Below are 57,671 nucleotides of genomic sequence, written 5' to 3' on the forward strand. Positions count from 1 at the left end.
ATTAACGTTCGAGCAGAGCAATTAGCCGCTGCATCGGAACAAACCTCGGCCGTTACTGCGCAAACAACTCACTCTATTCAAGATCAGAAGTCTCAAATTGGTCAAGTCGCTACTGCCACCACAGAGATGCATTCAACGTCTCAGCTAGTTGTGCAGAGCGCTGAAGATACACTTAGCCAAATTCGTCATGCTGACAAAGAGGCAGAAAACGTTCGCTCAATTTCCCTTGAAAACAAAAACACCATTGAGATATTGGCGAAAGACGTTCAAGACGCTGCCGACGTTATTAACAAACTACATCAAGATAGCGCGAGCATTGGCGGTATTCTCGATGTGATTCGTGGTGTTGCAGACCAAACTAACCTGCTTGCACTAAACGCTGCCATTGAGGCCGCTCGTGCTGGTGAGCAAGGTAGAGGTTTCGCGGTGGTTGCCGACGAAGTAAGAACCTTGGCAAGCCGTACGCAGCAATCTACGCAGGAAATCAATGCCATGATTGAAGTACTGCAGGCAGGTGCTGAGCGCGCAGTAGCTGTAATGAATCAAGGTAAAGAGCAAACTGCGGCCTGCGTATCGCAAACTGAGAAAGCAACACAAGCCCTTGATATTATCTCTGACGCAGTTCATAAAGCCCATGATGTCAGCTCTCAAATTGAGCAGTCTGCCCGTGAGCAAAATACGGTTTCACAAGAAATCAGTCAGAAGCTTGAAACGATTGTAGGTATTGCTGAAGAGACTACCGCAGGTGCTCAGCAAACGTCTGATTCAAGCCATGAAGTTGCAAGGCTAGCTGATGAACTTCAGCAGTCTATTCGCCAATTTAAGGTGTAGATTACCTTCTATCGATGCGAAAAAGCCCCGTATTAACCTTGTTAATACGGGGCTTTTTATTATTAGTCACTTTTTCGACATTCGACTGCCTACATCGCTCATCTTTATCGCCATCTCTCCAATCGCCAACAAAATATACATGCCCATCTCCATCTGCGCAGCTATGTGACCAAATATCGATGCAACCGCGTATGAATCGCAAATATTACTAACGTGTAGCATCACAGTGAAACTTTTAGCGCTTACCTTACTTTGTGGATTACTCATGTCTAGCTTCTCCGCCCGTGCAGATAAAACCTATTATAAAGACAGCGAAACCATCACCTACAAAACGATTGACTCTCTTGCAGAGGAAATTGAAGTGAGAGAGTACCCTGCTTCTCTTGCGGTAATGTCGAAAGGTAACAGCGACAATGGCGCATTTAGGCTTTTATTTAATTACATCTCTGGCGAAAACAAAGCACGCAGTGAAATTGCGATGACATCACCGGTAGAAGTGGGTAACGAACAGGTAGCAAGTGCAAAAATTGCCATGACGTCGCCTGTTGAGGTTACCTCAAAAAACACCATGATGTTTTTTCTGCCAAGTCAATACAACGTGGATAACGCGCCCGTCCCCTCACACCCTGCAGTATCATTAGTTGAAGTTCCGGCAAGGAAAGTGGCAGTAATTCGCTATTCCGGATTTAACAATGACGATAAGCGACAGGCGTATGCCGAAACACTATTGCGAACACTTAAAGAACAGGGTTATGACATTGCCGGCAAACCAAGTTACCTAGGCTACGACTCCCCTTTTACCCTACCGTGGAATAAGCGTCACGAGGTCATTATTCCGGTAAAATAAAGCAGTGTAAGTAGCGCTCTGCATGACCGTAGAGAAATAAAAAACGGCCCGAAAAGGGCCGTTTTGATGTGTATTTCTAACTACTCGCTTTTAGCTACAAGCTTTTACCTATAAGTTTTTCCCCATAAGCTTTTACCCATAAATTTTTACCCATAAATACAAAGCAACCAGTGAGTACTCACTCTACGCGATAATGCTATTCAAACAGCGCTTTATGAAGCTTTCTCACCACATCATCACTATTCGTTTCGTTAACCAAAAACGATAAATTATGCGGGTTCGCGCCAAAGCAAATCATGCGTAGGTTAAAATCTGATACCGCAGCTAAAATTTTACTAGAGACGCCCACCGCTGTTTGCATGTTATTACCTACCACTGTGACCAAGTCGTAACCCTTCTCAACGGTAACGTCACAAATTGTTTCTAATTCAGCAATGGTCTCTTTATTAAGACGTTGAGCAACAGAGTTAGCCGGATTATCTAATGTAAATGACACAGAAATTTCAGATGTCGTCACCAAATCAACACTTAACTTATGCTTGGCAATAATAGCAAACACCTGCTGCAGGAAGCCCTGAGCGTACATCATCTTAGGTGTTTTCACCGTCACCATCACTTGCTCTTTACGGCGTGTAATCGCTCGGTAAGGCGGCTCAAATTCGCAGTCGCGAACAATCCAAGTACCGCCTTTCTCAGGCTCTTTGCTTGAACCTACAAACACCTTAATGTTTTTGCGCAGCGCCGGTTCCATTGTGGCAGGGTGAAGTACCTTAGCACCAAACGTGGCCATTTCAGCCGCTTCTTCAAAGCTCAACTCAGGCAGTGGTCGTGCGGTATCGGTTATGCGGGGATCTGTGGTGTATACACCAATAACGTCGGTCCATATCTCACACGCTTCGGCATTCATAGCTTCTGCAAGAAGCGCAGCGGTAAAGTCAGAACCACCTCGCCCAAGCGTAGTGGTGTTGCCATTTTCGTCTGCACCGACAAAACCCTGTGTTACCACAATGGCGTTTTCAATTTCAGGTGCAAGCAGCTGCTCTGCCAAGGTGGCAATTTGCTCAATGTGTGGCGCCGCTTCTCCAAACTCACTGTCCGTGCGCAGGACTTTTCTCACGTCAAAATTTATCGTCTTCACGCCTTGCTCAGCAAGTACCGATGAAAACATAAGAGAAGACATTCGCTCGCCCATTGAAAGCAACTGGTCTTTTAAGTCATTGCGATGCAAAATTTCTTCGTGAAACGCTAAAGCGCGGACTTCCTCTAGAAGATCATTAAGCTTAGTTTCTACCGACGGTTTGTCTTGTAACTTGTCGAGTATGGCAAGCTCGATGTCAGTAATAGCTTGGCATGTTTCATCTATCTGCTGCTGCGTCATAGGGGTATGAGCCAAGCTAACCAAGTGGTTAGTTACGCCCGCTGATGCGCTTACCACAACGATACGCGTATTCTTATTACCGGCAACAATTCGAGCACAGTTTTGCATTACAGTATAATTGGCAACACTGGTTCCGCCGAACTTAGCTATCGATAAGGCATTTGTCACTTTATTTAACTCCAGATTAGCACCAGTTTTTCACTGGCGTACTGCGCATTGATATAGCGCAGCTTAACGATGAATTGTTATTTGGTCTCCAACCTTCACGTTGTGATTGGCAAACCACCCTTGGTTCATTTCCAGTGCGTACAGTACCTTTTTCGATGAGCCTACAGATTCTAGGCTATGAGGCATCAAAGGTTTTATATCAGTAATGACACCGTTTCTGTCGATAAATGCTACGTCTAAGGGTATAAAAGTGTTCTTCATCCACATACCCGCGTACTTCGCGGAATCAAAGGTGAAAAACATTCCACAATCTTCACATAATTCTTTTCTAAACATAAGCCCCTGAGCACGCTGCTCAAAGGTTTTTGCGTACTGAACGTCGTATTTTTTATCACCCATGGTAATTGAGATACGATCAAAACTGACTTCGTTCATTTTAGCAACGGGGTCCACCTGCGCCTGCACGCAACCAGCCGATAAGCAAATAACCATTAATACAAAGAGAAGCTTGTTCATTAGATTTTCCTATAGGGTTAAAAAGACGACAATGTCGACTGGTTCGTGTTGGCCTTCACTGTACATTCCCGCAGTGGTTTGTGTGCTGTTTAGACAAGGCAGATAGTGGCTGTCGCAGCGGGTTAAGGCAAAACCACCTGGCAAGATTAATAGCTCTCAGGCGCTGCCTGAAAAGGGCATGGTGAAAAAACGCAAACCAAAAACTCATACAAAAAAGGTTATCTCGCCCTTATAACTTGTGAAATAGTTTATACATTAATCTTAGTAACATCCAATGATGCCGCCGTGCATACAAATTAATGTTTTTCAAAGTGTCCTTATTATCACAGACACATAAAAAGGTATGCCACTATCTGCGCTTACCGTTTTGATCTTTATTATTTTGTCTATGGGACTTTATCGACTCCGTCCATAGAATCGAGGATAGCTTGCAACACTCCACTATCCTCTAGAATATCAACTTGTTGGTTAAATTGGATTATATAACGTCGTAACTCAGAGCTGTCGTGACATAGGAGACTGTCATTTTGCTCATAAAAAAATGATGTATCGTCATATTGCAGTGGTTCACTTTTAACAAGTTGCAAAAGGGGAAGAGCATCTGGAATATAGTCTAAGAAAGCATCTATGCGCCCCCTAAGAATCATTTCATGGATTTCAGAACCGCCCTGCAATGGAATAAGTGTGTGATGGGAAAGTGTTTCGATCTTGCCACCGAACGTATTTCCATGACGAAAGCCAATCCGCATTTTTTTGGCTGAGGGATGAAGGATAATATCAGCACTTAATAATTCGAGCCCAAAGAAATAGGCTCTAGCAATATATAGAGGCTTACTTTCAATAACGCGTTCGCTGTGCTGATAAAGGTTTTTACTTCCAGGAAACAGGCAATCGCTTTTTCTATCATTGAACCGAGACACAGCTCTTAAAGCATGTGAAAAATGAAATTCAGTGGTTGCGGGCATTTGCTTTGTAATTAACTTGATCAATTTACTGTATGGCACATCATCTGAGCGTTTTTCAAGAAGGCCAGGAACGTTGTAAACCGAAACATCAATAATTCTCTCTGAATCAGAGGCTCCACAGGGGAGTAAGAACATTAAGACGAAAATTATAAAAAACAAAAAACGCACAGCCAAACCTTTCCACTAACAACATCAAGAAATATTAGTCTATCGCAAAAATGATAGCTCTGAAGGAAAAGTGACATTAATTTCTCACTACCACAACTCATACACCCTAAGAGTAAGTAATGGTGTGAGTGCGATTTACCCATTTCAGACTTTTAGGAGGTTGATGGTCTTGAAATTATCGATGTATTTTTCATCCATTACTGCAGCTCATTTTCTATAATATGCTGATACTCACGAATTCGCTGCACGTACCTTACAGGCTCAGTACCACGGGCGTAGCCATAGCGTAAATCTTTGTAATATCGCTTTTCGCTAAGTAAGGGCAATACTTGCTTCATATCGGCCCATTTATGGGGGTTCAAATTAAGTTTGCGCGCCAAAGTTTGCGCATCGTGTAGATGGGCACGGCCTACGTTATACGCAGCTAGCGCAAGCCAGGTGCGGTCAGGTTCTTCCACTTCGTCGACAAATCGGTGGGTTCTGATTTTAGCAAGGTAGCGCGCGCCACCAAATATACTTTGCTTAGGATCTAGCCTGTTATTAACCCCTACTTCTTTAGCTGTTTGTTGTGTCAGCATCATTATACCGCGCACACCTGTGGGGCTTATTGCATCCGCTAACCAATGGGATTCCTGATACGCTTGTGCCGCTAGTAAGTGAAAGGGTAAGTCATACTTTGCTGCAGCGTCGCTGAAATACTGGGTATATTCTGGAAACCGCTTTTCAACTCGGCGAATAAACGTACGCGTATCCACATAGTCGAACACCTCAAAAAAACCGTAGTATTGGTCTAACATGCTCTCTAAACGACCGCTTTTCTCGTATTCGAGATACCAGTTATTGAGTTCAGCACTGAGCCCTGTACTAGCTTTATGTAACATCCATGCTAAATTTTCGCTTCTGGCAAGGTTAAAAGGAGCGATTAACTCTGGGAAGTACCGGCGGTTAAGATCGACAATATTAGAGTCGGCTACACTACAATCAATTTCCCTCTGCCATACCTTGTAAAGAATTTGCTCGGTGGATAATTCTGAGCTCTCCACCCAGCTAAGCGTTGGGTATTGTTCTTGTAACTCTTTAAGTCGCTCACTGTAGGCCGTGCCCTCGGCCACCATTATGTTAAGCCCTATTAGCTCATCTATGGTTTCTGGCTGGACATTATCTCGCCGGCAAACCACCTGCTGTGTAATATCTTGATAGTTAGGCCCAAACACAAACTCCTTTGCTCTTGCTTTTGTTTGAGTGAGTCCCGCCGCAGCAATATGCCCTTCTTTGTTTCTCAACGCTGCTATCACGGCTTGAATAGAGGGTTTTTCAATTATCTCTAGCTCAACACCTAAGTGAGAGGCAAACGCTTCGGCCATATCAAATTCTGGCCCTTTAGGCTGAATATCTCGGCTTATAAAGTATGTGGTGGGAGCATTTCGAGTAATCACTTTTAAGACGCCTGACGCCTTAATTTGTGAGATGAGTTCACTTGATGCGCTATCCGAATTTGCGGGCTTGTTTCCCGTCTTTTGTTCAGCAGTAACAGCAGAATCATTTTCCTGACTGCCATTCGGTGACTTATCACATGCGGCAAGTGAAAAAACGATTACAATAAAGAACAACATTTTCCATAAAGACTGCATTGCGACTACCTTATCTATCCTGTCTTAAGCCTCAAAAGCAACGTTATCACTTTAAGCAAGGCGCTAATTAAGAAATACAACCGTATAGCACATATCTCTATTTTGCAATTTAGCGGCAATATACGCGTTCACTACACACAACCTTTCAACAACACGCCCTAGTTAACATTAGCCGTTGACGCTTCTGGCAAATCTTTTTCAGGGCGAATATGCATAAAGCTGGCAAAACGAGGCTTTCCCGAATTGGTATACCCATAAAATTTATACGTAACCCACTCACCAATCTCTGGCGGGTGCCGCCGCTCGCTGTTTGAAAATCCGCTACCAAGTTTAAATTGAACGCCATCGGCCCGCTCTACTAACAACGAGCCCATCATGGTTTTAAATTTGCCCTTTCCCTTAATATGGGCAATAACCTTTGCCTCGCTATCTTGATGGCGCTTAAGCTTGAGTAAATGGGCGCTGCGACCATCAACATATCGAGCCTGGCGATGGTGAAGCATAAGCCCCTCCCCGCCAGCATCTACCACACTGTTTAACTTTGCTTGTAAGGCTTCATGGGTGTGCAGCACAAATTGAGGCATTGCGAGTAGCGCTGGGCTGGTTACTGTGTCAGTAAGTCGCTTTATCTCTTTTGCTCTTTGTTCAAAAGGCTGCATGAGCAGCGGCATATCAAACACCATAAATTTTATTTTCTCCCAGCGCTCGTCAGGAATGTCAGTAAGCACAATAGACGCTGTATCTTCAAACTTACCTCGAGCAAGCCACAGCTCGCCATCTAGCGTAGTGTTTGGCCAAGCCCGCGTAAACCATTTTGGGGCATGAATAATATTGCCCTTTCGAGTGAGAAGCTCTGTTCCCGTCCATCTTGCTCGAATGCCATCAAGTTTTTCACTTATCAAATAATCGCTAAGTGCCATAGTATGGTGAGACGCGGTGTATAAGTTTGCCGTCTGTGTAGGTGCTCGCTGATGAACATCACCGAGCGTCTCGGCACTTACGGTTGTGACTGCTGCTATCCATACCAGTATCCCTAATGCCCATGCTAATAGTAATTGCCATTCAAATTTGCATGGCATAAATGCCCGTCCATTACTCCGTTTACTTGTGCTCACACCCCACTCCTTAAAAAACTGTTTAGTCAGGTTAAGCGTATTGATATCAGTTATTAAATATACTGTGCTTCAGGTGGGTTCTGCCTGTTGGGCTAAGTTTTGCAGAAATGAGTGAATAGAATTAAGGTAAGGTTAAGGGATATAATATTGGGGGTGTTGTGCTGTACTAAAACATGTATGTTTCTGTGGAACCGTCTTTTATTGGTGAGCTATTAAAACGAAAATGGATATGAATATATGAAAGCACTAACAATACAAAAAGCACTTATTGAAAGCCTAACGGCGCTCGCGGTAGCAGCCTACGCGCCCTTTTCATTGGCCCATGACTTTTGGCTTGAGCCGACGCAGTTTCATTTTGAGGAGGCATCACCAGTAGCAGTGCAGTTTAAAGTAGGTCATAAAGAAGACATTGATAGCTGGAATTTAACGTGGGATAAAATAGTGGCTCTTCGCAACTACACCTCAACAGGTGTTGAGGATATGGCAGCAGGCATTATTCCCAAGTCTAGTTTACTACCGGGGGTGGCTAAAACCTCTACGCTGCAAGCAGGCAGTTATATTATCGGCTTTGAAAGCTATCACAGTACAAGCGTGCTAAAAGCAGACAAATTTAACGACTACGCTAAAAAGGAAGGGCTTAAAGAAGTCGTTGAGTATAGAAAAGACAAGGGCCTTGAAGGCTACGACGGAGAAGAACTGTACTCCCGAAAAGCAAAAGCGATTGTACAAGTGGGAGAAACACTTACCGACAACGTTACCAAGCCTATTGGTCATACACTAGAAATTGTCCCCCTTAGCCACCCTTTCACATTAGGCGAAGATAACAGCCTCACCGTTCAAGTGCTTTTCAAAGGCAAGCCTTTACAAGATGCATTAATAGATTCAGTTCCCCTTAAAAATGCAACTCACGAAACCCAATCATTCCTCACTGATGAGAATGGACAGGCTACATTTACATTCAAAGCCTCTGGCGCAGTTAAGCTAAATTGCGTGTGGGGAGTGCCACTTCAAAGTAATATCAAAGCTGACTTTGAAACGTATTTTTCAAGTCTTACGTTTACAGTAAACCGCGAAAAATAATGCAACGACAGTGCGCTGACGCTTCAATCCGCCATCTCGATTTGAGTGGCGGAGAGCAAACCACAACCTGCCCTAGTTAGGGTGATGCAGATAGCTTTTGTTTGTATTCACTGAATAGCCATTGTGACGCTTCATCAAAATCGGTGAAAAACAAATAGTCCATATGTTTTAATTCAGGGATTCTTTGAAACATCATTCCGCGGATAACAGGGCCTTTATATACATACGCCTTGGCTATTAGTCCCATTTCAGGTAGGCGATTTACAATGTGTTTTACCATATCGAACGCGTCAGGCGTTGCCCCTTCAACCTCGCTTATATCTACGAGCAAAGCGAAAGGTTTCATGTTTGAACCCATGACTAGCTTAAAAAGGCGCTCTCGATACTCTTCAGCACTACGCCCATTAAAAACGCCATACAGCTTACTAGTTATTACTCCATCGTTATAACTTATTGATAAGGTGCTTAGTTTTTTATGCATCGCCAACCTTTGTCGTTCATTTCCATTGCAATCATAGTCGATAGAAAGCGTGAAATAAATCAACGCCCTAATGTTTAACTTAAACTAGTCAATTTTTAACGAATCACCTAAACAAAGGCTGCTTTTCAACAGGACACACTTTCAGCCAAGATGGCCCTCGATTACTGTAGACAGTTTTTTGCTGTCCACGGGCTTTGTTATATAGCTACTCATTCCCGAGGATAGCGCCTTGTCGATTTCATCTGACACTACCGATGCTGTGAATGCCACAATAGGGGTATTTACACCTTTATTACGCAATTCTAATGTCGTTTCAGCCCCCGTCATTTCTGGCATTTGTAAATCCATTAGAATAAGGTCAAATGCCTTCTGAGATGCAAGTAATAAAGCCTCTCCTCCACTGCTAGCAAGCGTAACGCTTACACCTAAATCTTCTAACAAGGACTGCGCTACCACTCGGTTGATCTCATTGTCATCTACCACTAACACCGAGCCTCGACTCATATCTACTAAACTTTTTTCTTGGTCGATAAGTTGGGTACTGTGGCTGGATTCTGTTGTTGGCTCTGCTGCTGGCTCAATAGCTGTGTCTACCTCTTTTTTTGCCAGCGTGAATGCTAGTTCAAAGCTGAAAGTGCTGCCTTTACCAACTTCGCTGTTTACAGAGACATAACCGCCCATTGCTTCTACCAAACTTTTGACAATTTGAAGGCCTAAGCCTGTTCCGCCATGAGTGCGATTTATACTGCTATTTGCTTGAGTGAACGCACCAAAAATATCAACTTGCTCAGACTGCTTAATTCCTTCTCCAGTATCGATGACAGAGAACTTTATGGCTTGCTCACGGGATGAAGCAGTAACACGCTCAACCACTAACGATACACTGCCCTGTTGCGTAAACTTGATGGCGTTACTAATTAGGTTATTCAGTATCTGCGATAAGCGAACTGCGTCGCCGAATACGTTGGCACTAACGTCATCAGCAATACTTGAGTTAAGGGCTATATTTTTGTTTTGCGCAAGTTGATAATAAAACGATACACAGGATTGCACTGTGGAAACTAAATCAAACGGCGCTGATTCTAAAGAAAGCTTTCCCGCATTGAGTTTCGAGACATCCAATACATCGTTTAATATACGATTTAACGATATCCCTGACTGTTGAATTCGCTCTAGATTTGGCCTAGCGCTTTCGCTAATCTCTTTAGATAACACAACGTCAGTAAGCCCAAGAATTCCATTTAAGGGAGTGCGTATTTCGTGGGACATAGTGGCTAAAAAGCGAGCCTGTGCTGCAGATGCCTTTCGCTCTTGCGCAAGAGCGTGGTTAAGTTTTATTGTTTTGGCATTACTTTCAATTAACGCAGCTTCCAACCGGCTCACCAACTGATAGATAAGTATTGATACCACAACATTTGTAATGCATAACCTTACCCACATTCCGTGATCGTACGCTCCATCGTAAAACGGTACCAAAAAAGTACTGCCTGCAATTATAGCCATAGAGCCGAGTCTCCACCGCCCAGTAAGAAACACGATGGGAAACACAGCCATTAATGGTATCAGGGATGCAGGCAAAATTCCGTTGACCACTATTATGATAGGAGCTGCAGGACACGTAGCTAATGCCCACATCTTAGCGATTGAAGCACTGCTGCTTTGAAAATACAGTGCAGCGCAGGAAGTAACTAAAGACCAAATACCGATACAAAGCGCGATAACAACATTGTCAGGACGCGCGAGCACAATAACGACAATAATAATGGCCGAAAAGAATGCCATTAATTGAAAGCCTCCTCTTCGAAGTGACTTCCTGATTATTTCGGCGGAAGTTTCAGACCCCTTAATATTGGCAGGTATCTTATCCGCAAGTGATTTGTCTAGAGAGGCCTTTGCCATTGAATTCCACTTTACAATTCTTAAATGCTTAAACGTTTAAATATTTTTCAAGGCTTGAGTATAGGCTATATGCACAACATGTAAATTAGCCGTAAGTCACGAACAGAAGCTTCTTGGATACTAAAAATGTTATTTGACCGGACATATACCTAAGAGCGTGCAAAAAAAAAGCCCCAACTAATGTCGGGGCTTCTAAGGGTTAAGCTTGGTTTCAATAAAACGTTGCTTTACGCCAAAAATCAGGCGTTTAAATTAAACGTTTTGAATCGCTACGTCTGGCGTGAATTTAGGCGCAACGGCCATATCTTCAGCAGGTGGCGCGAAGTCTGTAAGGTTAATACCTTCAACCGCCGCTTTGTACTCGTCCATAGTTGGGAAGCGACCTAGCACAGCAGATAGCACCACTAATGGTGTTGAACCAAGCAGTGACTCACCTTTCTTCTCGTTAGAGTCAGCAACAACACGACCTTGGAACAAGCGCGTAGAGGTAGCAATAACCGTATCACCAGGTTCTGCTTTCTCTTGGTTACCCATACAAAGGTTACACCCTGGACGCTCTAAGTACATGATGTTGTCATACTTAGTACGCGCAGACTCTTTTGGCTTATCGTCGTTAAACTCAAAACCAGCGTACTTGGTAAGGATATCCCAATCGCCTTCCGCTTTTAGCTCATCAACAATGTTGTATGTTGGTGGTGCAACAACAAGCGGTACGTTGAACGACACACTGCCATTTTGCTTTTCTAAATTGCGAAGCATTTGAGCGATAATCTGCATGTCACCTTTGTGAACCATACAAGAACCAACAAAGGCTAAATCAACGGTTTTACCATCGTAGAAAGACACAGGGCGAATAACATCATGGGTATAACGCTTAGAAACGTCATCGTTATTCACGTCTGGATCAGCAATCATTGGCTCGTCGATTTGGTCTAAATCAACAACCACTTCTGCGTAGTATTTTGCGTTATCATCGGGTGCAAGAGCCGGCTCTTCGCCTGACTTGATTTCAGCAATACGCTTATCAGCAAGGTCGATAAGACCCTGAAGCATGTTCGCATCGTTGTCCATGCCCTTGTCGATCATGATCTTGATGCGTGTTTTAGCAAGCTCAAGTGACGCAATCATCGTCTCATCATTTGAGATACAGATTGACGCTTTCGCTTTCATCTCAGCCGTCCAGTCGGTAAACGTGAACGCTTGGTCAGCAAGCAAAGTACCAATTTGCACTTCAATAACACGACCTTGGAACACATTCTCACCGCCAAATTGCTTAAGCATTTGCGCTTGCGTTGCGTGAACAACATCGCGGAAGTCCATGTGGCTCTTCATTCCACCTTTGAACGTCACTTTTACCGACTCTGGAATTGGCATCGCCGCTTCACCTGTCGCAAGCGCTACCGCTACCGTACCCGAGTCAGCACCGAACGCGACGCCTTTAGACATACGAGTATGTGAGTCACCACCAATGATAATAGCGCGATCGTCAACGGTAATATCGTTCAATACTTTGTGAATAACGTCAGTCATTGCATGGTAAACCCCTTTAGGGTCACGTGCCGTGATTACGCCAAAGTTATTCATGAAAGACATAAGCTTAGGAATATTAGCTTGGGCTTTCTTATCCCATACCGAAGCTGTGTGACAGCCAGACTGGTATGCACCGTCTACAAGCGGAGAAATAGTTGATGCTGCCATCGATTCTAGCTCTTGGCATGTCATCGGGCCGGTTGTATCTTGTGAGCCTACAATGTTTACTTTAACGCGAACGTCTGAGCCAGCGTGAAGCGGAGTCTCAGACTTAACGCCTACCGCATTGCGGTTAAAGATTTTTTCAACAGCTGTTAGACCTTGGTTCGCTACAGATACTTCTTTTGAACGTGCATAAACTTCAGGTACGTCTGTACCTAACACTTTTGCAGCAAAAGTTTGTAACTGCTTACCAAACGTTACCGCGTAAGAACCACCGGCTTTCATAAACTCCATTTTTTGCGGAGTGAAAGCGCTTGATATATCAGCAAGTTCTTCTGAGCCGTTAAACAGTTTCTTCGCTTTAGTGTCGATGGTAAGCACGGTGCCTGTAGCAACAGAATATGCTTCTTCTAACACTGGGTCGCCGTTAGCATCGCGAACCACTTCACCGTTAGCATCCGTCTTTTTAACCCAGTTTTTAAGGTCTAAACCAATGCCGCCGGTAACGTCTACGGTCGTTAAGAAGATAGGCGCGATACCGTTGGTACCTGCAACTACTGGCGCTTTGTTCACAAATGGAATGTAAGGGCTTGCTGCCTCACCGGCCCACAGTGCAACGTTGTTCACACCAGACATACGTGAAGAACCTACGCCCATGGTGCCTTTTTCAGCAATAAGCATTACTTTAGCGTTAGGGTGCTTTTTACCTAGCTCAACAATTTCTTGCTGCGCTTTAGGCGTGATCATGCACTGGCCGTGTAGTTCACGGTCTGCGCGAGAATGAGCTTGGTTGCCTGGAGATAGTAAATCAGTAGAGATATCACCTTCTGCAGCAATATATGTCACTACATCAATTTTCTCTGGTACGTCAGGTAACTTAGTAAAGAACTCTGCTTTTGCGTAGCTCTCTAGAATGTCTTTTGCTATTGCATTGCCTGCGTTGAACGACGCTTCTAAACGCTCTGTATCAGCTTCGTAAAGGTAAACCTGTGTTTTCACTACTTCAGCAGCTGGTTTCGCAACCGCTTCGTTGTCTGAAAGTGCCAAATCAAGAAGCACTTCAACAGACGGGCCGCCTTTCATATGAGAAAGAAGTTCTAATGCAAACTCAGGCGTGATTTCATCAACCTTTTCTTCGCCAAGTACAATTTCCTTCAGGAAAGTCGCTTTTACGCCAGCAGCACTCGTCGTGCCTGGCAAGGTATTGTAGATGAAGAACTTAAGAGAATCTTCGCGATGCTCATTACTTGTGTCTCTAATTTGAGCAATGATTTCTGATAGTAAATCAGCACTATCAATGGGCTTAGGGTGTAGACCTAATTCCGCTTTACGGGTCTCGATTTCTGCCAGATATTCTGAATACAAACTCATAGGGTTCTCTCGGTCATAGTTTTACGTGGGCGTAGTGTTAAGTCGGTCTTAGCTATACGCATATAAAATTGGTGCTTATTTTAACTGATTTTTGCTCGTTACGTAATCTTTGAAGTAAATCAGCCCGTGAAGCCAGCTGCCGTGTTTCGCTAACATTAACACTAACCGCAACCGCGCTAACGATTTACCACAGATGGGAAAACCTAAATTTACCCCATATTATTCATGCACTTGTGAAAAATAAGCGTATCACTTTGTGCATAAACCCCTCAATCCATTCTCACGCACTAAATAAGCAATGGTGTTGCATTTATGTCAGACATTTTTGCTGGTTATGGTTGTACCAGTTTAAATAATACACAGAGCACATCAATGAGGTGTTAATTGGGCTTTGTTAATCAATGTCAGGGCGTGTTGACCTTTGCTGAACAACAAAAAATCAACACGCGCTAGTTTACAGGCGAAATTCTAATGACTTTCCCTTTCTCCCCATCGGTAAGCAGTAAAATGTCGCCGTTTTTATCGATTGCCACATCTCGCAAGCGAGTGTCTATTTTATCTAATAGCAACTTCGCGCCCTTTACAATACTGCCGTCTCTTAGATTTTTTAATGGCACCGCGTATACGCGCTTTGTTTTAAGTGCTGTAACAATCGCTGTGTTTTTTAAAGCCGTAAATCCGTCATCGTTATAAATAGCCATTGATGAGGGCGCTATTGACGGTGTCCAATCAAGCAACGGGTTTACCATGCCTTCGTAGTGATTAAAGGGGGAGATTTGCGCACCTGAATAATCAACGCCTAGAGTAACCACAGGCCAACCGTAGTTATCACCACGAGTAATTCTATTAATTTCGTCGCCACCATCTGGCCCGTGCTCGTTAAGTAAAATTTCGCCACTACTGGTGATAACAAGGCCTTGAGGGTTTCGATGCCCTAGGGTGTAAACATACGGGCTCTCAGGGAAAGGCGCATTAGCGAGTGGCTCACCGGTGATAGTAAAGCCTAGTACTTTTCCAAGGTGTGAACTTACTACCTGCGCCTGCTCACGATAGTCAAAGCCATCTCCAGAGGTCAGCAGGTATTCCTCATTACCTAAACTTAGCAATTTAGCGCCGTAGTGCACTGGGGTATCTCTGACCGTATTAATTTCAAACACTGGCTGAATATTCGTGACGCCGAATGCTGAGGAAAATTGGCCAGATACCACCACGAGTTTATTCTCTGAGTCCGTCCCTTTTGAGTAAGATAACAACAGCGTCGATGAGGTATCAAAATCGTCAGCAGGGATAACATCTAACCAGCCTCCTTGTCCTTTGGTATAGAGGCCCGGAAGATTAACCTTTACCCTATATTGCGCATTTGATTCATTGATAATTGCTAACTGTCCGTCACGTTGAGTAACAAGGATAACCCCACTTGGCAGTACTTCAATAGACTTGGGAAAGGAAAGCCCATCGATGACTACATTTGTTGAATATTGGCTCTCTTTGAGCAATGGCTCTTTTGACACTGCCTCTTTTGACACTGGCTCCTTTAGCAATGACTCCTTTGACTGTGGCTTTTCTGATATGGCTTCTTGGGCCTTTATGCTTATAGACAAGCACGCTATCAGCATTGCACTGGTTACAATCAGTGCGCTCGTTATCTTCATATTCACTCTCGAGATTGGTTTCTTTAATAACACTATCATGGTATACCCGTTTCATACGCTAAATTTATACACGCTCAATGTGGTGCTTTATGCTCGCCTTTTTACGACATACTTTTTTTCGTTTTACACCTGCTTGGATTATCGCTTTTGTTTTCGCAAGCGTATTACACTCTCACTTTGTTCTGTTTGAGTTGGCGGCACTTGACATCAATATTCCAGTTTCCAAGTGGCTCACTATGGTGCTGGAGGACCTGTCTGGTTTACTACCAACCTACGGTGCCATTATTGCAGTGACACTCACGCTCAGTTTTTTCATCGCGAGTAGACTTAACAGCCTCCTTGAAAAGCGCGCTCTCACTTTGACAAAAAATGGCGCCGCGAGCACTTTTAGCGCCGCAGGCATTTTTGGCGCCGCAGGCGCTATCGGCTTTTTAGTCATGCTAGCGGCTATGCAACCTATTTTAGATGTGACACTTATAGCGGGCGCTAGAAGTCACCTCGGCATTGCAGCTCAATGTATTGCTGGCTTTGTATCTGGCATTGTCTACGGCCGTTTACGCTAACTCACGGTGATAGTTCACAACCATTAACATTACTTTTGGTTATAATAATTTATAAACCAACAAAGATGTAAATGAAAAGTTAACTTTGCTAATGTTACGCTATTATTGAATAACCGCGCCCTACTAGGAACAAGCAATATGATAACTTATCCAGAAAACGTCACCTGCTTAGCTGATTATATCGAAAGTGTATTAACGAAGTTTGCTGATAGACCCGCATATACTGCATTGGGGCAAACCCTTACGTTTAGCGAGATTGATGAGAAATCATCCGCACTTGCCCGTTACCTTGTTAATGAGGCCAAGCTTGAACCTGGCTCCCGTGTGGCTATTCAGCTTCCAAACCTCATACAAAACCCTATTGCGGTATATGCAGCCCTTCGTGCTGGCCTTGTGGTGGTAAATACCAACCCGCTCTACACTGAACGCGAAATGAAGCATCAGTTTACAGACAGCGGTGCCACTGCACTTATCATCCTTAGTGACTTACTCCCTAAGTATGACGCAATTAAAAGTGACACCACTATTCGCACTGTCATTACAACGTCTGCCACCGAACTGCTAGACCCGAGCTCGGCACCTTCTATTGAAGGCACAGTATCACTATCAAGCGCCGTCGAAACTGGCGCTAAAACTGCAGAGTTCAAACGCCCAGCGGTAGAAAAAGAAGAATTGGCCATGTTGCAATATACCGGCGGAACTACGGGTGTAAGTAAAGGGGCGGCACTGAGTCACAATAACGTGCTAGCCAACTGCATCCAAATGCTTGACAGAATAGGTCAGCAGTTTAAAGACGGCCAAGAAGTCGTAGTATGCCCCCTGCCGCTTTACCATATATACGCCTTTACGGTGTGCATGATGGCGCTGTTTTCAAAAGGCAGTCAAATTGTACTTATCCCGAACCCAAGAGATATCGACGGCTTCATTCAAACGCTCAAGCCACACTCCATCACTGCTTTTGCCGGTATTAATACGTTATTTGTTGGGTTAGGTCGTCACCCTGAATTTGCCAAACTCGACTTCTCAAAACTACACCTAACAATGTCAGGTGGCACTGCATTAACCCAAGCCGCAGTGTCTATTTGGAAGGGGGTTACCGGTAATACCATCACTGAAGGATACGGCCTATCTGAAACTGCACCAGTGGTATCGTTTAATATCCCTGGGAAAGAAGAAATTGGCACCGTCGGGCATGAGCTTGAAGATACTGAAGTCGCGCTGCTCGACAGTTATGATAAACCTGTTGGCGATGGAGAGTCAGGCCAAATCGCAGTAAGAGGACCACAGGTTATGCTTGGGTATTGGCAGCGCGATGACGAAACTGCAAAAGTAATGACCGAAGACAACTTCTTTAAAACCGGCGATATTGGCGTACGCACTGAGTCAGGCGCAATAAAAATAGTCGACCGACTTAAAGACATGATCATCGTTTCTGGCTTTAATGTTTATCCTAATGAAATAGAGGAAATTCTCACCTCCCACCCCGACGTCATGGAAGCCGCAGTAGTTGGCAAGCCAGATGAAAAAACAGGTGAACGAGTTTGCGCCTTTATTGCCGTGAGTAGTGATATCAAAGTGGAAGACGTTACCGCCTTTTGTAAAGAGCAGCTCACTAACTACAAGGTACCTAAGTCTATTGAGATTTTAGAGGAACTTCCTAAGTCGACTGTAGGTAAAATTCTTCGTCGCGAACTAAGAGACAAAGGTTAGTCAACAAAAATAGATAAACCAATGCTAAGTCGGTTTTGAACAATCAAGGTTCACTCTACCTTGAACAATGGCATGTCGCTGACGACTTCAGAGGCATGCCGTGTTAACCCAGTCCACCTTCCCTACTGCACCACTCTATAACACCTCTAAACTTAAGCAGCCGAAATCAAACACTTCATATCATGGAGAGTTGATATAGGTAAATAGTATTAAAAACGAGACAATCAGCGGTAATAAGTTGCTGCATGAGTCATTTATTACTATAAATAAACAATCGATAATATAGTAGATTAACGCCCATGCTTTCCACGTCGTTTACCTTTGAATCGTTTGAAGAAATAAACATTCAACAGTGTGCGCTAAAACAGTTCAATCCCTCCTTGATTATTTTCTATGCCGCACCGGCATTTTTCAAAAATGAATCACGCTCTACAAAACGCTTTAGCGAGATTATTGATAATCTGAGCCAGATTACCGCTAACATTGTGGGGTGTAGTACGGCAGGAGAAATTAATTCTGACCAAGTTTCAAACGACACTATCGTTATGATTGCTATGAAATTTGAATACGGTAGTTCAGTAAAAATTCACACCTCAACGCTTACGAATATGCAAAATTCCTTTGATACTGGAGCAAAGCTCGGACAACACATTGAACCGGTAGGTTTAAAGGGTATTTATACACTCGCACCAGGGCTTGCCATTAATGGCTCGGCACTTATTCACGGGCTAGCCCATTCACTTTCCTGTGATGTAAAAATTAGTGGAGGACTCGCTGGCGATAACGCCTCTTTTGAAAAGACCTATATTATTAGTCCTCAAGGGATACACGAGGATACCGTGGTGGCGGTATGCTTTTATGGCGACAACCTATCTTTTGGCTATGGCGCATCAGGGGGGTGGCGCTCTTTTGGCCCTTCTCGCAGCGTCACAAAAGCCAAAGAAAATGTCCTCTACGAATTGGACAATGCGCCAGCTTTAGCCATCTATAAAGAGTATCTGGGTGAGTATGCCGCAGACTTGCCTGCGAATGGTTTGCTGTTCCCATTAGAAGTTATCGGCGAAGATCAAAAAGGCACTGGCCTTATCCGCACCATACTTGGCATTAATGAGGAAGATGGCAGTTTAATACTCGCCGGAGATGTTAAAGAAATGCAGTACGTAAGGCTTATGCACGCTTCTACTGACAACTTGATTGATGGCGCACAACTAGCCGTGTCAAACGCCCTGACAGCCCCAAGTTCTCAGCAAACACTTAGCGTGGCACTAGTTACCAGCTGTGTAGGCAGAAAGTTGGTGATGGGCGACCGCGTTGAAGAGGAGCTGGAGTGTGTTCAGGAGCTTTTACCGCCGAATACCTGCATTGCCGGTTTTTATTCCTACGGCGAAATTTGCCCTTTTAATAATCAGTCTGATAGCAAGCTATATAATCAAACCATGTCGATGACGCTAATTCAGGAAGCCACCTCTTGAACTCATTGCTCACTCGGCAGCTGAGAAAAGCATTCGGATTGAAAACCACCGAACAGCTTGAGCAATGGCTATCGTCTTTAGATGACACACATACCAGTGAAATGTCTCAACATGCGTTACAACGGGGGTTAAAACACCTTATCAAGCGAGTTGACGATTCCTATCAGTTTCACGAGCGTGATATCACGCTGCGCGAGCGCAGTTTAGCACTTAGCTCAAAGGAACTTTTCGCCGCAAACGAACAAATACGCAATGAGCTAGTAGTACAACAGAGAGTGGTGGATACACTGCGCTCTTCTGTGAACTTACTATTAGTCGATCAGAACAAGCCTCCCATCAAAGATAATCTTGCCAACATTTCCACGCTATCAGAAATGATGCTTGAGCTGACGAATGAACAAAAAGCAGTGGAAAAAAAAGTGCAGCGCGCACTGGACGATGCAGAAAGTGCAAATAAGGCAAAAAGTGAGTTTTTAGCCACTGTCAGCCATGAAATAAGGACGCCTATGAATGCTGTCATCGGCCTCACTCATTTGGCACTTGATACTGAAGATGCAGAACACAAACAGGCTTATCTAGAAAAGGTAAAAAAGAATGCGGCTTACTTACTCGACCTCATCAACAATATATTAGACTTATCGAAGGTTGAAGCAGGTAAAATTGACGTTGCCAATGACACTTTTTCACTGACCGATACGATAGAAAAACTGGCTCATGTATTCCAGATTAAGGCGAGCGAAAAACACCTTCAATTGCTGTTCGATATACGTATAGACCCACACCAGCTGTTCAGAGGAGATAGTGAGAAGATTTATCAGGTATTGCTTAATCTGTTAAGCAATGCTGTGAAGTTCACTAGTACAGGCACAATAGTTATGACCATATCAGCACTGGCTGAAGAGGTGCTCTTTAGTGTTTCTGATACCGGCATGGGAATTAACGAGCATAGTAAGGCTAAGTTGTTTGACGCGTTTGTGCAGGCCGACACGTCTATTTCGCGACAATTTGGAGGAACGGGGTTAGGGCTTACAATTTGCAAAAGTCTTGTTGAGCACATGGGCGGCCAGCTAGATTTTACTAGCGAAGAGGGAAAAGGCAGCGAGTTCTATTTTACTTTGCCTCTTATCAGAGAAACTATCACTTCATCCCTAATCAATGCTCAAACATCTATACCTGTTCCCGATTTAGCTTTAGGCTTAGCTTCAAACCTTGATTCAAATCTTGCCTCAAAAGCATACCCTAAAAAAGTGTTATGCATCAAAAGTTGCCAGTCTGTCACCCAAGGATGCGAAATCTTAAAACAGACGCTGCATCGCCTACACATCGATTGTGAAATTATAGACAACACTCAAGATACTCTTCCAGAAAGCGCAGATACATCGGTGATTTTTTTACCTGACGGCAATGACGCATGGCAACGCTTTATCACTCAACTGAGTATGGGTGAATTTACACACCTAAATTTATGCACAATAATTAGCTCTCGTGCAAAAGTGAACGTGCTGAATAAGCTCAAAAACGTCCATATTGAAAACATTGATGTCATTGAACTCCCTTTTACAGATTTAGACCTTCTAGCCACTTTTTCTCCGTCAAATGATCATAAGATAAACCTTAATCACGATGGTTTAGAAACTAACAAGTGGCGCAAGAGGCGTCTTACCGGCAAACATGTTCTTATTGTTGACGATGACACGATAAGCATTGAAATAAGTCAGCAAATACTGCGAAACATTGGTATGAAAGTAACCTCTGCATTAACCGGGGAACAAGCCCTTGCTGTGTGTAATGACAATGACTTTGATGCCATATTGCTAGATTGCCACTTACCTGATAAGTCGGGACAAGAGGTTGCTAATAGACTTTCCATGAAGGACGGGTGGTCGGCTCCTATTATCGCGCTAAGTACCGATGAATCGGTAGCAGCGAGAGAGAAGGCCTTCGAATCTGGGATGTGCCAATACCTAGTGAAGCCTGCTATAGCAGATTTCATTATCCATGCCATCGATAAACATATTCACTCGGGATACATAGAAATTAAAGCACCGCCCGCTGACAATGTTTTTTTAGCATCGTTAGTTAGTTTTTATGACGCCTACAAGCATCCTTCCATAATAACGGCGTTGCTCGATATTGCTGAGAGTTCAGAAAACACCATTCCGGCGGGCTCGCCGCTGATAAGCCAAATGCTAGATGATACAAAACGAATCGGTGCTTTTTCGCTACATCGTTACTTAGTTGAGCTACTCAATAAACACTTTGAGTCGCAAGAAGGTATCAAGCATGCCATTGTCACCCTATCTCAACACCTCGACGCCACCCTTCGTCTTATCGTCCACACTCTTGAAGTTGAGGCAAGGGTTCCGGCGGTAACGTCATCAAAAGAAACAAAGCAACCACTGATAGAGAGTATGCAAGAACTTATACTATTGCTGGAATCGTTTGACGCTCAAGCAATATCGCAAATTGAAGAGATACGCAGAGAGTACCGCGATAGTGAATACCTCGATTATATCGAAAATATTCAGCAACTTTGCTCTGTGTACGATTTTGAACACGCACTTGAGTTTTCAGATCAACTATTGGAAAGACTAAGTAATGAGAAGTAATTTGCAGGTAACCAAAAAGCAATTTAGCGTACTCGTAGTTGACGACGAGCCTGCGAATATAGATTTACTTAGCGGGATCTTGGGTGCTTTTTACGATATAAAAGTGGCTCCATCAGGGAAGATTGCACTAAAAATTGTACAAAAATACACACCAGATCTTATTTTACTTGATGTCATGATGCCTGAAATGGATGGTTTCGAGGTGTGTCGAAGACTTAAATCAGATAAGCGATTATTAGACATACCCGTTATTTTCGTCACGGCACTGATTCAAGCGGCGGATGAAGAAAGAGGCTTCGCATTAGGCGCAATCGATTATATTACCAAACCCATTTCCCCCAGTATCACCCTAGCCAGAGTAAAAACGCATATCTCCCTCGCCCATCAAATGCGAACGACAGAGGAGTTAGTAAAACAACGCACTGCCGACTTACAGCTTAGTCAGCAAAGCGCTATTACTATGCTTGCCGCTGCGGGGCATTACAACGATAACGACACAGGCCATCATATATGGCGCATGGCCGCGTACAGTAAATGTCTAGCGCTAGCCAGTGGATGGGACTATGACCGTGCAAACCTGCTCGCTCAGGCTGCGCCCATGCACGATACAGGAAAAATCGGCATTCCCGATAACATATTAAAGGCGCCTAGAAAGCTTCACGTTGATGAAATGAGCATCATGAAAACCCATGCTGCAATAGGTCATAAGATACTTTCCCAAAGCAAGACCCCACTGTTTGATATGGCCGCTGAAATTGCGTTGTGTCACCATGAAAAATGGGACGGCTCTGGTTACCCAAATGGTCTTAAAGGAACCGATATTCCACTTAGCGCAAGAATAGTCGCTATTGCTGATGTGTTTGATGCACTTACCATGAAGCGTCCCTACAAGGAGGCTTGGGCTAATGAAGAAGCATTTGATTATATTCTTAAAGAGTCCGGTAAGCACTTCGACCCCAACTTGGTAGACGTATTTTTGGATATACAAGAAGATCTACTCAAAACCAAAGCCTATTGGAACAGTCTTGAAGCCAGAGGCATAATGCCATCGGTCGCTAGTTTTTTACCCGACGAACAATACTAATACCAGTGCGCATAGATAATTGCTCACTCAGAAGGGCGAGTGGGTAACTATCTATGTGGACTGGTATAAATGAAACCGCCACAAAACAAAAAGACCACAAAGCAGTGTCTGCTTTATGGTCTTTTTCAGTGTTTTGAATGAGTAGCTAAAAACGATTACATTTAGCGTACGTTGGTCTACCTAGCTAGTGGCTTGGTCAATCTAGCTAGCACCTAACTCTTCAGCGAGGCGCTCTGCCTGATTCTTTTCACCTTGCACAAAAGACTTCCATTGCTGCGCCATAGCGCGGCTCTTCTGGTGTTTTTCTGCCTCTGCAAGTTGATTCAACGCCAATGCATACTGTTTTTTGTTAAACAGCGCCATGCCCTTAACTAGATACACTAAACCAGGATTCCTCAAATCACCTTTTTCTAAAGCTCTATCAACAGCATCAATAGCATCATCCCAGCGCTCTTCGTTGAGCAATATCTGCGCAAGTTGTGCGTCAAGCTCGCCATCGTCAGACAAGTTAGCGGCCTGCATCATGACTGGAATGGCTTTGTCTTGCTCTTTGGCAAGTGACCAGCTTTGACCTAAGAACTTAAGATTACGAAGGTTCTCTTCCAACACACCTTCGTTCATAGCTTGTTCCATCAGCTTCGCACCTTTATACGGTGCCCTGTGATAGTAATAAAGCTGTGCCATATTAAATATGTCGGCAGAGGACTCTACAAAACCACGCTGATAGGCAGTTTCCATAATAGCCAACTGCTTTCGCTCTTCGCCAAGCTCGCCGTACATACCGGCTAACTGGATCCAATATTTAGGCTCATCGAACAGCTTTACCAATTTTACCAGTACGTCTTTCACCTTTTCAGGCTGCTTTAATTCATAAAATACGGCGCGCTGAAGGATCAACCAAGATTCATCAGGTAACATCCCCTCGGCTTCGTGGTCGACAACGGCCTGAGTAATCCAGTCTGCCGCAAGTTCGTATTGCTTATTTTGATAATACGCTTGGGCCTTAATCACCTTGTTCTTTGGTGGCACTGGGCCAGTGTTGAGCGACTCCCAACGTTCTATGTACTTAATAGTATCGTCGTAATTACTCTGCATCAGATTAAGCTGTGCCAAACTGAAAAGCGTCGTCATTTCGAACTTTTCAGGAATAGGCTGCTGTTCTACTACTTTTGCAAACGATGCCAGCGCTTTGTCGTAGTCTTCATTGTTGTAATAAATGAAGCCGAAAAAGTTGTACATCATCGCTTTTTCGTATGAATTCATTGAATCAGACTTGTCTTCTACCTCTTTCAAGATAGCAATAGCTTCTTCAACGTTACCCGCTTCATCCGCTGCCGTTTGCGCGCGCGATAGCTGCTCGTATACCTTGCCACGCAGCGTAGGCACGCGGCGTGTTTTCTTTTCACTGGCTTTTTGCTCTTGAGCGTGTGCGTCGGTTGCAACAAACATACTTGGTGCAGATACCGCAACTAAAGTAAGTGTAAATACTGCAGCGCTAAGCAGCATGCTTGGCAAAATACTCGATAAAGGCCTAGCCTGTTTCTTCATCATGTTCTGCTACCCGTCAATTTGGAACGAAATACGGTTTTGAATACCGGATACTTCGGTCGCTTCGCCATTTACCACTCGAGGTTTGTATTTGAACTTCATTGCAGCGTCGATAGCCGCTTGCTCAAAAATACCCTCTGGATTAGCTTCAACTACTATTGGGTTGCGCACTGCACCTTGCTTAGTCACAGTGAACTCAACAATTACAAACCCTTCAATACCACGTTGCAATGCACGGCGTGGATATACTGGGGCTACTTTTACAATAGGTAAGTATTCGCCATCACCCGACTCGAGCGCGAGACCGCCGTCTAAAGAAATATCATCGCCAACATCTGCGCCAAAATCCATTGAAGAACCTTCGGCATTGGGTGTAGGTGAATCCATTTGCGGCTGCTGCATCTGTGGCGGCGGCTGCTCAGGCTTTGGTGGCTTCTTAGGCTTGCGATCTTTTTTCTCAACCTGCTCATCCTGCTTAACCCTTACAAAGTCAAGCACGCTTCCCTGAGGCGGCTCAGTTAGTGCGCTGCCACCCATCTTGATCAATGACTGCATCAAGAAGAACAGGCCTAACGTGATCGCAAGGGAAATAACAAATGCGATTATATATCGTGGCATGATTTATTGCTCTTGCGCTGCAATCGAAACATCAAATACACCTGCCGCACGCGAAGCGTCCATCACCTTAATCAGCGTTTCCGTTGTCGATTCTTTATCTGCTTGAATCACAACCGTGCCCTGAGGGTTCTCTGCGTGCAAACGCTCGATATTTGCCTGAACGGCACGAACATCGATGCGGCGTTTGTTAATCCAAATTTCACCTTTATCTGAAATGGCGATAAGGATGTTCGCGCGATCCTTTTTAACAGCCGTTGCTGCTTCAGGACGGTTTACATCGATACCCGCTTCTTTCACAAACGATGCAGTCACGATAAAGAAAATCAACATGATAAATACGACGTCCAACATGGGCGTCATGTCGATGGCTGCTTCTTCTTCATCGACCAAATTTTGAAAGTGCTGCTTCATAATAAATACCTTACCTTAATGCGACGTCGCATTAACGTTGAATAATCAATGCATCCTCAAGATGCGTGCGTTCAGATTTCACCATACGATTTAACCAGGTAGCTGCAAAGACACCAGACAGTGCCCCAACCATTCCTGCCATAGTAGGAATAGTCGCTTTCGATACGCCTGAGGCCATAGAACGGGCGTTGCCCGAACCAGAGATAGCCATCACGTCGAATACTTCTATCATACCGGTTACTGTACCCATCAAACCCAACAGCGGACAAAGCGCTACAAGTGCCTGAATAATCGGGATACTGCCATTTAGCCGTATAGTTAACTGCGAAATCGTTTTCTGACGTACTTGCTCAGCAAACCAAGAGGAACGATCGTTTCGTGCTTTCCACATCGCGACCGCATCTTTTTTTGCTTGCTTGTGCCAAACCAACAGATACATTGCACGCTCGAGGATCAAAAGCCACATAACGAATATCAGCAGACCGATGACCAGGAGAACCTGGCCACCTGTTTCTGTGAAATCGCGAATTGCTTCTAGAAACTCGATCATAATTAGCCTCGCTCAGAACGCTCTGCGATAACGCCAGATGCTTGTTCTTGAAGAATGTACACAATGTTTTTAGAACGTGTGTTAAGCATTGCGTAAAGCAATGTCATCGGAATCGCTACCACAAGACCAAGAACCGTTGTGACAAGTGCCGTTGAAATACCGCCAGCCATCAGTTTCGGGTCACCTGTACCAAATAAGGTAATTGCTTGGAAGGTATTAATCATACCCGTTACCGTACCGAGTAGACCCATCAGAGGCGCGACTACCGAGATAATCTTGATAATAGTAAGGTTACGACCTAGCTTAGGCACCTCGCCCAAAATTGCTTCAGTAAGATGCAGCTCTAGCGCTTCAACATCGGCGTTAGGGTGATCGTCACGTACTTTCAGAACACGACCCAGTGGGTTATTAGTTTTCACTTCCTTGCTCTTAAGCTGCTTGTTCACTTTCATGCGAATAAGAGAAAGAGACACTAAACGCTCTAAGGCAAGTAGAAGGCCAATTGCACCAACCACTAGAATGATGTATCCAACCGGACCACCCTGCTCCACACGCTCTTTCATGTTAGGCGCTTGAACAAGAAGACCAAGGATAGAACCACCGGTTGGGTCAATACCAAACTGCACTAGCTCGCCACTTGATGCTTGAAGCTCTGCCGCTGAATCGTTGTAACGGTCAGCTGGCTGACGAATAAGTTCTGATACTGTGCCAGTAACACCGTTGTAGTCTAGGTATTTACCGTCTGATACCAAGGCAAATGGACCTACGCGAACCACAGGCTTATTCACTTTCTCGCCACCGGCTTCTACAACATCAGTTGTGAAGGTAGTAACTTTGCCAGATTCCGTCATTTCACGCTGCATCTCAAACCATACGCGCTCAATCTCTTCAATTGATGCGAGTTTTGAGCTTGACCCCATGTCCTGCGCCATCTTGTCTAAGAAGTCAGAACGACCAGGGATTTGCGCTGAAATAACAGAGTTGTAAAATTTATTCTTAGTATCACCAGCAATTTGCTGAAGTACACCGAACAACTCTTTAAGTGAACCAAGACGAGTGTCTAGAGCACCATTAAGGTCAGCTAGTTTAAACTCGTTTTCTTCAAACTGTGTTTCAAGTTGCTCTGATTGCACTAGCATTTGGTCGCGTTTTTCACGGGTTTCGCGAAGAATACGGTCTTGCTCTGCACGTTGCGCTTGGAAATCGCGCTCGCGCTGTTTGTTTTGCTGTGATTGTGCAAATTGGCCTTCTTCAAGCTGCTTTAGCAGGGCGTCTAGGTCCATTGCACGGTCACTTTGTGCCATTGCACCAGCGCTGATACTAAGGGCTACTAGACCAACAGCGATACGTTTTACTGTATTAAACATTCTCATCAACCTCTTAGTCTGTAATTGCTACTGGCAGCATTAGCAAGTCTGGGGCAAGCTGTTTCTTCGCCATGCGCAGACCTTTTGTGATTTGTGTACGGTAGCTGCTATCAAGCTCTTCCCACTGGCGGGTTTGCTTGTTCCACACGCCCTGCATGCTCGCGTCGCGTGTTTGATAAATAAGTGCAGTGCGACCAAGTCGTAGAAATTCTACGTCACGTTCTTGACCGTTAATTGAATGAAGGCCGCTGTAAGACTCCATAGTGCGCCCGTAGTCCATTTCAACTTGAAACGCTTCCATTACGCGACGGAATTTTTCAGACGCTGCAACATCCGCTCTATCCATCATGGCACGTAAATCAGCTACGCGGTTTGCGCGCTCTTCTGGAAGAAACGGCATGTCTAGTTCAATGAACTGAGCCAAGCCGTCAATCATACGCATCATCAATGGTGTAATTTGGCGCTCAACAACAGACACTTCATCAATTGCGGCGTTCAAGTCATCCATTTCTTGGTTTTGACTGTTAATTTGCTTACGAAGCTGAGTGTTATACACCTCAAGACCTTCGATTTCTTTCATTAACGTTTTGAACTGTTGAAGTTTGCTGTCAATCTGATCGGTAATACCGTTTATTTTTTCCTGCGATTTTGCCGCAGACTCATTAATTTTCGCTGCCTCATCGACAACGGGTTTTAAGACTTCATCGTCTTGTGCTAGTGCTGGTGTTGCTGAAAGCAGACCTGCAACAAGCAAAGCGTTGATAAGCTTCATACATTCAAACCTTTTAAGTTAAAAGAAATCGGATGTAACCGACTATAAGTTTCTGCGCGTAGGATAGGAGTTTTCTGTGACAGTTTTATTACGGAACTGTCATAAATAAACCGAAAGTGTTATCTGTTTCACATAAAAAAGGCCGCTGAAAAGCGGCCTTTGTATTAGAATTAATTTTAAAAGTCGTATTTAAATGACAACCTAATTCCTGTACCGCGTGTCTCTGACCTAAGCAGTGCATCGTTAAACTCTATTTCACGATCCTCACCTAAAATATTCTGAACCCGCAATGTGACAGTGCTATTAAAATCTGGATAGTACTTGTACACCATATCTAGCGAGTGAAACGGCTGCTCATAGTTGTCGTCGAAGCCATCGATACCCGCTATAAGAATACGCTCACCAAATACGTTGTATACCAGTGACGCAGTGTGCTCACCGTTGTCTGAGTCGTAACCTAACTGCATGTTCAACACATACTGAGAGTGACCCGTCATACGTCGTTCCACATTCGTAATTGCTGCAGATACGCCGGTTTGATCCACAATACTCTGGCGATCTAATACAATTTCAGAGTCGCTCACAGTAATGTTACCGGTAGTAAATAGATTGTCCCATATACCGTCGCCGATAAAGGCTAAGTCTTGTAGGAACTCAAATTCAACCCCGTAAACCTCACCAGATTCAGCATTTGCAATACGAATAAGCGGTGGACCATCCTGAGCCGGCGACTGAACTGACTCGATTGGCGCTTCCATATCTTTATAGAAAAGGCCTACCGATAAGTTGTTGCCTGCTTCGCGATACCATTCCCAACGTAAATCGTAGTTAATAATATCCGTAGTGCTAACACCTGGCGTACCCGCAATTGGGAAGTTCGTTAACGGGTCTAGGTAAGTGGCCGATGACACTTCACGAAGATCCGGGCGAACTACCGTTTGACCAATGCTTGCACGCAACTGCATATCGTCTTCAAGGAAGTAGGTTACAGCAAGCGCTGGATAAAACCCGTCTTCTTGGAACGCTAATTGTGAACGATCGGCTTCGTTACTTAAGTCAAACTGATTAGTGCGCGGATCCAGTGGCGCAACCACCTGACGGAAATCTTCATAACGTGCACCACCGGTGAAACGCCATTTGTTGTCGTAGAAGAAATCGGCTTCAAAGTAGTAAGCATCAACCTTTTGACCTGCTACGTAATCATCGCCCGCGATTGTGGTATCACGAATAATTGGTCGACTCGATAACTCTAGAGAATCGAGAACGCTATCGCTGAAAATCTCGCTAAAGTCGTTACCGTCTAAAATAGAACGGTTTTCAACACCTAGCGTGTTGATGTCAAAGCGACGGTTTTCAGCAGAACGCGTTTTAGTGACAAAACTCGCTCCAACCTTTAACTCAGTTTCCCAAACACCAAAGGACATCGGGTAAGTCACGTTGTAACCAAAGTTCTCTAAACGGTCGTGAAGGTCTTGGAACGTATAACGGGCCGCTGTTTGAGCATCTGACAAGAAAATTTCATTTTCTTCGTCAAAAATACCGTCTTGATTCACGTCTTCCATAACGAAACGCGCGTTAAAGTTACCTGGGGCATGACGTACAGAACGACCTAATGAGTATGTCCAGTCAACGCCCATAAAGTTTAATTCTGGGAATGTATGCTGACCTTTTACCTGGTTGGTATAAAGTGAACGCTCTTCATACTGTATGTCGATATCGCGAATACGTAGGCCTTCTGCTTGGTTTAAGTTTTCAGTGTTACCAAACATTTCACGAATTTCATCGCGGGTGTCGTTCAACACGATGAGGCTGTAATCAATGCGATGCTTTCTATCGTAGTCTACGCCCAGAGTTAACAGCGAAGACCAAGTTACCGTTTGCTCTGTACCTTGAATATCATCAAAGAAGCGTACATTGATAATGTCATCGCCGACCAAGTCTGGGTCTTGCAGCTCATATTCTTCTGAAGAACGGGTCTGCGTAGAGTAACGTGACGTGGCTAAGAAACCAAAACGCCAATCATCATCGTAATCGTAGCTATCACCATAAGTGACGTTGAAGCGCATGTCAGGATCCGCTGACGTTGTTTCAAGACCGTATGCTCTGTTTGTTCCCTTAAATAGCTCTAACGCTTCTTCAGGTTCCAAATCATCTAAGAAGTTCTTTGAATCCCAACGTTCTTGAATGGCCGCTGAAGCTGCGCGTGTACCATCATCTTCACCTGTCCAATCACGACCGCCACCGGCATAATCTAACACGTCACCAGAGTTTTCCGTATCGATACCAACGGCTGCAGATAAGTTAAACACGCGCTGTGTAGGTATAGATTTTAATCGGATATTTACGTTACCACCACCGAATGCTGCAGGCATTGACGGTGAATACGATTTTTGAACCGCTAGACTCTCGATTATGCTCGATGGGAATAAATCCAGAGGTATTACGTTACGCGTAGGATCTGGACTTGGAACAATGGCACCGTTTAGCTGTGTTGATGAGTAACGCTCACCAAGACCACGCACATAGATGAATCGACCATCAACCAATGTTAAGCCAGTTACACGACGAAGGGCTCCCGCTGCATCACTATCACCAGTACGAGCTATCTGCTCAGCACCCATGATGTCAGCTACGAAAGCTTGATTTTTACGTTCTTCCATTACTGCCGTTGCGGTGCCCTTTAGGCGCGTACCGGTAGCCACTACTTCTTCAATCACTTCATCTTCATCTGATTGAGCGTAGGCCATAGTCGTTGGAAACAAGATACTTGCTGCAACAGCTAAGCTGATGGGTTTTAGAAGAAACCTGTTAGCAGGTCTGTTCATGATGAACCTCTTTAGAAAGGAATACTTTTACGAATAAAAAATTCGTGTCTTACAAACTTAAAAGCAAGTGCGTCACTTTTGCAACGCACTTGCTTGTTTTTCGCTAGTGAACTAGGTCTTATTCAAGACCTACAGTCCAACCTGCAGTCCAATCGTTGTCAGCGTCTTTTACTGCACCGATAAAGTCCACAGAAGAGAAGAAGCTATCTAGTGTTGAAACGTCTGTCGCCGCTGTTGCATCTACTGTGTAGATACCGTCAAGTACAGTTGCAGTTTCGTCTAGTAAACTATTACCAGTTTGAGCTGTGAACCACGCAGTTTGGTCGAAGTCACCCGAGTCACGAACGTTTTCCGCACATGCTAGTACTGATGTCTCAAAGGTTAGTTGAGGGTCGTTAGTACCGTCCATGTTGGCTAGTAGCGTAGTGTCGCCATCGCTTAGGTCAGCTTCGAAACACTCACCCATGCCAGCAGGACCTGTTACAACAAAGTTGTAAAGTTGCGCGTTGGTTTGGTCTCGAAGTAGAACACCTTCTGAGTCAGCGTTAGCCGTATCGAACTCGTTACCAATAATAGTCATATTAGCAACCATTGGGTTAGAGAACGCTAGGCCGTCACCGCCATCGCCATCACCTTCAATGGCACGGTTAGCGTCAGAGTTATCGTCTGCATGCTTAACAAGTACAAACTGTAGCTTACCTTCGTAGCCGTTGTCCCAATCTACAGAGTCATCTTGAATGCCTGTAAGAGTAAGGTACTTAACGTTTACTGCACCACCGAAGAACTCAACACCGTCATCCGCGTTTTTGTGAACTTGTACATACTCAACAGTCGTACCAGAACCAACGCCGCCGAAAGTGATACCGTTTAATTCGTTATCTGGAGCTATTTCGAAACCACCGTGCATTACGCGAACATAGCGAAGTGTACCAGAGCTGTCTTCGTTGTCTGTTCCACCGAATACCGCACCTTCCTGCGCACCTTCAACTTGAAGTGCACACTCAGTACCGTCTTGAGGACACTTGGTCGATTCGCCGTTACCTAGCACGATCATACCGCCCCATTGACCTGCTTCACCCGCTTCAAGGCCACCAACAACGTGGTCACGTGAAGTAAAAGTAATTGGGCTTTCAGCAGTACCGTTTGCATCAATTTCTGAGTCACGGCTAACTACTAAGTAATCGTTACCAGATGCACCGTAAACTGTTACACCAGGCTCAACAGTAAGTGTTGCGCTGTTTTCTTTGTCGCCACCGATGAACACTGCACCAGAAAGCGCATATAAATTGCCCTCTGTAAGCGTTAGGTCAGACGTTACCGTACCTGAGATTTCACACGTAGTCGTTTCGCCGTCTACTGGTGTGATAGTGGTTGTGCCGGCTGGGCAACCAGATACTGATTGAACCAGGTCGATGTTACCGCCACCGAAGCCGAATGCCCAACCTTGACGCCAGTCAGTTTCACCAACGGCACCAACAAAGGTATTTGCTTCAAAGAAAGTATCTAAAAGAACAGATGCGTCGCCGCCAGCAGTAAGAAGTGCACTTTCTGCAGTTAGCGTGCCGTCTGGGTTAAGACCAAGGTTTGCACGGTCTTCAAACGCGATTAGTTGGTTACTTTCTTGTCCAGTAAACCACGTTTCTAGGTCAACTGCACCTTCAGGTGAATTAAACGGCTCAGAACATGCAATTGCAGAATGAGTCATTGTAAGGTCACCGTCAGAAAGGTTGGCTTGAACCGTTTCATCAGTGTCCATTTCTAAACACTCGCCCATCGCTTCTGGACCAGTGATAAGGAAGTTCATTAAGTTTGCGCCAGTTTGGTCGCGAAGTAAAAGACCTTCTGAATCAGCATCTGCTGTGTCGAACGTGTTACCAATCACTGTCATGTTAGCAACCATTGGCTTAGAGAAATCTAGGCCGTCACCACCATCACCATCACCTTCAATAGCGCGGTTAGCATCAGAGTTGTCAGCCGCGTGCTGAACGTAAACGTACTGAATTTTACCTTTGTAGCCATTATCCCAGTCTACTGAGTCATCTTGGTTACCAGTAAGCACTAAATGCTTTGCATTTACCGCACCACCGAAAAACTCTACACCGTCGTCGGCATTGCTGTGTACCTGTACATAATCAACCTCTGTACCAGAACCAACACCGCCGAACGTAATACCGTTAAGCTCATTGTCAGGTGCAATTTCGAAACCCGCATACTTAACAACAACGTATTTAAGAATACCTGAGCTGTCGGTGTCATCATTACCACCGAATACTGCACCTTCTTCTGCACCTTCTACTTGAAGCGCACAATCAGAGCCGTCTTGAGGACACTTGGTAGAGTTACCGTTACCTAGGATAACCACACCACCCCATTGGCCTGCGCCAACTTCGTCACCAACCACGTCGTTGAACGATGTCATGATTACTGGAGCAGATGCAGTACCTTCTGCTTCGATTTTTGAATCACGACTTATTACTAGATAATCCGCACCAGTGCGACCGAAGATAACGGTACCTTCTTCAACAGCAAGCGTTACGCTGTCAGCTTTGTCGTTACCTACAAATACAGGCCCTTCAAGTGCCCATACTGTGTCGTTTGTTAGAGTAATAACGCCTTGGTCGTCTGCATCATCAGCGGTCAAACGACCAGAAAGAACGCGAACTTCAACTGTTTGACCAAATGCGTCAGAAACTTCGCCGCTAAGAAAAGAACTTGCTTCGCCAGGCGCATTGCTTACTGGGTCGGTTGTACCGCCGTCGCTGCCGCTACCATCACCAGCGTCGTTATTGTTATTTGTTGTAGTTGTAACGCTGTTGTCAATATCGCCTTCGCTGATATTGATATCGCCACCACAGCCTGCTAGCACTAATGCTGTAGCAATTGCTGAAGCTTTAAAAAGTTGCTTAAGTTCCATGTGTTTCTCCAAGTGCGGTATTTTTATGGATTTTGAAAACGACGAAACTGTACCTAAGCTAAATGACACATTTGTTACATAAAAAAACTGTCATAAAAGTTTCACATAAAAAGCCTGAACTTTAGACTAATGGCTTAAAAAAGAAGAAAATTTGGAATAATAAGAGTTTAAGGGCTATTAGCGCTGATTTTTTTGCCTGTGAAGGAACGAGCGACAACGGCTACAGATAAAAAAAATTAGGAGAAATATGACAGTGTCACAACGAGGGAACCACGCTGCATGACACTTTAGTTACAGTTTTTATGACAATATTTACGCTTAATTACCCAACAGACGGCGCTGTCGCAATAACACATCTTCGCGAATGGGGAAGTATCCATCTCGGATAACCTGGTTTTGTCCCTGCTGCGATAAAATATAGCGGATAAATTCTCTTTCAAGAGTAGGCAATGGCTCACCCGGTTTTTTATTCACCACCAAATAAAGAAAGCGTGCAAAGGGATAAGTCTCATCTCGCACAGTATCGATAGACAGAGGAATCAAGCTATCCATGGTTTCACCTAACGCGAGTGCCCTTACCCCCGCGGTCTTATATCCATAGGCTGCATAGCCAATAGCGCCGGTTCCACTTGCAACTGACAGTACTACCGATGCCGACCCCGGCTGTTCATTCACCGTATTTTTAAAATCGCCATCGCATAACGCCGTTACTTTAAACAGCCCATACGTACCCGATACCGAATTACGCCCATAAAGTCGAATTGGTGAGCGATAGCCATTTTCATCCACGCCTAATTGCGACCAGCGGATAATTTGCTTTTCTGCACCACAATAAAGGGTCTGAGAAAAAATGGCGTCAACATTCTCTAACGTCATACCTTGAAGCGGGTTTCGTCTATCCACGAAAATAGCAATCGCATCCATGGCTACTTTTAAAACCGTCGGTGGATAACCATGCACATTAATAAAGTCTCGAATTTCACTGGGCTTTAGCGCCCTACTCATTGGCCCGATTGTCGCCGTGCCCTCAATAAGCGCGGGCGGCGCGGTTGATGAGCCCGAAGCTTGAATTTGAAACCCCACCTGTGGATACAAGGTTTTGAATTCTTGCGACCAAAACGTCATTAGGTTGGCAAGCGTATCTGACCCCACCGAGGATAACTTTCCGGCAACGCCTGGCACTCGCTCATAATTGGGTATAGACGGCTTGGTCGAAACATCCGGCGTATTGATGCCGTTGCTTGCTGTGTTGGTCGATGGCTTTTGAACACTATTGGTTTGAGTTCTGCTGGTTTGAATACTACTGGTTTGAATACTACTGGTTTGAATACTACTGGTTTGAATACTGCTGGCCTGCGCGGCGCTCGCAACAACTAACGCAGCTAATACAGTTACCATACATAATGCAGAGACTCTGTTGACCAAACTCACTCTTTTCATTCAAACGCCTTCATTCATCCACCTGCATTCACACGCTTTTATTTATAAACCAGTACTCATTATCTGAAATCATGATTGATCGGCGATAAGCTCATTGTCTAACACAAATGAAAAATGACTGCCTTTACCAATCTCACTGCTTATATCGAGAGACGAATTATGATGGCTAAGCACGTGTTTCACAATAGATAGCCCTAATCCCGAGCCACCGGTTTTTCTAGAGCGAGCTTTATCAACCCGATAAAAACGCTCGGTAAGTCGATTTAAATGAGTTGGCTCAATGCCATCACCATTATCAATAACAGAAAACTGGGCACCGGCAGACTGGCGGCTCCAATAAACGTTAATCTCACCGCCTGGCGGCGTGTAGTGCACGGCATTAAATACCAAATTAGAACAAGCGCTACGCAATTCTGTTTCAACGCCATATACAAACAAGTCATCTTCTATATGAAATTTGATTGTATGTTGCTTTTCTTTATTAAGTGCTTGGGCTTCACGCTCTATCAACGCAAGCATAGAGCCAATATTAACGACGTTTTCGTATACCCTTTCTGAACTGGCTTCTATTCTAGACAGCACTAGCAGGTCTTCAATCAGATTTTGCATTCGATGAGTTTGGGTTTCCATTTCATGCATGGCTTTTTTCATGAAGGGATTAGCATCGTCACTTTCCGGCATTATCTCTAAGTACCCGTTAATGACCGTTAACGGCGTGCGGAGTTCGTGAGACACGTTGGCCACAAAATCTTTGCGCATGGCCTCTAATTGGGACACGCGGGTAATATCTCGGGCAATGAGCAGCAAATGCTCCTCACCATAAGGCATAATTCGATATTCGAAGGTTTTATTAGCGTTTGTCGGCGACGGTACTTCAATGGGATACTTATAATTGCCCGCATGAAAGTATTGAATGAACTCTGGGTGTCTAATTAAATTGTCGAGCCGACGCCCGGCGTCTTTTGGCCACTTCAACCCAAGTTCAAGTCTTGCTAATCGGTTACACCATAAAATACAGGCTTTAGAATCAACTACCACGGCAGCATCAGGCAATGCCTCAGACCCTTCCCTAAAGCGCTTTACTAGCTCACCAAGCTCTTTTCGCTTATTGCGGTTTCTGCGCTGTAAATAGTAAATCCCTTCATATATATGTTCCCACACGCCACGGACTGTGGGGGGAGACATTTTTCGGCTATGCCACAACCAGCGATTTAATTTGTACAAATGCCAGTAATTAAATAGCAGTAAAATGACAGCGCCAAAGGCCACAGCAAATACCATATCGTTAATTAACCATCCTCCAATGGCAAACGCCACCAAGAATAATAATAAACGAACCGTACTTCTGAACCATGAGAAGGGGTAATACATAGTGGAACTCGTGTTACAGAAATTTACGGACACATGGCCGATAGCACAATGTGTCCCTAGTGTGGGGCGTTAAGACTTACCTGAAAAGCGGTATCCGGCTCCACGGACGGTTTGAATCATAGCATCATGACCATGACTCGAGATAGCTTTGCGCAATCGTCGAATATGCACATCTACGGTTCTATCTTCAACATACACATTTGTGCCCCACACATTGTCGAGCAGTAACTCTCGACTGTACACGCGCTCTGGGTGCGTCATGAAAAAGTGCAGTAGCTTAAACTCGGTGGGGCCCATATCTAGTGGCTCGTCGTTTGCCGTAACACGGTGAGAAACTGGCTCAAGCTTTAGGCCATTGAATTCGATAGGCTCTTCGTTTGACGTTGGCGTTACGCGGCGCATTACCGCTTTTATTCGGGCGACTAATTCTTTGGGAGAAAATGGCTTGGTAATATAGTCGTCTGCACCTGCATCTAAACCGCGAATTTTATCTTCTTCTTCGCCTCTTGCGGTAAGCATAATTACTGGGATATCTCTTGTGAACTCATGCTGCTTTAGGCTTTTGGCCAGCTGCACACCACTTCCACCAGGTAACATCCAGTCGAGCAGAATAAGATCAGGATACGGCTCACACACTTTCTCTTTGGCAATATCAAAATCTTCTGCTTCAATTACAGTGAAACTAGATTGTTCTAAAACGAATTTTAGCATTTCACGAATGGGGGCTTCATCTTCAACCACCAATATTGTGCGAGACATGTTTGTTTTCCTAGTCATTTCTAATTTTTCGCTATTATTAATGTGGTCTGTGACAGTTTTATTAAAGTCATTACAATTATGTGTCAAGTTTTGCATATATTCTACTCAGTACATAGTTTGAACACATAATCTTGTTAATTAATAGAAATTTGCATATTCTTACGAGGCAAAAGCGCATAGAGCTACACTACTCGATTTTAGACAGGGGCAAGTTTATCGATGGCTGCGGTTAAAACAGGGTTATCAAGGAAGCTCTTAACAAGAGTACTTTCAGTATATTTTGCGCTTACACTTATTGTGACGGTGGGACAAATATTCACCGAATATCTCAGCACAAAGGACCACGTTGAAGAAGAGCTTCAAACCCTTAAGAATACGTTTTCTTCTAGCTTAACCCGCGCCATGTGGGAAATTAACGATGACCAGGTAAGAGCCATAGCCGAAGGCCTTATGTCTATTCCCATTGTAGAGGGTTTGCAAGTACGTGGCGAAAACGGCAACTTTATTACCGAGCAAGGCATTCGTAAAAGTCGCTCACCTAACCCAGTAGAGCGTGAGGTAATCGAAGACCATTCCGGTGGCGTATTTAGCTACAGCTTCCCTCTGGTGTTTAAGTTCGCAGGCCGAGAGTCTACCGTTGGCGATGTCACCTTATACTCTAGTTTCGACACTATTTTCAGCCGAATTGAAGTAGGGGTATTTTTCCTTATCGGCAACGCCATTGTGAAAACCACCTTTCTTGTCTTTCTATTTATGACGGCCTTTCGCACTATGCTGTCGGAGCCTCTGCAAAATATTACTGAGCAGATGGGCAGGTTCGACCCCGAACGCCCAGAAGAGAGCAAACTAACTCTTGAAGTAAAAGACGACAACGAATTACTGCAATTAAGAGACTCATACAATGGGGTCATTGATGACTTAATTGCCTCAAATCACAAGCTGAAAAGCGCTCAAGAAGAGCTTACCGCCGCAAACACAAAACTAGACGACCAAAACTTGGTACTCGAACAAGAGGTGGCGAAAAAGACTGCATCGCTGTCGCAAATCATGCTCGACCTTGAGCAACAAAAAGATGAGCTTATTGCCCACCAGCGAGAGTTACGTCAAGAAAACAAGAATCGGCAATATATTGAAAGCGAATTGCGCAAGAAGAACGATGAGCTGGCCGGCTCTATGCAAACCTTAAATCAAGCGCAACAACAATTGGTTGAGTCAGAAAGAATGGCGTCACTGGGCGGGCTTGTTGCCGGTATTACCCATGACATCAATACGCCTCTTGGGGTCAGTGTTACTGCGGCAAGCTTTCTACAAGAGCGACTTATTAACCTTAAACAAGACTTTGAAGACACCAGCTTAACCAGTAAAAGCATGGCAAGTTTTATTGATGAGGCCGACCAGACTGCTAAATTGCTGCTTAACAATCTAGGCAGAGCGTCAGATTTAATTGCCAGCTTTAAACAAGTCGCCGTAGACCAAACCAGTGAGAATGAGCGCGACTTTGACCTAGGCGAATATATTGCCGAAGTGCTTCAATCCCTCCAGTCTGGTTACAAACAAACTAAACACAATATTACGGTAAATTGCCCGCCAGAATTAATAGTCACCTGCGCACCGGGTGCCATCGCGCAAATTGTAAGCAACCTTACTGTAAACTCGCTTAACCATGCATTTGAAGATAAAGCTGTTGGAAACATCAATTTAAATGTTGAAGCCGTTGATGACCAAGTAGTCATGCATTTTGAAGACGATGGTAAAGGCCTCACGAAGGACGAACTCTCTCAGTTATTTGATGCCTTTTTTACCACTAAACGAGGCTCAGGTGGCAGTGGCCTAGGTACGCATATTGTGTATAACCTAGTCACTCAATCGTTAAATGGTAAAATTGATGCCCAAAGTGAGCCAGGTAAAGGCCTTCGCTACACCATAACCTTTCCTATAAGCCAACATTAGGGCGTGTTGAACGTTGCTCTACAAATGTTGGGCTAACAACACGCACTAAGGCGCACAAACTTTTTATACCGCTTTTCATTGCAAGCCTTGCCCAATTGAAAACGTACAGGGCTGGCCAAGTATTTCTAACCGTGCATTTCCAATTGCGCGGTGACGCGTAGGTTGATACGCTTGCGCCCTAATTTTTGAATGAGATCTTCCCTTCTATGTGGTTTAAAAATATAAAAGCATTTCAATTAACACAGCCACTGTCGCTCGATGATGACGATTTAGAACGCATGCTTAACGAGCATGCTTTTAGGCCTTGCGGCAGCCAAGATATGGCGACTATGGGATTTGCTTCACCCTTTTCTCAAGCTGGCAAGTCGGGCACCATGTTTCACTGTGTTCAGCAGCGCTATTGGATAACGTTGAAAAAGCAGGAAAAGATTTTACCTGCAGCGGTTGTTAATGCTGAACTTGAAGAAATGGTTGCCAAAATAGAAATGGAAACTGGCGCTGCGGTTGGCAAAAAAGCCAAAACAGATTTAAAGCAAGAAATTCAAACGCGCCTGCTACCACAAGCATTCACAAAAAATAGCTATACCCACGGGTTTATTTCGCTACCGGACAACTTAGTGGTAGTGGATGCCTCATCAGATGGCAAAGCCGAGGCGTTTCTCGCTATGGTAAGAAAGGCGATTGGTTCACTGCCTGTTGTGCCATTTACCCGTCATAGCCTGCAAAGCGAGTTAACGCATTGGGTAACAGACGCGACGCCAGATAACATCGATTTGCTTGAAGAGGCAGAATTAAAATCTGCTGACGACACTGGCAGTGTCATTCGCTGTAAAAATCAGCCTCTTGATAGCGACGAAATTAGTCTGCATTTATCTGCGGGTAAACTTGTTCAAAAAGTGGCGTTTGAATATGCTGAAAGCCTGTCGGCAATAATGTGTGAAGATGGTGCGGTAAAACGCATTAAATTTACCGACCGCATTAAACAAGAAACCGAAGACGTTCCTAAAGATCAGGTTGAAGCTCGTTTAGATGCCGAGTTTGCCCTGATGTCAGCGGAAATAACCACGCTGTTAAACTTCCTTCGAGATACATTGAAACTGAATGACAATGACCTGTAGTTTTCATTAAAACACACTCTGAAACCTGTTGATTACCCCCAAAGACAGCTATTGGGGGTAATGTATTATTGCCATAAATCGAGTCTCACCCGCATCATCTCTGTAAGCATGCGCCTTATCTGCCGCTAATACGCATTGCTCCCCTGCTTTTAGCGTTTCCCACTGGCCGTTTTGCATCACACTTAGCACGCCAGATATAACATGAATACGCTCAGTCACACCTGCTTGGTGAGCTGTGGAGTGTTGCTCATGGTGATGAGATAATACTAATTCAAACACCTCAAACGACGTGAGCGGATCAAAGGGGAATAGAGTTAAAACCTGCATATTAGGGTCGGCAATTAACTCAACTTGCGGTTGCAGTGCGCTGGTATCATTGCTGGTTTCCTGACTGCTTTCTTGGCTGTTTTCATGCGTTGTTGCAGTATTCCCTAAGAACGAAGAAAAAGAGCACTGTAGTCCAGTGGCTATTTTCCACAGCGTAGCAATGGTTGGACTCGACTCCCCTCTTTCTATTTGCCCTAACATGGCTTTTGATACGCCGGTTAACTGAGACGCACCATCGAGTGATAGCTTTCTTTCGCCCCTTACCCGCCGTAAATTCTGCGCCACATTATGGGTAATTTTACTTCCGCTATCTTTCAACATACCTACCTTATTGCCAAGAAGTCATTAAAACCTTTTGGCTCAGTATACGTTACTTTTGCACTTGTGCGCTATAGCGCACAAGTGCTACTCTTACTGCACTAGCTTTGTGCGTTATAACGCACAACATTTCAATAGCGGCGATCACTTTTCAACGTGAACACAGTAAACACGTACAAACGAAGGCATAGACAATGAGTGCATTTTTTTTACGGCATATCAGCGCGGGGGTCACCGCTGTCATTGTTGGCTATAGCAGTGCCGTTGTCATTGTTATTGACGTTGCGAAGCGTGCAGGCGCATCAGACGCTATGGTGGTAAGTTGGCTACTAGCCTTAGGACTCGGCATGGGAGTGACTTGTATTGCCTTTTCATGGTTCACTAAAGTCCCCGTGGTAACGGCATGGTCGACACCAGGTGCCGCATTTTTACTTACCACAGTAGAGCAATACTCTTACAGCGACGCTATCGGCGCTTTTGTACTTTGTGCTTTTCTATCACTAATAACCGCGCAAAGCAGACTTCTACTTAAACAAATTGGCCGTATTCCACCCGCCATTTCTAGTGCGCTCCTTGCCGGCATTTTACTGCCCCTGTGCCTCACTATTTTTAGTGATGTGAATGAGTATCCCTATATCGTTGCGTCATTTTTAGTAGTCTATATAGTCGGCAGTCGACTTTTTCCTCAGTATTTAATGTTGGTGCTATTAATTCTATCTCTCATAGTGACCGTTTTCATGCAGGGTCAGGCAAGTGACCCAGGCTTCACTTTTGAGTTAGGCGCCCCTTTGCCTGTGTGGGTCACACCCACATTGTCATGGTCAGCCGCCATCGGTTTAGGCGTACCGCTATTTATCATTACAACGCTATCGCAGAACTTACCGGGCATTGCCATTCACCACGTTCACGGCTACTTTCCAGACCATAAACCCATACTTTCAGGCATCGCTATTGTGCAGGGAATACTTGCCCCTTTTGGCGGTTTCACTTTTAACCTTGCCGCGATTACTGCTGCAATTTGTATGGGAAATGAGGTAGATAATGATAAGCAGCAACGTTACAAAGCTGCAATAGCTGCTGGTATTGCTTATGTAATAGTCGGCTTTAGTGCGTCGGCTATCGTGGCACTGTTTGTCAGCATGCCTAACGTTATCATTCATCTATTAGCAGGGCTGGCTTTGCTAGCAACACTTCAGCGCGCATTTTCCAAAAGTATGGAAACGCAATCTCATCGGGCACCAGCACTGTTAACACTGCTGTGCACGGCATCTGGATTCAGTTTGCTTTCGTTACCCTCTGCGGTGTGGGGGCTTGGACTTGGGCTCGGATTACTTTTCGTGCAAAAAAGGGAGGGTAAGCCATCTTAATTGGTTCTTTTTCATTGAACTTCAATGTAAATAAAAAGCCAGCACGTAGTTGCGAATAGACAATGTCTATCACAAAAATGTGTGCTGGCTTTCTTTCAATTCAATACCTTGTAAATAAGGTGCTAAGGCCTTAAAGCCATACGCTTTACATGAATATTTGTTTCGCTGAATTTGACAGCTCTGTAAACTCGTCGCTGTGCAATACGCTGATGTCGTCAACCACGTTCCGCTGCATGGCTAAATTGAGTACGGCATCTTTTTGATTATCCATCGCGCCAGATAGGGCTGCGCCCACACGAACAAAGTCAATATAGTCTACGTTTTCAGGAATAAAGCTTAGGTCTTTCCAGTGCTGTGAAACGTTAACAAAGGTCTCGCCAAATCCCCATTCTTTCATGATGCTCGCGCCCACTCGACCGGATAGCTTATCAATCGCTACATCGAGGAACGAGGGGTTGGCAAAGACTTCTGGGTGACGCTCGGCTTCAGTTAATACAGGGAGCACACCAATATTATGAACTAATGCGGCTAGCGTCATGGTATCCAGGCTCATCTCACGTTTTTTCGTTCTCGCTATATAAAGCTGCAGCACCGCCATTGAGTTTGCAACGATATCAACGGTATTCACCCATTCTTTTTGCAAATAGCGCGTAACGATGTCATTTTTTGACACAAACAGCTGTTCCATGGCCAACGCAGTAGAAATATTCTTAATTTGGCGAAGACCAATTCGCGTAACAGCTTGGCCAATGGACGTTACTTTTACGCTACGCCCCATGTACGCACTATTCGCAATCTTAATCATGCGGGCGCCTAGTGATGGGTCTTGGCCAATAACATCGGCCATTGCATTGAGGTTTATATCAGGATCATCAGCCGCTTTTCTTACTTTTAACGCAATTGCTGGAAGCGTAGGCAGTACAAGCGTGTCATTGTTTATTTTTTCAACAAGAATGGTTGAGAGCGCGTTCTGTGTAGACATAGTTCTACCCTTAGACTTTTTATGGCTTGTTCAAGCCAATCACTTACTAAAATATTAATATCGTTTATGCAGTAAAGCGCGTTTTGCTAGCGGCATAATCGATAGTTGTACGTTCGACTTTCATTTTCAATACAGCATCCCTTGGTATTTTCAGCGGGACAGGCTTTTTATAATAGTATAACTTTAACCATACTATCGCAGTGTTTCGATTTCGACCAACTAAATATACAGGCTAACAAGCCACCCATTACAGTATAGATAATAGACGAGAAAATACTTTTGATTTCAAACAACAAAGTGAATAGTAGAAGCTATTTGCCTTTGATGTAAAATCAAATTAGTACAATTAATAAAACTAACGACGGACGGTAAAACAACCAATGAAAAAAATAATAAGAACAGGTCTATCTCCTGTTGCAGCTGCCCTTGCCGGTGTATTTTTGTTAGGCGCATGCAGCCAACCCACAGACACTAATTCTGCAAACACAGCGCTTGAAGACACGGCGGACACAAAGCAGACCCTGCTGGTGGATGAGTCAAGACTGGCCATTTATCACCCCGTCGACCTTACCGCTAATTTAGACCATCTCAGCGATAATCAGCATAAAATGCTATCGCTTCTCATTGATGCATCAAAAATAATGGATGAGCTTTTCTGGCAACAAGCATTTTTTGGCAGCAAAGCCTCATTTCTAAGCGGGATTGAAAGTGAAGAGGTACGTCACTTCGCTTCAATTAACTACGGTCCTTGGGATCGTTTAAATGGCGATACCCCCTTTATCAGTGGCTTCGATACGAAATACGCTGGCGCACAGTTTTACCCCCATGACATGGAAAAGGCTGAATTTGCTACCGCAGAGTTTGCCGATAAGCAGGGGCTATACTCCATGGTTAAGCGCGATGAAGCGGGAAATTTATATTCCGAGCCTTATTCAATAGCGTTTAAAAGTGATTTGATGGAAGCCTCTGATCTTCTTCTTGAAGCGGCAGAGCTTGCTGAAGATGAGAGTTTTAAAGCGTATTTGACACTGCGAGCAGATGCACTCTTAACCGATGACTACCTTGCCTCTGATATGGCGTGGATGGACATGAAAACCAATCCTATTGAGTTAGTGATTGGCCCCATTGAATCCTATGAGGATCAGTTATTTGGCTACCGCGCCGCGTTTGAAGCATACGTACTGGTAAAAGATTTAGCTTGGAGCGAAAAGCTGGCTAAATATGCTGCGTTTTTACCCGAGTTACAGCAAGGACTGCCAGTAGCAAAAGCTTACAAAGCAGAAGTGCCTGGGTCTGACGCCGACCTAAATGCTTATGATGTTATTTATTATGCAGGTCACTCTAATGCGGGCAGTAAAACCATCGCCATCAATCTACCCAATGATGAACGTGTACAGTTGGAGAAAGGGACTCGTCGACTACAGCTTAAAAATGCCATGCAGGCAAAATTCGACAATATCCTCGTGCCTATAGCAGATACGCTTATTGTTCCTGAGCAGCGTCAGCATATTACCTTCGACGCCTTTTTTGCCAATACCATGTTCCATGAAGTGGCTCACGGTTTGGGCATTAAGAATACCCTTGATGGTTCAAGCACCGTTCGCCAGGCGTTGAAAGAGCACGCATCCGCATTAGAGGAAGGTAAAGCCGATATTTTAGGTCTCTACATGGTGCAAAGTCTGCTTGAGAAAGAAGAAATTACAGAGGGTTCACTAGAGGATTACTATGTCACCTTTATGGCCGGCATATTCCGCTCTGTACGCTTTGGTGCAAGCTCAGCCCACGGTAAAGCAAACATGATTAGGTTTAACTTTTTTGCACAGCAAGGTGCGTTTGAGAAAACTGAAGACGGACTATATCGTGTCAACATGCAAAAAATGGGCGCAGCCGTTGAAGCGTTATCAGAGTTAATTCTTACCCTTCAAGGTGATGGTGACTATGATGGCGTTGCCGAACTTGTCGAGACAATGGGCGTAATTAGGCCGCAGCTAAACTCTGACTTAGCCCGTTTAAGCGATGCTAATATTCCAGTGGATATACACTTTAACCAAGGTAAAAAAGTGCTGGGATTGCCCGAGTGATCGCAGTTTAATTTTTGCTTTTATAAAAAAACGCCGCGTCATTTCCAATAACGCGGCGTTTTTCATTATCTCATGGTTTTGTAGGGTGCCCGCTATTCAACGTGCTTTTTCATATCTTCTGTGTACGGAGGCCATCCTAACGGCTTCCCAGCCAATACATGAAGGTGAATATGGTAAACCGTTTGACCACCAAACTCGTTGCAGTTCATGACGGTTCTAAAGCCTTGCTCGGCAACACCTAAATCGCTAGCTACCTTTGCCGCCACTACCGATAAATGACCAACCACTTCCCTGTCGTCAGCAGTAATATCGTTGATTGTGGCAATGGCCTTTTTGGGAATAACAAGAAAATGTACTGGAGCTTGCGGATTAATATCCTTAAACGCCAACGCCATGTCATCTTCGTAAAGAATGTCCGCGGGGATTTCTTTATTAATAATTTTGGTAAAAATAGTGTCCGACATCCTGTTGCTCCTTTTATTCACTCTTCACTTTGACGCGCCTTAAACGTTATGCCGTTCTGGCGCTCTGCTTTTTTATAAAGCGAGCTCCGCAAAACCACGATTGGCATGTCTGCCTTTCAAATCTGACTTTTTAATCTCGCTCTCTAGCTGTTTTTTTATTCTGGCTTTTCTGTTCGAGTTTAGCTCTTCAACCAAAGGTTAAGCAAAGACAAACCATAAAAGTATTGCACCAAGCGCGAGGCGGTATATCACAAAAGGAAGCATGCCAATGCGCGCAATCCAGCTTAAGAATAGGTAAATGCAAAGATAAGCACTCACAAAAGAGAACATAGCGCCGTACATTAATGCTTGCCAGTCCACCGCCTCGTTGGCTTCAATCAAATCGTAGGTTGCCAGTAAGCCTGCACCCAGTATTACTGGTATAGACAATAGGAAAGAAAAACGGGCGCATGCTTCACGCTTTAAGCCAAGCATCAGTCCTGCGGTCATGGTTATTCCCGAACGGGACGTACCGGGTATTAACGCCAACACTTGTGCCAAGCCAATGAATATAGCTTGTTTTATATTAAGTGTATCAAGCTCGTGCTTTCGCTTGGCGGTCGCATCGGCGTACCACAATACCAGGCCAAAAATAATGGTTGTTGCGGCAATGACCAGCGCCGTACGGGCGTTGTCTTCAATCCAACCCTTCATAAGAAAACCCACAATAACCGCAGGAATGGTCGCAATAATCACGTACCACGCCAGCTTACTGTCAGTGGACTGCTGTTTACTGAACCCTTGCGTACACCATGCAACCGTCATCTGCATAATTTCTTGGCGAAAATAAATCATTACGGCTAACAAGCTGCCCACATGAACCGCGACATCGAAGGCCAGCCCCTGGCTTACCCAGCCAAAAAGCTCGGCCGGTAACAGTAAATGCCCAGAGCTACTAATAGGTAAAAACTCCGTTACCCCTTGGATAATAGCTAAAATTATAATTTCAAAAAGTGTCATTCCCTTGCTTAGCTCCAGGTAAAGTCAACAGGCCAAAGTCGCTGCTTCTGCTTATCGAAAGACGCCCACATGTGGGCATAGGTTTGTTGTGTTTCAGGATGAATACTATTGGGTACCAGCTCTGCCAGTGGCCATAAAACAAAGGCATTGTGACAAATCTCTTCTCTTGGTAACACAACGGGTGAACGAGTCACGGTGTCATCATAGGTAAGAAGATCTAAATCCAATGTACGAGCACAAAACTTTTTGTCGGTGTGAACCCGCCCATTGTCCCGCTCAATGTTTTTCAAGGTTTCGCATACGTGCTCTATACTCAGTGAAGTATTAGCCTTAGCCACTAAATTATAAAATGGACTGCCGTTAAACCCTACCGCTTCACTTTCGTACACTGAAGACAGCGAAACGTCTTGGAAGTGCTTTTTTAATGCAATAATTGACTGTCGAGTGTAATGCTCACGCTCAATATTAGAGCCTACACTAATTAAAATGGTGTGTTGAGACATTAACTACGCTCTCGGCAAAGCTCGACAGCCACCGTTTGTGCATTAGGTAAAATATTCGGCTTTACAATTTTAACGGTGATAGCGGAAACCGCAAAAGCGTCAAATACCGATGTCATTACTGCGTTGCCAAAGGCTTCTAATAGTTCAAACTCGCTGCGCTGACCGACGTCGACAATACACTCTGCCACTTTTGCGTAGTCAATGGTGTCGTTTACATCATCGCTTTGCATAGCTGCGTTTAAGTCGGCGGTTAGGGTTACGTCTAAAAGCAGCGCGGTTTGCTGTGTGCGCTCCCAATCGTAAACCCCAATTAACGTATTTACCGTTAATCCAGTTATAAATATTTTACCCATGAATTGTTTCAACTTATGTTTTTACTGGTCTTACTACTGCGAATTGACCAACATAAATGCAGGCCAAAGGTGGTATATCGTATTTGGATGAAGTAGCGTTATGCTGACGCAAAGCTTACCGCAGTAAATGATGCACAACTATACCGCTGTATGGCAACACGGGGCAACTGAGGTTTTCATATTTAACGAAGACAAAACGTTAAATGAAACTAGGGCATGTTGATGAAACCTTAGTTTGAATAATGAGGGTAGCGGCTAGCAGTTAAAATTATAATAGCGTTATTACAATTAAAACGTTATGAAAATGAAACGCCAATGAGTGAAAAAGTAAACTAATGATTTCCTTAACAATATTAATGGTTGCCGTCGCGTATCTTTTTGGTTCGCTGTCAAGTGCGGTACTCATTAGCCGAGTATTTCTTCTTCCCGATCCAAGAACTGCTGGCTCCAAAAATCCAGGCGCCACGAATGTATACCGACTCGGTGGACGTGTACCTGCCCTACTTGTGTTGGTCATGGATATTTTAAAGGGAACAATCCCCGTTTATGGCAGTTACTTTTTAAATATTGAACCCCTGCTATTAGGGCTAATTGCAATAGCAGCATGCCTTGGTCACATTTTCCCACTGTACTTTGGTTTTAAAGGAGGAAAGGCGGTGGCGACCGCTTTTGGTGCCATGTTGCCAATAGGTTTAGACTTGGCAGGGCTTCTCATTGTGAGCTGGGTGCTTGTGGTCTTTATCACCGGCTATTCTTCATTGGGCGCGCTCGTTGCCGTAAGCCTAGCGCCTCTTTTTACTTGGCTGGTCAAACCGCTCTATACCATTCCGGTGGCTATGTTATCCATACTCATTATTATTAGGCATAAGGACAACATTGTACGGCTTTTAAGCGGGTCTGAGAGTAAGGTTTGGGATAAAGGGTCTATCAAAGAATGACTCGCCCCCAGTGCTAGTGTTTCAGCGCTAGTGTTTCGATGCTAGTGCTTCAACATTAGTGCTCCAGTGTCTATGCTCCAATACTAGCGCACCAACCCTTGATTGAGTACTTCAAGTTTGCCGTCTATGGGCGTGAACGGCGCTATACCCATTATTTTAGCTAGGGCAGGATAAACCTCTAAGTTACTGAACACCGGCAGCGTAACCCCTTTTTTAAAAGCAGGGCCTGCAGCAATAAAAGTGGCGCCCATATCGGGCAGCGTATTGAGGTAGCCATGACCGCCTTTGCTGATGCGCCCTGTTGCATCATCAATAAAACGCGCTGGGGGTGACACCTCTAACAGGATGTCTCCCGTTCTACTCCCCTTTTCAAATTGACGCATTTCTCGCTGAGCATCGCTAAGCACAACGAACCGTCCCTTATACCGCTCATTAGAGACAGTAGATAAGCGGTTTGCTTCTTGCAATATCGCTTCTTCACTCGCGTCTTTGGGGGCATAAATATGAACTTGTGCGCCCTCGTTTTCTACCGAGAATGTATCTGGGATAGACAGTGCTGACACATCAATGACTTTATTGCTATCTACCGAGGTCATACCGTGATCCGATACAATGACCACATTAACGTTAATATCTAATGCTTGAATTCGGTCATACAACTCACCCACGAGGGCATCCACTTGCACAACCGCATCTTTGGTTAAGGGCGAATAAGGCCCTTCGTCATGACCTACCGTATCGGTTAGCGAAAAGTAGCCAGTGACAAAGCGAGGTCGAGATACTTCAGGCAAACTTAACCACTGAACCATCTGGTCTATTCGCTGTTGGTAGCTTGTATATTTTGAATAAGGAAAGTGATAAGTAGGAAGCGCGCCGCCAATTCGTGCATCAGACTCTGGCCAGAAAAATGTTGCCGCTTTAAGTCCGTTTAGTTCGGCTAAATTCCACAGTGGCGTTGCCGTAATCCAGGTACTGTCTGTCTTTCCTTTGCCCATACTGTAGCGAGCATAGCCCTCTTTCGTTGATCTTGTTTTGTCGAAAAAACGATTATTCACAATGCCATGATGTTTAGGTAATAACCCTGTTATCAACGACAGATGATTAGGAAACGTATTTGCCGGGTAAACCGGTGTCATACTTGATGCACGCACGCCCTCTTTGGCTATGCGAGCTAGGTGAGACGCGCCGTGTAGCTCGACGTAATCGTGCCTAAAACCATCAAGTGAAATCAACACAACGTACTGAGGTTGCTGCGCTGTCTCTCCACTCGCACTTGCCGTGTGAGATAGCACCAGTATCATCCATGCAGATATCACGGCGGTCATTAATTTAATCATGTTCTTATTCCTTATTGCGAACACATTAGGCGCACATCAAATAAAGATGAAGCGTTCCCCCGTCTTAGACGCGTGCCTGAACCTAAACCTAACACGCAAATAGCAGTACCTAAACAGCAGTGAGTGTGTCTAGCGGCCAGCGAGGCTTGGCCTGAGAGCTTAGTTCAAGGACTTCGTTTGCTTTTAATCTCTGCATTCCGGCATAGGCAATCATGGCTCCGTTGTCAGTGCAGTAAGCTAGGCTGGGGTAGAATACTTCGCCGTGTAGCTCATCCATCAACACCGTCATTTTTTGCCTAAGCATCTGATTAGCGCTTACACCACCGGCAATAACCAATCGTTTCATTCCCGTTTGTTTGAGCGCCCGCTTACATTTGATCATAAGAGTGTCCACCACAGCCTCTTGGAATGCAAATGCTATGTTGGCTTTAACTTGGTCGCTGCCATCAGATGCTCTAATCGTGTTTGCGGCAAAGGTTTTGAGTCCACTGAAGCTAAAATCTAGACCTGGCTTGTCAGTCATAGGTCGTGGGAATTTATAATGGCCGGGCTCCCCCTTTTCCGCTAATTTGGCAAGCAATGGACCACCTGGGTAATCTAAACCAAGAAGTTTCGCGGTTTTATCAAACGCTTCACCAGCGGCGTCATCTACTGACTCCCCAAGCACTTCGTATTGACCAATGCCTTTTACATTCACCAACATTGAGTGACCGCCAGAAACAAGCAACGCCACGAAAGGAAATGAAGGCGCATTGTCTTCTAACATTGGTGCTAACAAATGGCCTTCCATGTGATGCACACCAACAGCCGGTACATTCCACGCATAGGCGAGTGAGCGGCCAACGGATGACCCCACAAGTAAAGCACCAATTAAACCTGGCCCCTGAGTGAAGGCAACGCCGTCAATATCCTTTGGTGTGGTATTCGCGTCAGTCAGCGCTTTTTCGATAAGGGGAATAATTTTGCGGACATGATCGCGAGAAGCCAACTCGGGAACGACTCCACCATAATCGGCGTGCAGCTTAACTTGGCTGTATAACTCATGAGAAAGCAAGCCCTGTTCGTCATCATATACTGCAATGCCGGTTTCGTCGCACGACGTCTCAATTCCTAAAATTCGCATTCAGCGCTCACCTTTTTACAACAAAAACCAATAATTTTACTAGCGATCTGCGGCGATCATCTTTATGATCCGCCCGTGATTATCTTTCTAACCCGACATTCAACGCTCGGACACGCTCTAAAAAGGCAGCGTTAGGGGCGATGAAACTGGGTAGCTTATGTTTCTTAGGCGCAGAGTTTACCTGTAAACCTGCATTCATGGAATGCTAGCAAAGGAGTAAATGCACGATATTGGCTATTTTTTAGCAATTCATCCTTTACTTTCTCTGCAGAAATGATTAGAATTTCGCACCATTTTTAACCCGGGTGGCCTTTTTAGCGCACAATTTTACCCGGATATACACAGTAAAGTTTTGAGGTGAGTGTTTAAATGCCTATCGTTAAAGTTAGAGAAAACGAGCCGTTTGATGTGGCGCTGCGTCGTTTTAAGCGTTCTTGTGAAAAAGCAGGTGTTCTATCTGAAGTTCGTCGTCGTGAATTCTTCGAAAAACCTACGTGGGAACGCAAGCGCAAGAAAGCTGCCGCTAAAAAGCGTCATCTTAAGAAGCTAGCTCGTGAAAACGCACGTCGCGTAAAACTCTACTAAACTAGGGTTTAATTACGAGTACGAAAGGTGTTGCCATTGCAGCACCTTTCGCGTTTCTGAAGTATCAAAAAGGGTCCTTATTTGGACCTTTTTTGTCTCTGTTTGCCTTTAATATGAAGCCAAAGTACCAAGCTAAGTATAAGGAGTAGTCTTAAACCTTAGTATAAAGAACAGCACTAAGCCTTAGTATAAAGAACAGCACTAAGCCTTAGTATAAAGAGCGGCGCTAAGCCGCAGTACAAAAAACAGTGCGCAGCAGCTGGCGAATATCAATTATCCCTTCCTAATATCCAATCCGTTTTATAATAGCGCTGTAGTCAAACTCGGTTATCGAACCAACCACATTTAATTCTATTGCTCATCCTTTTTATTTGGAGCTTATATTTAGTCCACTCACTTTTTAGACTTCTCATTGGTTCCTTTCGCTTTTAAAGCTTCCATTTATCATTCTATTGATTATCCTATTACCATAACGTTATATCCAACAACGACTCGCTAACAAAGGATACGAAAACTATCATGGCATTAATTGATGATTTAAAATCTGCCCAAAAAGATGCAATGCGCGCGAAAGAGAAGCTGCGCTTAGGCACTATTCGAATGGCCCTTGCGGCAATTAAGCAAAAAGAAATAGACGAGCAAATCACGCTTGATGACCCTGCTGTACTAGCGGTACTTACGAAAATGGTGAAGCAGCGCCAAGACGCTGCGGCTCAGTTTGATGCAGCAGACAGAGACGACCTTGCAAGCAAGGAACGGGAAGAAATCACCTATATTGAACATTTCTTGCCTCAGCCACTGACTGATGAAGAACTCAATGCGTTAATTGATGACACCATGGCCTCAACGGGTGCAACGGGTATGCAAGATATGGGGAAAGTAATGGGCGCGTTAAAGCCTAAGGTACAAGGTCGCACCGATATGGGCGCACTGAGTACAAAAATAAAAGCCCGCTTAAACGCCTAAGAATGTAAACGCAATAGTCGCCGATTCGAAAACCATTAGTAGAAAGTGCTGACTATTAGCAATTACCGTATCCAATAAACTTGGGTGCGGTAATACATTCTCATTCTTCGCTATCCCTGTTAAAGTATCTACCGTTTTATTTATACGAATCCCTCATGGCTGGAAAAATACCCCGCGACTTTATTGATGATCTTCTCTCACGTACCGATGTGGTTGAAGTGGTCGATAACCGAGTAAAATTAAAAAAAGCAGGCAAAAACTATCAGGCTTGCTGTCCTTTTCACAACGAAAAGTCGCCCTCTTTTACTGTCAGTCAAGATAAGCAGTTTTACCATTGTTTCGGTTGTGGAGCCCACGGCAACGCCATCTCTTTTATCATGGAATTCGACCGCCTAGAGTTTGTTGAAGCCATTGAAGACCTCGCTAGATATCACGGGCTAGAAGTACCGCGGGAAAAGGGCAGCCGTCCGGCCATGAGTGAGGAAAAGAAGCAGCAGCTGCAAGATGACTATACGTTAATGGAGCAGGTGACACGCTTTTTCCAACACCAGCTTCGCCAAAACGGAAACAGTAAAAAGGCAATCGATTATCTTAAAAATCGAGGTTTGAGTGGCGACATTGTCAAGCAGTGGGAAATTGGATATGCGCCTGATGGCTGGAGCGCATTGCTAGATACATTTGGAAAAAGTCCTCAACAAATAAAGCAGCTAATTGATTTGAGGTTGGTCAATAAAAATGACCAGGGCCGCACCTACGACTTTTTTCGCGACCGCATTATGTTTCCTATTCGGGACAAGCGAGGGCGCGTGGTTGGCTTTGGTGGGCGAGTATTAGAAGACGGTGGTCCCAAATATCTTAACTCACCAGAAACACGTATTTTCCATAAGGGCAACGAGCTATTTGGCTTTTACTCTGCCCGTCAGCAAAACCGGCAGCTAGACACCGTTGTTGTCGTAGAAGGCTACATGGACGTGGTGGCGTTAAGCCAGTTCGATATTAATATTGCCACCGCAGCCCTAGGCACAGCCACAACCTTAGAGCATATCCAAATGCTGGTTCGCGCAACATCGCACATTGTGTGTTGTTACGATGGCGACCGTGCAGGTCGCGAAGCGGCCTGGAGAGCCCTAGAAAACGCGCTACCCGCATTAAAAGACGGCGTGCGATTATCGTTTCTATTTCTACCGGATGGTGAAGATCCAGATACCATGGTGCGCCAGGTGGGCAAAGATACCTTCTTAGGCATGCTTAACGAAGCAATGCCGCTTTCGCGTTTCTTTTTTGAGAACCTACTTAAGAGTCATAATGTGGGCACACCCGAAGGAAAAATAGCCCTTAAAAAAGCCGCAATGCCTCTTATTGAGTCAACGTTAGGTGCTGATCAGAAAAATATGTTGCTTGAAGAGCTGGCTAAGCACACCGGGGAATTTGACCGATTCAAGCTTCAGCAGGACATCTCAAAAGCAAACCAAGGCAGCAAAAAAGCCTACTCTCCCAATCTAACTCAGGTAAACAAACCCAAGTTATCACCACTTCGTATGCTTATTCGTCTTCTCTTAGACTCACCAAGACTGGCCGCGGCTTGTGACGATGTGCAAATTGGCATTTTTACCGGTAGCGCAGCGGCGGGCATGGACTTGCTGCGCGATGTACACGCATTTTGTTTGGCTAATCCAAATGCTAAGACCAGTCAGCTTGTTGAAAACTTCCGCGACCATCCCCATTCTTCTACTATCGCAAAACTATTGTTGCAAGAGCACTTAGTTAAAGATGAAGACGCAGAACGGGTCTATAATGATAGTTTTACGCGTTTACTTGATGCTCATCTTGAAAGCCGAATAGAGACATTACTTTCGCGCTCTCGGGTGCAATCACTAAGTAAAGCTGAAAAAGAAGAGTTAACGCTGTTAATGAAAGAACGGCAAAATAGTTAGGATGTATTGAACTTCGCTGCAAAAGTGTGCAGCGACGCTCAGCACACCTTGCCAGTTTCAATTGCAAATGATTGCTGTTTAAAAAATCAGCCAGTAATCTGGTAAAACCACTGGTTTTTCTGTTATACTGACTAATTCGCTGTGTTCAATCACAATGCATGCAGAGCATTTACTGGCTGGCTGCTATGTGAACGAAAAAACAGCAATGTGAGTAAACAATATATAGCCGATAACACGGGCAAAACCAAACTCGGGCGGATGCGCATCGCACTCATAAGCGTCGCATTGGGCACAAACGGCATTGATACGAACATCAGTACTCCAGCAGATAAGATGGAACATACGTCAGCGTATGGTGTCTTGTCTATTGCAAACTAATTGAATGTGAGAAGTGTAGGTTATATGGCGCAAAGCAAGCAGTCTCAGATTAAGCTCCTGATTGCAAAAGGTAAAGAGCAAGGTTACTTAACCTTTGCAGAAGTTAACGACCACCTGCCGCAAGATATTGTCGATTCTGATCAAATAGAAGACATTATCCGCATGATCAACGACATGGGAATTCAAGTTTCTGAATCAGCTCCTGATGCAGATGAACTTCTCATGCAAGAAGCAAATGCAGACGAAGATGCAGCAGAGGCTGCAGCGCAAGCACTTGCAACTGTAGAAAGTGAAATTGGCCGTACTACAGATCCTGTCCGCATGTACATGCGTGAAATGGGAACAGTAGAGCTTTTGACACGCGAAGGCGAAATTGAAATAGCCAAGCGTATCGAAGATGGCATAAACCAAGTTCAGTGTTCTGTAGCAGAATACCCAGAAGCAATTACATATTTGCTTGATCAATGGGATTTATATGAAGCAGAAGAAATTCGCCTAAGCGATATTATTTCTGGCTTTGTTGACCCTGATGACGATCAAGATCTTGCTCCAACGGCAACGCACATCGGTTCTGACCTCTCAGAAGAAGAGTTAAAAGATGAAGACGATGACAGCGATGACGAAGACGAGGAAGAAGAAGACACTGGCGTAGATCCTGAACTTGCGAGAGCTCGTTTCGACGAACTTCGTACTCAATACATCAAAACTCGTGATGTCATTGAGAAGAAAGGTCGTTCGCATGCAGAAGCACGCAAGCAGATCAACGCATTAAGCGACATCTTCAAAGAATTCAGACTTGTTCCTAAGCAGTTCGATCGCATGGTGAAAAACATGCGTCATATGATGGATAAAGTTCGTATTCAGGAACGTCTTGTCATGAAGTTTTGCGTAGTTAACGCAAAAATGCCAAAGAAAGACTTCATTAAAGCGTTCGCAGGAAATGAAACATCAACAGCGTGGCTTTTTGCTGCAGTGAAATCTGGCGCTCCTTATGCCGACGAACTTGCTGTACATCAAGAAGAAGTAGAGCGCTGTATTAGCAAGATGAATCAAGTTGAGCAAGAAACTGGCTTGGTTATCGCAGACATAAAAGACATTAACCGTCGTATGTCTATCGGTGAAGCGAAAGCTCGCCGAGCGAAGAAAGAAATGGTTGAAGCTAACCTTCGTCTTGTTATCTCAATTGCTAAGAAGTATACCAACCGCGGGCTTCAGTTCCTCGACCTTATTCAAGAAGGTAACATTGGTCTTATGAAAGCAGTTGATAAATTTGAATACCGTCGTGGTTACAAGTTTTCAACGTATGCAACGTGGTGGATTCGCCAGGCTATTACGCGTTCAATCGCCGACCAAGCCAGAACAATTCGTATTCCTGTGCACATGATTGAAACTATCAACAAGCTAAACCGTATCTCTCGCCAAATGCTTCAAGAGATGGGCAGAGAGCCAACGCCAGAGGAATTATCTGAACGCATGCTAATGCCGGAAGATAAGATCCGTAAAGTACTTAAGATTGCAAAAGAGCCAATCTCTATGGAGACGCCAATTGGTGATGATGAAGATTCACATCTTGGCGACTTTATTGAAGACAGCACCATTGTGCAGCCTTTAGACTCGGCGACGGGCGGAAGCTTGAAAGGTGCTACTCAGGAAGTACTTGCTGGTCTTACAGCCCGCGAAGCCAAGGTTCTACGTATGCGTTTTGGTATTGATATGAATACTGACCATACACTAGAAGAAGTGGGCAAGCAGTTTGACGTTACTCGTGAGCGTATCCGTCAGATTGAGGCTAAAGCGCTGCGTAAGCTTCGCCACCCTAGCCGCTCTGAGCAGCTTCGCAGCTTTTTAGACGAATAGCTTCTTAGCTGTAGCTTCACAGGTGAAACTACAGCTAGGCATTAGTTTGAAGTGAGTTTGAAATTAAAGACTACATCAATCTAATGAGTGCCAAAACAAGCTAAATAAACAAAATCCCTGGCGAGAGTCGGGGATTTTTTTTCGCTATGATTTTTTGCTATGAACAGCTAACCACATCATCTTAATGTTTCACTCTTTAACTAATATGAGTAAACATTAAGAGCAAAAAAAAGCCTCCGCAAGGTGGGCTGATACTTAAATAGGGATCTGAAAAGTCAGATCCC

The 57,671-nt window shown here is 44.5% G+C and carries 47 protein-coding genes (1 of these 47 only partly in view); 18 read left to right on the plus strand and 29 right to left on the minus strand.

Annotated features, from left to right (window positions below):
• A protein-coding gene (locus tag GTQ48_RS15270; protein WP_163107436.1) for a HAMP domain-containing methyl-accepting chemotaxis protein crosses the window boundary here: on the plus strand, positions 1–831 show its end. It extends 1,194 nt beyond the left edge of the window; only the last 831 of its 2,025 coding nucleotides appear in the window; the start codon falls outside the window, past its left edge; it ends in the stop codon at positions 829–831.
• 66 nt (positions 832–897) lie between these two features.
• Here the strand turns inward: GTQ48_RS15270 and GTQ48_RS15275 are convergent, their stop codons facing one another.
• The gene (locus GTQ48_RS15275) at positions 898–1,098 is read right to left on the minus strand and encodes a hypothetical protein (RefSeq protein WP_163107437.1); all 201 of its coding nucleotides are present in this window, start codon (positions 1,096–1,098) and stop codon (positions 898–900) included.
• Between GTQ48_RS15275 and GTQ48_RS15280 the strand changes: the two genes are divergently transcribed.
• Positions 1,097–1,678, plus strand: a complete 582-nt coding sequence (locus GTQ48_RS15280) for an SOUL family heme-binding protein (RefSeq protein ID WP_163107438.1) — start codon at positions 1,097–1,099, stop codon at positions 1,676–1,678. The two genes, GTQ48_RS15275 and GTQ48_RS15280, sit on opposite strands and share 2 nt — an antisense overlap.
• Positions 1,679–1,874: 196 nt before the next feature.
• Here GTQ48_RS15280 and lysC read toward each other — a convergent pair whose 3' ends face one another.
• The 5 genes from lysC to GTQ48_RS15305 all read right to left on the minus strand — a co-directional run bounded on the left by lysC (position 1,875) and on the right by GTQ48_RS15305 (position 7,619).
• Entirely contained in the window at positions 1,875–3,224 is a 1,350-nt protein-coding gene (gene lysC / locus GTQ48_RS15285; RefSeq protein WP_163107439.1) for a lysine-sensitive aspartokinase 3, read from the minus strand.
• A 63-nt stretch (positions 3,225–3,287) separates the two neighbouring features.
• On the minus strand, positions 3,288–3,740 hold the full coding sequence (locus tag GTQ48_RS15290; RefSeq protein ID WP_163107440.1) for a DUF192 domain-containing protein: 453 nt from the start codon (positions 3,738–3,740) through the stop codon (positions 3,288–3,290).
• Between the two features lie 386 nt (positions 3,741–4,126).
• The gene (locus GTQ48_RS15295; RefSeq protein ID WP_163107441.1) at positions 4,127–4,873 is read right to left on the minus strand and encodes an ABC transporter substrate-binding protein; all 747 of its coding nucleotides are present in this window, start codon (positions 4,871–4,873) and stop codon (positions 4,127–4,129) included.
• 197 nt (positions 4,874–5,070) lie between these two features.
• The gene (mltF, locus tag GTQ48_RS15300) at positions 5,071–6,504 is read right to left on the minus strand and encodes a membrane-bound lytic murein transglycosylase MltF (RefSeq protein WP_203565262.1); all 1,434 of its coding nucleotides are present in this window, start codon (positions 6,502–6,504) and stop codon (positions 5,071–5,073) included.
• Positions 6,505–6,662: 158 nt separating this feature from the next.
• Positions 6,663–7,619, minus strand: coding sequence for a DNA ligase (locus GTQ48_RS15305; RefSeq protein ID WP_163107442.1), 957 nt, complete (start codon positions 7,617–7,619; stop codon positions 6,663–6,665).
• Between the two features lie 237 nt (positions 7,620–7,856).
• Here GTQ48_RS15305 and GTQ48_RS15310 point away from each other — a divergent pair, with 237 nt between their 5' ends.
• Complete coding sequence (locus GTQ48_RS15310; protein ID WP_163107443.1) at positions 7,857–8,699, plus strand: DUF4198 domain-containing protein; 843 nt, start codon at positions 7,857–7,859, stop codon at positions 8,697–8,699.
• 76 nt (positions 8,700–8,775) lie between these two features.
• Here the strand turns inward: GTQ48_RS15310 and GTQ48_RS15315 are convergent, their stop codons facing one another.
• From GTQ48_RS15315 to GTQ48_RS15330, 4 genes are all read right to left on the minus strand, one after another.
• Positions 8,776–9,180, minus strand: coding sequence for a hypothetical protein (locus GTQ48_RS15315; RefSeq protein WP_163107444.1), 405 nt, complete (start codon positions 9,178–9,180; stop codon positions 8,776–8,778).
• 141 nt (positions 9,181–9,321) lie between these two features.
• Positions 9,322–11,079: an ATP-binding protein gene (locus GTQ48_RS15320; protein ID WP_163107445.1), complete on the minus strand. Its 1,758-nt coding sequence runs from the start codon at positions 11,077–11,079 to the stop codon at positions 9,322–9,324.
• A gap of 252 nt (positions 11,080–11,331) precedes the next feature.
• Positions 11,332–14,142 (minus strand): bifunctional aconitate hydratase 2/2-methylisocitrate dehydratase, encoded by a 2,811-nt coding sequence (locus GTQ48_RS15325; protein ID WP_163107446.1) that lies wholly within the window; start codon positions 14,140–14,142, stop codon positions 11,332–11,334.
• 449 nt (positions 14,143–14,591) lie between these two features.
• Positions 14,592–15,794 carry a PQQ-dependent sugar dehydrogenase gene (locus tag GTQ48_RS15330; RefSeq protein WP_163107447.1) on the minus strand — a complete coding sequence of 401 codons (1,203 nt, stop codon included), beginning with the start codon at positions 15,792–15,794 and terminating at the stop codon, positions 14,592–14,594.
• Between the two features lie 89 nt (positions 15,795–15,883).
• Between GTQ48_RS15330 and GTQ48_RS15335 the strand changes: the two genes are divergently transcribed.
• The 5 genes from GTQ48_RS15335 (at position 15,884) to GTQ48_RS15355 (ending at position 23,232) form a co-directional block, all read left to right on the plus strand.
• Positions 15,884–16,357 carry a hypothetical protein gene (locus GTQ48_RS15335; RefSeq protein WP_239060154.1) on the plus strand — a complete coding sequence of 158 codons (474 nt, stop codon included), beginning with the start codon at positions 15,884–15,886 and terminating at the stop codon, positions 16,355–16,357.
• Between the two features lie 138 nt (positions 16,358–16,495).
• Positions 16,496–18,067 carry an AMP-binding protein gene (locus tag GTQ48_RS15340; protein WP_163107448.1) on the plus strand — a complete coding sequence of 524 codons (1,572 nt, stop codon included), beginning with the start codon at positions 16,496–16,498 and terminating at the stop codon, positions 18,065–18,067.
• 299 nt (positions 18,068–18,366) lie between these two features.
• Positions 18,367–19,539 (plus strand): FIST signal transduction protein, encoded by a 1,173-nt coding sequence (locus GTQ48_RS15345; protein WP_163107449.1) that lies wholly within the window; start codon positions 18,367–18,369, stop codon positions 19,537–19,539.
• Entirely contained in the window at positions 19,536–22,148 is a 2,613-nt protein-coding gene (locus tag GTQ48_RS15350; protein ID WP_163107450.1) for a hybrid sensor histidine kinase/response regulator, read from the plus strand. The genes GTQ48_RS15345 and GTQ48_RS15350 overlap by 4 nt, the downstream gene beginning before the upstream one ends.
• Positions 22,138–23,232 carry a response regulator gene (locus tag GTQ48_RS15355; protein WP_163107451.1) on the plus strand — a complete coding sequence of 365 codons (1,095 nt, stop codon included), beginning with the start codon at positions 22,138–22,140 and terminating at the stop codon, positions 23,230–23,232. Before GTQ48_RS15350 ends, GTQ48_RS15355 begins: the two co-directional genes overlap by 11 nt.
• Before the next feature lie 201 nt (positions 23,233–23,433).
• Here GTQ48_RS15355 and GTQ48_RS15360 read toward each other — a convergent pair whose 3' ends face one another.
• The 11 genes from GTQ48_RS15360 to phoB all read right to left on the minus strand — a co-directional run bounded on the left by GTQ48_RS15360 (position 23,434) and on the right by phoB (position 37,807).
• The gene (locus GTQ48_RS15360; RefSeq protein ID WP_420837611.1) at positions 23,434–24,783 is read right to left on the minus strand and encodes a tetratricopeptide repeat protein; all 1,350 of its coding nucleotides are present in this window, start codon (positions 24,781–24,783) and stop codon (positions 23,434–23,436) included.
• 6 nt (positions 24,784–24,789) lie between these two features.
• Entirely contained in the window at positions 24,790–25,398 is a 609-nt protein-coding gene (locus GTQ48_RS15365) for an energy transducer TonB (protein ID WP_032096299.1), read from the minus strand.
• A gap of 3 nt (positions 25,399–25,401) precedes the next feature.
• The gene (locus GTQ48_RS15370) at positions 25,402–25,809 is read right to left on the minus strand and encodes an ExbD/TolR family protein (protein WP_163107452.1); all 408 of its coding nucleotides are present in this window, start codon (positions 25,807–25,809) and stop codon (positions 25,402–25,404) included.
• A gap of 31 nt (positions 25,810–25,840) precedes the next feature.
• A complete protein-coding gene (locus GTQ48_RS15375) occupies positions 25,841–26,359 on the minus strand; it encodes a MotA/TolQ/ExbB proton channel family protein (protein ID WP_032096297.1) in 519 nt (172 codons plus the stop codon).
• 2 nt (positions 26,360–26,361) lie between these two features.
• A complete protein-coding gene (locus tag GTQ48_RS15380; protein WP_032096296.1) occupies positions 26,362–27,726 on the minus strand; it encodes a MotA/TolQ/ExbB proton channel family protein in 1,365 nt (454 codons plus the stop codon).
• Positions 27,727–27,739: 13 nt separating this feature from the next.
• Complete coding sequence (locus tag GTQ48_RS15385) at positions 27,740–28,498, minus strand: DUF3450 domain-containing protein (RefSeq protein ID WP_163107453.1); 759 nt, start codon at positions 28,496–28,498, stop codon at positions 27,740–27,742.
• Between the two features lie 176 nt (positions 28,499–28,674).
• On the minus strand, positions 28,675–31,323 hold the full coding sequence (locus GTQ48_RS15390) for a TonB-dependent receptor domain-containing protein (RefSeq protein WP_163107454.1): 2,649 nt from the start codon (positions 31,321–31,323) through the stop codon (positions 28,675–28,677).
• Positions 31,324–31,441: 118 nt separating this feature from the next.
• Positions 31,442–34,237, minus strand: coding sequence for a hypothetical protein (locus tag GTQ48_RS15395; protein ID WP_163107455.1), 2,796 nt, complete (start codon positions 34,235–34,237; stop codon positions 31,442–31,444).
• 318 nt (positions 34,238–34,555) lie between these two features.
• Positions 34,556–35,677, minus strand: a complete 1,122-nt coding sequence (locus GTQ48_RS15400; RefSeq protein ID WP_239060155.1) for a PstS family phosphate ABC transporter substrate-binding protein — start codon at positions 35,675–35,677, stop codon at positions 34,556–34,558.
• Between the two features lie 69 nt (positions 35,678–35,746).
• Positions 35,747–37,048, minus strand: a complete 1,302-nt coding sequence (gene phoR, locus GTQ48_RS15405) for a phosphate regulon sensor histidine kinase PhoR (protein WP_163107456.1) — start codon at positions 37,046–37,048, stop codon at positions 35,747–35,749.
• A 69-nt stretch (positions 37,049–37,117) separates the two neighbouring features.
• Positions 37,118–37,807: a phosphate regulon transcriptional regulator PhoB gene (phoB, locus tag GTQ48_RS15410; protein ID WP_032095733.1), complete on the minus strand. Its 690-nt coding sequence runs from the start codon at positions 37,805–37,807 to the stop codon at positions 37,118–37,120.
• Positions 37,808–38,026: 219 nt separating this feature from the next.
• Between phoB and GTQ48_RS15415 the strand changes: the two genes are divergently transcribed.
• Positions 38,027–39,757: a sensor histidine kinase gene (locus tag GTQ48_RS15415; RefSeq protein WP_163107457.1), complete on the plus strand. Its 1,731-nt coding sequence runs from the start codon at positions 38,027–38,029 to the stop codon at positions 39,755–39,757.
• 206 nt (positions 39,758–39,963) lie between these two features.
• Positions 39,964–40,875 (plus strand): recombination-associated protein RdgC, encoded by a 912-nt coding sequence (rdgC, locus tag GTQ48_RS15420; protein WP_163107458.1) that lies wholly within the window; start codon positions 39,964–39,966, stop codon positions 40,873–40,875.
• Positions 40,876–40,923: 48 nt separating this feature from the next.
• Here rdgC and GTQ48_RS15425 read toward each other — a convergent pair whose 3' ends face one another.
• Positions 40,924–41,523 (minus strand): helix-turn-helix domain-containing protein, encoded by a 600-nt coding sequence (locus tag GTQ48_RS15425; RefSeq protein WP_163107459.1) that lies wholly within the window; start codon positions 41,521–41,523, stop codon positions 40,924–40,926.
• A 191-nt stretch (positions 41,524–41,714) separates the two neighbouring features.
• Here GTQ48_RS15425 and GTQ48_RS15430 point away from each other — a divergent pair, with 191 nt between their 5' ends.
• A complete protein-coding gene (locus GTQ48_RS15430; protein WP_163107460.1) occupies positions 41,715–42,887 on the plus strand; it encodes a benzoate/H(+) symporter BenE family transporter in 1,173 nt (390 codons plus the stop codon).
• 145 nt (positions 42,888–43,032) lie between these two features.
• On the opposite strand, the gene GTQ48_RS15435 is transcribed toward GTQ48_RS15430, so the two are convergent.
• The gene (locus tag GTQ48_RS15435; protein WP_163107461.1) at positions 43,033–43,869 is read right to left on the minus strand and encodes an HDOD domain-containing protein; all 837 of its coding nucleotides are present in this window, start codon (positions 43,867–43,869) and stop codon (positions 43,033–43,035) included.
• Between the two features lie 380 nt (positions 43,870–44,249).
• Here GTQ48_RS15435 and GTQ48_RS15440 point away from each other — a divergent pair, with 380 nt between their 5' ends.
• Complete coding sequence (locus tag GTQ48_RS15440) at positions 44,250–45,950, plus strand: dipeptidyl-peptidase 3 family protein (protein ID WP_163107462.1); 1,701 nt, start codon at positions 44,250–44,252, stop codon at positions 45,948–45,950.
• Between the two features lie 92 nt (positions 45,951–46,042).
• On the opposite strand, the gene GTQ48_RS15445 is transcribed toward GTQ48_RS15440, so the two are convergent.
• From GTQ48_RS15445 to folB, 4 genes are all read right to left on the minus strand, one after another.
• On the minus strand, positions 46,043–46,414 hold the full coding sequence (locus GTQ48_RS15445; RefSeq protein ID WP_032095727.1) for a histidine triad nucleotide-binding protein: 372 nt from the start codon (positions 46,412–46,414) through the stop codon (positions 46,043–46,045).
• A 198-nt stretch (positions 46,415–46,612) separates the two neighbouring features.
• Entirely contained in the window at positions 46,613–47,413 is an 801-nt protein-coding gene (locus tag GTQ48_RS15450; RefSeq protein ID WP_163107463.1) for an undecaprenyl-diphosphate phosphatase, read from the minus strand.
• Positions 47,414–47,421: 8 nt separating this feature from the next.
• A complete protein-coding gene (folK, locus tag GTQ48_RS15455) occupies positions 47,422–47,916 on the minus strand; it encodes a 2-amino-4-hydroxy-6-hydroxymethyldihydropteridine diphosphokinase (protein WP_163107464.1) in 495 nt (164 codons plus the stop codon).
• A complete protein-coding gene (gene folB, locus GTQ48_RS15460; protein WP_163107465.1) occupies positions 47,916–48,269 on the minus strand; it encodes a dihydroneopterin aldolase in 354 nt (117 codons plus the stop codon). Before folB ends, folK begins: the two co-directional genes overlap by 1 nt.
• A 335-nt stretch (positions 48,270–48,604) precedes the next feature.
• Between folB and plsY the strand changes: the two genes are divergently transcribed.
• Positions 48,605–49,207 carry a glycerol-3-phosphate 1-O-acyltransferase PlsY gene (gene plsY, locus GTQ48_RS15465; protein ID WP_163107466.1) on the plus strand — a complete coding sequence of 201 codons (603 nt, stop codon included), beginning with the start codon at positions 48,605–48,607 and terminating at the stop codon, positions 49,205–49,207.
• A gap of 83 nt (positions 49,208–49,290) precedes the next feature.
• On the opposite strand, the gene GTQ48_RS15470 is transcribed toward plsY, so the two are convergent.
• Together GTQ48_RS15470 and tsaD are read right to left on the minus strand one after the other, a co-directional pair.
• A complete protein-coding gene (locus GTQ48_RS15470) occupies positions 49,291–50,508 on the minus strand; it encodes an alkaline phosphatase family protein (protein ID WP_239060158.1) in 1,218 nt (405 codons plus the stop codon).
• A gap of 145 nt (positions 50,509–50,653) precedes the next feature.
• Positions 50,654–51,667 carry a tRNA (adenosine(37)-N6)-threonylcarbamoyltransferase complex transferase subunit TsaD gene (gene tsaD / locus GTQ48_RS15475; RefSeq protein WP_163107468.1) on the minus strand — a complete coding sequence of 338 codons (1,014 nt, stop codon included), beginning with the start codon at positions 51,665–51,667 and terminating at the stop codon, positions 50,654–50,656.
• A 369-nt stretch (positions 51,668–52,036) separates the two neighbouring features.
• Between tsaD and rpsU the strand changes: the two genes are divergently transcribed.
• The 5 genes from rpsU (at position 52,037) to rpoD (ending at position 57,387) form a co-directional block, all read left to right on the plus strand.
• Positions 52,037–52,252, plus strand: coding sequence for a 30S ribosomal protein S21 (rpsU, locus tag GTQ48_RS15480; RefSeq protein ID WP_012517258.1), 216 nt, complete (start codon positions 52,037–52,039; stop codon positions 52,250–52,252).
• A 519-nt stretch (positions 52,253–52,771) separates the two neighbouring features.
• Positions 52,772–53,218, plus strand: coding sequence for a GatB/YqeY domain-containing protein (locus GTQ48_RS15485; protein ID WP_163107469.1), 447 nt, complete (start codon positions 52,772–52,774; stop codon positions 53,216–53,218).
• Positions 53,219–53,373: 155 nt separating this feature from the next.
• Entirely contained in the window at positions 53,374–55,152 is a 1,779-nt protein-coding gene (dnaG, locus tag GTQ48_RS15490; protein WP_163107470.1) for a DNA primase, read from the plus strand.
• A gap of 207 nt (positions 55,153–55,359) precedes the next feature.
• Complete coding sequence (locus tag GTQ48_RS15495; protein WP_163107471.1) at positions 55,360–55,530, plus strand: hypothetical protein; 171 nt, start codon at positions 55,360–55,362, stop codon at positions 55,528–55,530.
• A 24-nt stretch (positions 55,531–55,554) separates the two neighbouring features.
• Positions 55,555–57,387, plus strand: coding sequence for an RNA polymerase sigma factor RpoD (gene rpoD, locus GTQ48_RS15500; RefSeq protein ID WP_163107472.1), 1,833 nt, complete (start codon positions 55,555–55,557; stop codon positions 57,385–57,387).
• The last annotated feature ends 284 nt before the right edge of the window (positions 57,388–57,671 follow it).

It is taken from the genome of Alteromonas genovensis, from assembly GCF_010500895.1.
Taxonomy (GTDB): Bacteria; Pseudomonadota; Gammaproteobacteria; order Enterobacterales; family Alteromonadaceae; genus Alteromonas; species Alteromonas genovensis.

Bases quoted from the DNA above. Each gene is read 5' to 3' on its own strand.
- GTQ48_RS15280 (WP_163107438.1), top strand. From the start codon at position 1,097: ATGTCTAGCTTCTCCGCCCGTGCAGATAAAACCTATTATAAAGACAGC.
- GTQ48_RS15275 (WP_163107437.1), bottom strand. From the start codon at position 1,098: ATGAGTAATCCACAAAGTAAGGTAAGCGCTAAAAGTTTCACTGTGATG.
- GTQ48_RS15290 (WP_163107440.1), bottom strand. From the start codon at position 3,740: ATGAACAAGCTTCTCTTTGTATTAATGGTTATTTGCTTATCGGCTGGT.
- mltF (WP_203565262.1), bottom strand. From the start codon at position 6,504: ATGCAGTCTTTATGGAAAATGTTGTTCTTTATTGTAATCGTTTTTTCA.
- GTQ48_RS15310 (WP_163107443.1), top strand. From the start codon at position 7,857: ATGAAAGCACTAACAATACAAAAAGCACTTATTGAAAGCCTAACGGCG.
- GTQ48_RS15315 (WP_163107444.1), bottom strand. From the start codon at position 9,180: ATGCATAAAAAACTAAGCACCTTATCAATAAGTTATAACGATGGAGTA.
- GTQ48_RS15320 (WP_163107445.1), bottom strand. From the start codon at position 11,079: ATGGCAAAGGCCTCTCTAGACAAATCACTTGCGGATAAGATACCTGCC.
- GTQ48_RS15325 (WP_163107446.1), bottom strand. From the start codon at position 14,142: ATGAGTTTGTATTCAGAATATCTGGCAGAAATCGAGACCCGTAAAGCG.
- GTQ48_RS15330 (WP_163107447.1), bottom strand. From the start codon at position 15,794: ATGAAGATAACGAGCGCACTGATTGTAACCAGTGCAATGCTGATAGCG.
- GTQ48_RS15335 (WP_239060154.1), top strand. From the start codon at position 15,884: ATGCTCGCCTTTTTACGACATACTTTTTTTCGTTTTACACCTGCTTGG.
- GTQ48_RS15340 (WP_163107448.1), top strand. From the start codon at position 16,496: ATGATAACTTATCCAGAAAACGTCACCTGCTTAGCTGATTATATCGAA.
- GTQ48_RS15345 (WP_163107449.1), top strand. From the start codon at position 18,367: ATGCTTTCCACGTCGTTTACCTTTGAATCGTTTGAAGAAATAAACATT.
- GTQ48_RS15355 (WP_163107451.1), top strand. From the start codon at position 22,138: ATGAGAAGTAATTTGCAGGTAACCAAAAAGCAATTTAGCGTACTCGTA.
- GTQ48_RS15360 (WP_420837611.1), bottom strand. From the start codon at position 24,783: ATGATGAAGAAACAGGCTAGGCCTTTATCGAGTATTTTGCCAAGCATG.
- GTQ48_RS15365 (WP_032096299.1), bottom strand. From the start codon at position 25,398: ATGCCACGATATATAATCGCATTTGTTATTTCCCTTGCGATCACGTTA.
- GTQ48_RS15370 (WP_163107452.1), bottom strand. From the start codon at position 25,809: ATGAAGCAGCACTTTCAAAATTTGGTCGATGAAGAAGAAGCAGCCATC.
- GTQ48_RS15375 (WP_032096297.1), bottom strand. From the start codon at position 26,359: ATGATCGAGTTTCTAGAAGCAATTCGCGATTTCACAGAAACAGGTGGC.
- GTQ48_RS15380 (WP_032096296.1), bottom strand. From the start codon at position 27,726: ATGTTTAATACAGTAAAACGTATCGCTGTTGGTCTAGTAGCCCTTAGT.
- GTQ48_RS15385 (WP_163107453.1), bottom strand. From the start codon at position 28,498: ATGAAGCTTATCAACGCTTTGCTTGTTGCAGGTCTGCTTTCAGCAACA.
- GTQ48_RS15390 (WP_163107454.1), bottom strand. From the start codon at position 31,323: ATGAACAGACCTGCTAACAGGTTTCTTCTAAAACCCATCAGCTTAGCT.
- GTQ48_RS15395 (WP_163107455.1), bottom strand. From the start codon at position 34,237: ATGGAACTTAAGCAACTTTTTAAAGCTTCAGCAATTGCTACAGCATTA.
- GTQ48_RS15400 (WP_239060155.1), bottom strand. From the start codon at position 35,677: ATGAAAAGAGTGAGTTTGGTCAACAGAGTCTCTGCATTATGTATGGTA.
- phoR (WP_163107456.1), bottom strand. From the start codon at position 37,048: ATGTATTACCCCTTCTCATGGTTCAGAAGTACGGTTCGTTTATTATTA.
- phoB (WP_032095733.1), bottom strand. From the start codon at position 37,807: ATGTCTCGCACAATATTGGTGGTTGAAGATGAAGCCCCCATTCGTGAA.
- GTQ48_RS15415 (WP_163107457.1), top strand. From the start codon at position 38,027: ATGGCTGCGGTTAAAACAGGGTTATCAAGGAAGCTCTTAACAAGAGTA.
- rdgC (WP_163107458.1), top strand. From the start codon at position 39,964: ATGTGGTTTAAAAATATAAAAGCATTTCAATTAACACAGCCACTGTCG.
- GTQ48_RS15425 (WP_163107459.1), bottom strand. From the start codon at position 41,523: ATGTTGAAAGATAGCGGAAGTAAAATTACCCATAATGTGGCGCAGAAT.
- GTQ48_RS15430 (WP_163107460.1), top strand. From the start codon at position 41,715: ATGAGTGCATTTTTTTTACGGCATATCAGCGCGGGGGTCACCGCTGTC.
- GTQ48_RS15435 (WP_163107461.1), bottom strand. From the start codon at position 43,869: ATGTCTACACAGAACGCGCTCTCAACCATTCTTGTTGAAAAAATAAAC.
- GTQ48_RS15440 (WP_163107462.1), top strand. From the start codon at position 44,250: ATGAAAAAAATAATAAGAACAGGTCTATCTCCTGTTGCAGCTGCCCTT.
- GTQ48_RS15445 (WP_032095727.1), bottom strand. From the start codon at position 46,414: ATGTCGGACACTATTTTTACCAAAATTATTAATAAAGAAATCCCCGCG.
- GTQ48_RS15450 (WP_163107463.1), bottom strand. From the start codon at position 47,413: ATGACACTTTTTGAAATTATAATTTTAGCTATTATCCAAGGGGTAACG.
- folK (WP_163107464.1), bottom strand. From the start codon at position 47,916: ATGTCTCAACACACCATTTTAATTAGTGTAGGCTCTAATATTGAGCGT.
- folB (WP_163107465.1), bottom strand. From the start codon at position 48,269: ATGGGTAAAATATTTATAACTGGATTAACGGTAAATACGTTAATTGGG.
- plsY (WP_163107466.1), top strand. From the start codon at position 48,605: ATGATTTCCTTAACAATATTAATGGTTGCCGTCGCGTATCTTTTTGGT.
- GTQ48_RS15470 (WP_239060158.1), bottom strand. From the start codon at position 50,508: ATGATACTGGTGCTATCTCACACGGCAAGTGCGAGTGGAGAGACAGCG.
- tsaD (WP_163107468.1), bottom strand. From the start codon at position 51,667: ATGCGAATTTTAGGAATTGAGACGTCGTGCGACGAAACCGGCATTGCA.
- rpsU (WP_012517258.1), top strand. From the start codon at position 52,037: ATGCCTATCGTTAAAGTTAGAGAAAACGAGCCGTTTGATGTGGCGCTG.
- GTQ48_RS15485 (WP_163107469.1), top strand. From the start codon at position 52,772: ATGGCATTAATTGATGATTTAAAATCTGCCCAAAAAGATGCAATGCGC.
- dnaG (WP_163107470.1), top strand. From the start codon at position 53,374: ATGGCTGGAAAAATACCCCGCGACTTTATTGATGATCTTCTCTCACGT.
- rpoD (WP_163107472.1), top strand. From the start codon at position 55,555: ATGGCGCAAAGCAAGCAGTCTCAGATTAAGCTCCTGATTGCAAAAGGT.